The sequence below is a fragment of the Marinobacter sp. B-12 genome (assembly GCF_056857915.1).
This window is the reverse complement of sequence record NZ_JBSXOB010000032.1, coordinates 1-55,873: the sequence shown is the minus strand read 5'-3', so window position 1 is coordinate 55,873 and position 55,873 is coordinate 1. Positions and strand designations below refer to the sequence as shown.

65 protein-coding genes (1 of these 65 cut by a window edge) are annotated in these 55,873 nt (G+C 56.0%); 7 read left to right on the top strand and 58 right to left on the bottom strand.

The features are described from left to right. Both AC13D2_RS03585 and AC13D2_RS03580 read right to left on the bottom strand, forming a co-directional pair. On the bottom strand, window positions 1-183 hold the 5' portion of the coding sequence (locus AC13D2_RS03585; RefSeq protein ID WP_292046903.1) for a glycosyltransferase family 4 protein. The gene continues 936 nt to the left of window position 1, outside the view; only the first 183 of its 1,119 coding nucleotides appear in the window; its start codon is at window positions 181-183; its stop codon lies beyond the left edge, outside the window. Further along, the gene (locus AC13D2_RS03580) at window positions 180-896 is read right to left on the bottom strand and encodes a 3-deoxy-D-manno-octulosonic acid kinase (RefSeq protein WP_292046902.1); all 717 of its coding nucleotides are present in this window, start codon (window positions 894-896) and stop codon (window positions 180-182) included. Before AC13D2_RS03580 ends, AC13D2_RS03585 begins: the two co-directional genes overlap by 4 nt. Before the next feature lie 155 nt (window positions 897-1,051). On the opposite strand from AC13D2_RS03580, the gene AC13D2_RS03575 reads away from it, so the two are divergent. Next, window positions 1,052-2,080 carry a glycosyltransferase family 9 protein gene (locus AC13D2_RS03575; RefSeq protein ID WP_292046940.1) on the top strand — a complete coding sequence of 343 codons (1,029 nt, stop codon included), beginning with the start codon at window positions 1,052-1,054 and terminating at the stop codon, window positions 2,078-2,080. A 63-nt stretch (window positions 2,081-2,143) separates the two neighbouring features. Here the strand turns inward: AC13D2_RS03575 and AC13D2_RS03570 are convergent, their stop codons facing one another. From AC13D2_RS03570 to glnE, 3 genes are all read right to left on the bottom strand, one after another. Then, complete coding sequence (locus AC13D2_RS03570; protein ID WP_292046901.1) at window positions 2,144-2,548, bottom strand: DUF6165 family protein; 405 nt, start codon at window positions 2,546-2,548, stop codon at window positions 2,144-2,146. Between the two features lie 37 nt (window positions 2,549-2,585). Then, entirely contained in the window at window positions 2,586-3,512 is a 927-nt protein-coding gene (locus AC13D2_RS03565; RefSeq protein ID WP_199448534.1) for a branched-chain amino acid transaminase, read from the bottom strand. A gap of 87 nt (window positions 3,513-3,599) precedes the next feature. Continuing rightward, entirely contained in the window at window positions 3,600-6,506 is a 2,907-nt protein-coding gene (glnE, locus tag AC13D2_RS03560) for a bifunctional [glutamate--ammonia ligase]-adenylyl-L-tyrosine phosphorylase/[glutamate--ammonia-ligase] adenylyltransferase (RefSeq protein WP_300499729.1), read from the bottom strand. An 81-nt stretch (window positions 6,507-6,587) separates the two neighbouring features. Between glnE and AC13D2_RS03555 the strand changes: the two genes are divergently transcribed. Further along, a complete protein-coding gene (locus AC13D2_RS03555; RefSeq protein WP_292046898.1) occupies window positions 6,588-7,766 on the top strand; it encodes an ion channel in 1,179 nt (392 codons plus the stop codon). Between the two features lies 1 nt (window position 7,767). Here AC13D2_RS03555 and AC13D2_RS03550 read toward each other — a convergent pair whose 3' ends face one another. From AC13D2_RS03550 to typA, 5 genes are all read right to left on the bottom strand, one after another. Then, complete coding sequence (locus AC13D2_RS03550; RefSeq protein ID WP_292046896.1) at window positions 7,768-8,625, bottom strand: CYTH domain-containing protein; 858 nt, start codon at window positions 8,623-8,625, stop codon at window positions 7,768-7,770. Window positions 8,626-8,729: 104 nt separating this feature from the next. Then, complete coding sequence (locus AC13D2_RS03545) at window positions 8,730-9,509, bottom strand: porin (RefSeq protein ID WP_482938231.1); 780 nt, start codon at window positions 9,507-9,509, stop codon at window positions 8,730-8,732. A gap of 358 nt (window positions 9,510-9,867) precedes the next feature. Beyond that, window positions 9,868-10,332 (bottom strand): D-aminoacyl-tRNA deacylase, encoded by a 465-nt coding sequence (gene dtd, locus AC13D2_RS03540; protein WP_292046893.1) that lies wholly within the window; start codon window positions 10,330-10,332, stop codon window positions 9,868-9,870. A gap of 81 nt (window positions 10,333-10,413) precedes the next feature. After that, entirely contained in the window at window positions 10,414-11,376 is a 963-nt protein-coding gene (pip, locus tag AC13D2_RS03535) for a prolyl aminopeptidase (RefSeq protein ID WP_292046891.1), read from the bottom strand. 100 nt (window positions 11,377-11,476) lie between these two features. Next, a complete protein-coding gene (gene typA, locus AC13D2_RS03530) occupies window positions 11,477-13,288 on the bottom strand; it encodes a translational GTPase TypA (RefSeq protein WP_482938230.1) in 1,812 nt (603 codons plus the stop codon). 558 nt (window positions 13,289-13,846) lie between these two features. On the opposite strand from typA, the gene glnA reads away from it, so the two are divergent. The 4 genes from glnA to ntrC all read left to right on the top strand — a co-directional run bounded on the left by glnA (window position 13,847) and on the right by ntrC (window position 18,803). Further along, window positions 13,847-15,250, top strand: coding sequence for a glutamate--ammonia ligase (gene glnA, locus AC13D2_RS03525; RefSeq protein WP_300499871.1), 1,404 nt, complete (start codon window positions 13,847-13,849; stop codon window positions 15,248-15,250). A 187-nt stretch (window positions 15,251-15,437) separates the two neighbouring features. Next, window positions 15,438-15,968, top strand: coding sequence for a DUF4124 domain-containing protein (locus tag AC13D2_RS03520; protein ID WP_292046407.1), 531 nt, complete (start codon window positions 15,438-15,440; stop codon window positions 15,966-15,968). Window positions 15,969-16,296: 328 nt separating this feature from the next. Continuing rightward, entirely contained in the window at window positions 16,297-17,379 is a 1,083-nt protein-coding gene (gene glnL, locus AC13D2_RS03515) for a nitrogen regulation protein NR(II) (RefSeq protein WP_292046405.1), read from the top strand. Beyond that, window positions 17,376-18,803, top strand: coding sequence for a nitrogen regulation protein NR(I) (ntrC, locus tag AC13D2_RS03510; protein ID WP_292046403.1), 1,428 nt, complete (start codon window positions 17,376-17,378; stop codon window positions 18,801-18,803). Before glnL ends, ntrC begins: the two co-directional genes overlap by 4 nt. A gap of 23 nt (window positions 18,804-18,826) precedes the next feature. On the opposite strand, the gene AC13D2_RS03505 is transcribed toward ntrC, so the two are convergent. From AC13D2_RS03505 to AC13D2_RS03415, 19 genes are all read right to left on the bottom strand, one after another. Further along, complete coding sequence (locus AC13D2_RS03505) at window positions 18,827-23,512, bottom strand: DUF6701 domain-containing protein (RefSeq protein WP_482938229.1); 4,686 nt, start codon at window positions 23,510-23,512, stop codon at window positions 18,827-18,829. Further along, window positions 23,509-23,925, bottom strand: coding sequence for a hypothetical protein (locus tag AC13D2_RS03500; RefSeq protein ID WP_300498783.1), 417 nt, complete (start codon window positions 23,923-23,925; stop codon window positions 23,509-23,511). The genes AC13D2_RS03505 and AC13D2_RS03500 overlap by 4 nt, the downstream gene beginning before the upstream one ends. Then, entirely contained in the window at window positions 23,915-24,688 is a 774-nt protein-coding gene (locus AC13D2_RS03495) for a PulJ/GspJ family protein (protein WP_300498781.1), read from the bottom strand. Before AC13D2_RS03495 ends, AC13D2_RS03500 begins: the two co-directional genes overlap by 11 nt. After that, window positions 24,688-25,197 (bottom strand): type II secretion system protein, encoded by a 510-nt coding sequence (locus AC13D2_RS03490; RefSeq protein ID WP_300498779.1) that lies wholly within the window; start codon window positions 25,195-25,197, stop codon window positions 24,688-24,690. The genes AC13D2_RS03495 and AC13D2_RS03490 overlap by 1 nt, the downstream gene beginning before the upstream one ends. Then, window positions 25,194-25,667: a pilus assembly FimT family protein gene (locus AC13D2_RS03485; protein ID WP_300498777.1), complete on the bottom strand. Its 474-nt coding sequence runs from the start codon at window positions 25,665-25,667 to the stop codon at window positions 25,194-25,196. Before AC13D2_RS03485 ends, AC13D2_RS03490 begins: the two co-directional genes overlap by 4 nt. A gap of 142 nt (window positions 25,668-25,809) precedes the next feature. Continuing rightward, entirely contained in the window at window positions 25,810-26,313 is a 504-nt protein-coding gene (locus AC13D2_RS03480) for a type II secretion system protein (RefSeq protein WP_300498775.1), read from the bottom strand. A 33-nt stretch (window positions 26,314-26,346) separates the two neighbouring features. After that, window positions 26,347-26,865 carry a prepilin-type N-terminal cleavage/methylation domain-containing protein gene (locus AC13D2_RS03475; protein ID WP_292046390.1) on the bottom strand — a complete coding sequence of 173 codons (519 nt, stop codon included), beginning with the start codon at window positions 26,863-26,865 and terminating at the stop codon, window positions 26,347-26,349. Window positions 26,866-26,890: 25 nt separating this feature from the next. Continuing rightward, the gene (locus tag AC13D2_RS03470; protein WP_292046389.1) at window positions 26,891-27,469 is read right to left on the bottom strand and encodes a hypothetical protein; all 579 of its coding nucleotides are present in this window, start codon (window positions 27,467-27,469) and stop codon (window positions 26,891-26,893) included. After that, the gene (locus tag AC13D2_RS03465; protein ID WP_300498772.1) at window positions 27,470-28,699 is read right to left on the bottom strand and encodes a type II secretion system F family protein; all 1,230 of its coding nucleotides are present in this window, start codon (window positions 28,697-28,699) and stop codon (window positions 27,470-27,472) included. Then, complete coding sequence (locus tag AC13D2_RS03460; RefSeq protein ID WP_292046387.1) at window positions 28,699-30,495, bottom strand: GspE/PulE family protein; 1,797 nt, start codon at window positions 30,493-30,495, stop codon at window positions 28,699-28,701. Before AC13D2_RS03460 ends, AC13D2_RS03465 begins: the two co-directional genes overlap by 1 nt. 3 nt (window positions 30,496-30,498) lie before the next feature. Further along, window positions 30,499-31,569: a tetratricopeptide repeat protein gene (locus tag AC13D2_RS03455; protein ID WP_482938228.1), complete on the bottom strand. Its 1,071-nt coding sequence runs from the start codon at window positions 31,567-31,569 to the stop codon at window positions 30,499-30,501. Then, on the bottom strand, window positions 31,566-32,405 hold the full coding sequence (locus tag AC13D2_RS03450) for an ExeA family protein (RefSeq protein WP_300498766.1): 840 nt from the start codon (window positions 32,403-32,405) through the stop codon (window positions 31,566-31,568). Before AC13D2_RS03450 ends, AC13D2_RS03455 begins: the two co-directional genes overlap by 4 nt. A 1-nt stretch (window position 32,406) precedes the next feature. Then, window positions 32,407-34,143, bottom strand: a complete 1,737-nt coding sequence (mshL, locus tag AC13D2_RS03445; RefSeq protein WP_300498764.1) for a pilus (MSHA type) biogenesis protein MshL — start codon at window positions 34,141-34,143, stop codon at window positions 32,407-32,409. Continuing rightward, a complete protein-coding gene (locus tag AC13D2_RS03440; RefSeq protein WP_300498762.1) occupies window positions 34,140-34,451 on the bottom strand; it encodes a hypothetical protein in 312 nt (103 codons plus the stop codon). The genes mshL and AC13D2_RS03440 overlap by 4 nt, the downstream gene beginning before the upstream one ends. Before the next feature lies 1 nt (window position 34,452). Beyond that, the gene (gene gspM / locus AC13D2_RS03435) at window positions 34,453-35,151 is read right to left on the bottom strand and encodes a type II secretion system protein GspM (protein ID WP_300498760.1); all 699 of its coding nucleotides are present in this window, start codon (window positions 35,149-35,151) and stop codon (window positions 34,453-34,455) included. Beyond that, entirely contained in the window at window positions 35,148-35,756 is a 609-nt protein-coding gene (locus AC13D2_RS03430; protein ID WP_292046382.1) for a PilN domain-containing protein, read from the bottom strand. Before AC13D2_RS03430 ends, gspM begins: the two co-directional genes overlap by 4 nt. Next, window positions 35,753-36,661: a biogenesis protein MshI gene (locus tag AC13D2_RS03425; protein WP_300498758.1), complete on the bottom strand. Its 909-nt coding sequence runs from the start codon at window positions 36,659-36,661 to the stop codon at window positions 35,753-35,755. Before AC13D2_RS03425 ends, AC13D2_RS03430 begins: the two co-directional genes overlap by 4 nt. A 160-nt stretch (window positions 36,662-36,821) precedes the next feature. After that, a complete protein-coding gene (gene ssb / locus AC13D2_RS03420; protein ID WP_300498756.1) occupies window positions 36,822-37,349 on the bottom strand; it encodes a single-stranded DNA-binding protein in 528 nt (175 codons plus the stop codon). 58 nt (window positions 37,350-37,407) lie between these two features. Next, complete coding sequence (locus AC13D2_RS03415) at window positions 37,408-38,778, bottom strand: MFS transporter (RefSeq protein ID WP_292049419.1); 1,371 nt, start codon at window positions 38,776-38,778, stop codon at window positions 37,408-37,410. Window positions 38,779-38,974: 196 nt separating this feature from the next. Here AC13D2_RS03415 and uvrA point away from each other — a divergent pair, with 196 nt between their 5' ends. After that, entirely contained in the window at window positions 38,975-41,806 is a 2,832-nt protein-coding gene (uvrA, locus tag AC13D2_RS03410) for an excinuclease ABC subunit UvrA (protein WP_292049416.1), read from the top strand. Between the two features lie 74 nt (window positions 41,807-41,880). Here uvrA and rplQ read toward each other — a convergent pair whose 3' ends face one another. The 29 genes from rplQ to AC13D2_RS03265 all read right to left on the bottom strand — a co-directional run. Then, the gene (gene rplQ / locus AC13D2_RS03405; protein ID WP_007153989.1) at window positions 41,881-42,279 is read right to left on the bottom strand and encodes a 50S ribosomal protein L17; all 399 of its coding nucleotides are present in this window, start codon (window positions 42,277-42,279) and stop codon (window positions 41,881-41,883) included. Window positions 42,280-42,312: 33 nt separating this feature from the next. Next, window positions 42,313-43,317 (bottom strand): DNA-directed RNA polymerase subunit alpha, encoded by a 1,005-nt coding sequence (locus tag AC13D2_RS03400; RefSeq protein WP_036203352.1) that lies wholly within the window; start codon window positions 43,315-43,317, stop codon window positions 42,313-42,315. Window positions 43,318-43,352: 35 nt separating this feature from the next. Next, window positions 43,353-43,973, bottom strand: coding sequence for a 30S ribosomal protein S4 (gene rpsD, locus AC13D2_RS03395; RefSeq protein WP_007153991.1), 621 nt, complete (start codon window positions 43,971-43,973; stop codon window positions 43,353-43,355). 18 nt (window positions 43,974-43,991) lie between these two features. Continuing rightward, window positions 43,992-44,381: a 30S ribosomal protein S11 gene (gene rpsK, locus AC13D2_RS03390; protein ID WP_007153992.1), complete on the bottom strand. Its 390-nt coding sequence runs from the start codon at window positions 44,379-44,381 to the stop codon at window positions 43,992-43,994. 13 nt (window positions 44,382-44,394) lie between these two features. Then, window positions 44,395-44,751, bottom strand: a complete 357-nt coding sequence (gene rpsM / locus AC13D2_RS03385) for a 30S ribosomal protein S13 (RefSeq protein ID WP_007153993.1) — start codon at window positions 44,749-44,751, stop codon at window positions 44,395-44,397. A 141-nt stretch (window positions 44,752-44,892) separates the two neighbouring features. Beyond that, on the bottom strand, window positions 44,893-45,006 hold the full coding sequence (rpmJ, locus tag AC13D2_RS03380; protein WP_008174902.1) for a 50S ribosomal protein L36: 114 nt from the start codon (window positions 45,004-45,006) through the stop codon (window positions 44,893-44,895). 30 nt (window positions 45,007-45,036) lie between these two features. Then, window positions 45,037-46,359: a preprotein translocase subunit SecY gene (secY, locus tag AC13D2_RS03375; RefSeq protein WP_007153995.1), complete on the bottom strand. Its 1,323-nt coding sequence runs from the start codon at window positions 46,357-46,359 to the stop codon at window positions 45,037-45,039. Window positions 46,360-46,376: 17 nt separating this feature from the next. Then, window positions 46,377-46,811, bottom strand: a complete 435-nt coding sequence (gene rplO / locus AC13D2_RS03370) for a 50S ribosomal protein L15 (RefSeq protein ID WP_273065612.1) — start codon at window positions 46,809-46,811, stop codon at window positions 46,377-46,379. 1 nt (window position 46,812) lies between these two features. Continuing rightward, entirely contained in the window at window positions 46,813-47,001 is a 189-nt protein-coding gene (gene rpmD, locus AC13D2_RS03365; RefSeq protein WP_007153997.1) for a 50S ribosomal protein L30, read from the bottom strand. Between the two features lie 4 nt (window positions 47,002-47,005). Beyond that, on the bottom strand, window positions 47,006-47,506 hold the full coding sequence (gene rpsE / locus AC13D2_RS03360; protein WP_007153998.1) for a 30S ribosomal protein S5: 501 nt from the start codon (window positions 47,504-47,506) through the stop codon (window positions 47,006-47,008). Between the two features lie 12 nt (window positions 47,507-47,518). Further along, window positions 47,519-47,866 carry a 50S ribosomal protein L18 gene (gene rplR / locus AC13D2_RS03355; protein ID WP_007153999.1) on the bottom strand — a complete coding sequence of 116 codons (348 nt, stop codon included), beginning with the start codon at window positions 47,864-47,866 and terminating at the stop codon, window positions 47,519-47,521. A 9-nt stretch (window positions 47,867-47,875) separates the two neighbouring features. Next, on the bottom strand, window positions 47,876-48,409 hold the full coding sequence (rplF, locus tag AC13D2_RS03350) for a 50S ribosomal protein L6 (RefSeq protein ID WP_292049411.1): 534 nt from the start codon (window positions 48,407-48,409) through the stop codon (window positions 47,876-47,878). Between the two features lie 9 nt (window positions 48,410-48,418). Next, entirely contained in the window at window positions 48,419-48,811 is a 393-nt protein-coding gene (rpsH, locus tag AC13D2_RS03345) for a 30S ribosomal protein S8 (protein WP_007154001.1), read from the bottom strand. 89 nt (window positions 48,812-48,900) lie between these two features. Continuing rightward, on the bottom strand, window positions 48,901-49,206 hold the full coding sequence (gene rpsN, locus AC13D2_RS03340) for a 30S ribosomal protein S14 (RefSeq protein WP_007154002.1): 306 nt from the start codon (window positions 49,204-49,206) through the stop codon (window positions 48,901-48,903). Between the two features lie 12 nt (window positions 49,207-49,218). Further along, window positions 49,219-49,758: a 50S ribosomal protein L5 gene (gene rplE / locus AC13D2_RS03335; RefSeq protein ID WP_007154003.1), complete on the bottom strand. Its 540-nt coding sequence runs from the start codon at window positions 49,756-49,758 to the stop codon at window positions 49,219-49,221. A 15-nt stretch (window positions 49,759-49,773) separates the two neighbouring features. Then, window positions 49,774-50,094, bottom strand: coding sequence for a 50S ribosomal protein L24 (gene rplX, locus AC13D2_RS03330; protein WP_007154004.1), 321 nt, complete (start codon window positions 50,092-50,094; stop codon window positions 49,774-49,776). Between the two features lie 16 nt (window positions 50,095-50,110). Then, window positions 50,111-50,479 carry a 50S ribosomal protein L14 gene (rplN, locus tag AC13D2_RS03325; protein WP_114335795.1) on the bottom strand — a complete coding sequence of 123 codons (369 nt, stop codon included), beginning with the start codon at window positions 50,477-50,479 and terminating at the stop codon, window positions 50,111-50,113. A gap of 58 nt (window positions 50,480-50,537) precedes the next feature. Continuing rightward, window positions 50,538-50,804: a 30S ribosomal protein S17 gene (gene rpsQ, locus AC13D2_RS03320; protein ID WP_007154006.1), complete on the bottom strand. Its 267-nt coding sequence runs from the start codon at window positions 50,802-50,804 to the stop codon at window positions 50,538-50,540. 1 nt (window position 50,805) lies between these two features. Next, window positions 50,806-50,997: a 50S ribosomal protein L29 gene (rpmC, locus tag AC13D2_RS03315; RefSeq protein WP_007154007.1), complete on the bottom strand. Its 192-nt coding sequence runs from the start codon at window positions 50,995-50,997 to the stop codon at window positions 50,806-50,808. After that, complete coding sequence (gene rplP / locus AC13D2_RS03310; protein ID WP_007154008.1) at window positions 50,997-51,410, bottom strand: 50S ribosomal protein L16; 414 nt, start codon at window positions 51,408-51,410, stop codon at window positions 50,997-50,999. The genes rpmC and rplP overlap by 1 nt, the downstream gene beginning before the upstream one ends. A 12-nt stretch (window positions 51,411-51,422) precedes the next feature. Continuing rightward, on the bottom strand, window positions 51,423-52,106 hold the full coding sequence (rpsC, locus tag AC13D2_RS03305) for a 30S ribosomal protein S3 (protein WP_007154009.1): 684 nt from the start codon (window positions 52,104-52,106) through the stop codon (window positions 51,423-51,425). Between the two features lie 11 nt (window positions 52,107-52,117). After that, window positions 52,118-52,450 carry a 50S ribosomal protein L22 gene (rplV, locus tag AC13D2_RS03300; protein ID WP_007154010.1) on the bottom strand — a complete coding sequence of 111 codons (333 nt, stop codon included), beginning with the start codon at window positions 52,448-52,450 and terminating at the stop codon, window positions 52,118-52,120. Between the two features lie 16 nt (window positions 52,451-52,466). Continuing rightward, on the bottom strand, window positions 52,467-52,742 hold the full coding sequence (gene rpsS, locus AC13D2_RS03295) for a 30S ribosomal protein S19 (RefSeq protein ID WP_007154011.1): 276 nt from the start codon (window positions 52,740-52,742) through the stop codon (window positions 52,467-52,469). Between the two features lie 23 nt (window positions 52,743-52,765). Continuing rightward, window positions 52,766-53,593 carry a 50S ribosomal protein L2 gene (gene rplB, locus AC13D2_RS03290; protein WP_007154012.1) on the bottom strand — a complete coding sequence of 276 codons (828 nt, stop codon included), beginning with the start codon at window positions 53,591-53,593 and terminating at the stop codon, window positions 52,766-52,768. Between the two features lie 17 nt (window positions 53,594-53,610). Then, on the bottom strand, window positions 53,611-53,904 hold the full coding sequence (gene rplW / locus AC13D2_RS03285; protein ID WP_007154014.1) for a 50S ribosomal protein L23: 294 nt from the start codon (window positions 53,902-53,904) through the stop codon (window positions 53,611-53,613). Continuing rightward, entirely contained in the window at window positions 53,901-54,506 is a 606-nt protein-coding gene (gene rplD / locus AC13D2_RS03280; protein WP_007154015.1) for a 50S ribosomal protein L4, read from the bottom strand. The genes rplW and rplD overlap by 4 nt, the downstream gene beginning before the upstream one ends. A gap of 11 nt (window positions 54,507-54,517) precedes the next feature. Beyond that, complete coding sequence (rplC, locus tag AC13D2_RS03275; RefSeq protein WP_007154017.1) at window positions 54,518-55,156, bottom strand: 50S ribosomal protein L3; 639 nt, start codon at window positions 55,154-55,156, stop codon at window positions 54,518-54,520. 73 nt (window positions 55,157-55,229) lie between these two features. Further along, on the bottom strand, window positions 55,230-55,541 hold the full coding sequence (rpsJ, locus tag AC13D2_RS03270; RefSeq protein WP_004580743.1) for a 30S ribosomal protein S10: 312 nt from the start codon (window positions 55,539-55,541) through the stop codon (window positions 55,230-55,232). A 187-nt stretch (window positions 55,542-55,728) separates the two neighbouring features. Next, on the bottom strand, window positions 55,729-55,873 hold a 145-nt coding region (locus tag AC13D2_RS03265), incomplete at its 5' end, for an EF-Tu C-terminal domain-related protein (protein ID WP_482938027.1).

Here is a 55,873-nt window from a genome sequence, read left to right as displayed (position 1 = left end):
TGGCTGCACAACCAATCCCTCATCCACCAGTCGCTGATAATTCCGCCCCTTCGGGTTACACATTACATCCACATCATATCCGGCTTTCTTCAGGCCAATGAATAGCTCGGTTTCAGGGCGATCACATGCGTCGGTCAGACAAAGGACAGCCGGCAGCGGCCCGGTTTTTTGCGTTTCACTCAAGCCTCTTGACTCCCATTATAACCGTTCATTAAAAAATACCAGGCGCGCTCCTGGGCATTCACGCCTGCCAGTTTCCGAAGAGACCGAGCCAACCGCTCGAGGTTGGCAGATTTCCAACGTGCCGACGCCAGTGACGGAACAATCCGTCCCTTATCGAAATCAATCAAGAAAAATTCCCCCTTGCGGACCAGAACGTTAAAACAGTTCAGGTCCGCGTGCTGTACGCCAGCATCGTGGAACCGGCGCAGATTCACGCCAAGATTCCTCCATCCGTTATCATCCAGTGATCCGATCAGGTCGGCTAGTGGCGTAGTGTCGTCAATCCGTTCGATAATAATCGATGCCTGGTAATGCAACGGCGAAACTTTCCGATACCACGCCGCCACTGGTTTGGGCACCGGCAGTTGCATCTCTGTTAGCCAGTTGAGCAGGCGAAATTCAGCAAATGAGCGAACATGTTGCTCTCCCAAAAACACATAAGATGACCGGGAAAACCTTGTCATTAATCCGCCGCGCAGGTATTTCCGCAGTACAATCTGGTGGCCGCCTGCGTCAACAAACCATGCGCCTCCACGCCCTCCGCTACTGACTGGACGGGCACGCTTTCCCCAGTATTCAGGACTGAACCAGGCCTCCGACACCTGATCACGATAATCCGGATGGAGAAGGAAGGCTGAGTGGTTATTCCGGACGCAAACTTCAGACTCGGCCATGCTCACCTTAATACAATTCAATAGCCAAAGAGACGGACTGCGGCTCGCCCTGAGACGGTAACCAGCGAGTAAGTTAGAATACACAGCAGTTTATCAATGAATGACACCAAAGCTCTACATACATGCCTTCTGCCCTGGAAACGGACCATAACTTGATTAACTCCATCTGTATATTGCGTCTATCCGCCATTGGCGACGTCACCCATGTCATTCCCGTGGTATTGAGCCTTCAGGAACAGGTACCAGGCGTTAAGATCACCTGGGTGATCGGCAAGATTGAAGCCAAGCTGATTGGTGATCTGCCCGGCGTCGAGTTCGTTATCTTCGACAAAAAAGCCGGTCGCAAAGGGTACGCTGATTTGCGCAACACCCTCAAAGACAGGAAATTTGACGCGTTACTCCACATGCAGGTGGCCTTCAGAGCCAATCTTGCGGCAGCGATGATTCCGGCCAGGGTGAAGGTTGGCTATGACAAGGCGCGCAGCAAAGACCTTCACAGTCTGTTTATTAACCGGAGAATTGCCCCCGCAGCACAACAGCACGTACGGGATTGCCTGGCGAGCTTCCTGGAGCCACTTGGCCTGGAACCCGCCGCACCAAAATGGGTCATCCCACTGACCTCTGAAGACCATGAGTTCGCTGGGCAACACCTCGCCGCGGACCGCAAAAACCTCGTAATCAGCCCCTGTGCCAGCCACACACTTCGCAATTGGCCTGCCGAGCGCTATGCACGTCTGGCGGATCACGCCATCCGCACCCACGGCATGAAAGTAATCCTGGTGGGCAGCCCCGCGCCTTTTGAGGCGGAATTTTGCACAGCGATAGAAAGCACTATGGAGGAGCAAGCGCACAATATCTGTGGTAAGGATACGCTGAAGCAGCTCACTGCCTTATTGCAAAGCGCCGACCTGGTCGTCGCACCGGACACCGGGCCGGCCCACATTGCCAGTTCAATAGGCACGGATGTATTGGGTATTTTCGCGGCCAGCAATCCCTATCGTTCCGGCCCCTACAATTCGCTGCTATGGTGCGTAAATCGATATCCGGAAGCGTTGAAGCAGTTTACCGGCAAGACCGTTGAGCAGGCTCGCTGGGGCGCCAAGGCGGAATTCGAGGGGGCTATGGAGATGGTGACAGTGGAGGACGTGACGGGGATGCTGGATCAGTGGGTTGCTCAGCACTGACGCCGTGCGCCCTCTCCCGCGAGGGGAGAGGGCATAACAACTCAAGTCGCCGAAAGCACCGTTTTACTTGGGGGCAGTGTAATCCTGGTAGGACTTTTCTTCTACAAATCGTGACCCCAGGGCCAGGTTCACGTCCTTCTTGATCGCAGCGCGTTTGTCATTGGTGACGTATACGGCACGAGCCAGTTCAATAAACTTTGCGCCGAAATCCTGAGCAGCTTCCTGATCACGAATGTCGTCTTCGATTTCCCAAAGCGCCTCGTTCACTTCTTTAAGTTGCTTGCGCAGATCTGCGATGGCTTCCTGATCCTGAACGGCTTCGTTCCAGGTGGCGCTCAGTTCGTCCAGCTCGAGCCGAACATTTTTGACCTTTTCCGCGTCTGCAATGCGTTCAGACTTGATCTCCAGAATGGTGATCTTATCCAGCACTTCGCCGAAGGAGACCGGCACTTTGATAACGTCTGCCATTTGCTCTTCCTGCAGGTGTTGTTAGTGGAACACGGCGTTAGCCGTTGACCGCTGTCAGCCAGTGTGAATGCGCAGCGCTCTTGCCCTTCACAGCATCGAAATACATACCCTGCAACTTTTCGGTCAGCGGGCCGCGCTTGCCAGCGCCAATCAAACGTCCATCCAGTTCGCGGATCGGCAGTACTTCGGCAGCGGTGCCGGTGAAGAAGGCTTCATCCGCAATATAGACCTCGTCCCGGGTGATACGGCGCTCTTTTACCGGAATGTTCAGCTCTTTCGCAAAATCCAGAATGGTCTGGCGGGTGATGCCTTCCAGGCAGGACGTCAGTTCCGGCGTATGCAGGACTCCGTCACGCATGATGAAGATGTTTTCGCCCGAGCCCTCAGCCACGTAGCCTTCGTTGTCCAGCAACAGGGCTTCTTCGCAGCCACTGGCAATGGCTTCGTTCAGGGCCAGCATGGAGTTGATGTAGTTACCATTGGCCTTGGCCTTACACATGGTGATGTTGACGTGATGCCGTGTGTAGGAGGAGGTGCGAACCTTGATGCCCAGCTCCTTTGCTTCCGGTGACATGTAGGATGGCCAGCTCCAGGCGGCGACCATGACATGAACCTTGAGGTTGTCGGCGCGCAGCCCCATACCTTCAGAGCCGAGAAATACCATCGGGCGCAGGTAGGCTTCGTCCAGGTTGTTTTCCCGCACTGCGGCAGTCTGTGCCGCATTCAACTCGTCCTTGCTGAACGGCATGGTCATGTTCAGGATATGGGCGGAGCGGAAAAGACGATTGGTGTGATCTTCCAGCCGAAAAATTGCAGCACCCTTTTCAGTGCTGTAGGCGCGGACACCCTCGAAACAACCCAGGCCGTAGTGCAGAGTGTGGGTCAGCACGTGAGTTTTGGCTTCCCGCCAGGGAACCATTTCACCATCCAGCCAGATCAGGCCATCGCGATCAGCCATCGACATTGTTTCTGCTCCTAAAGCGCTCTATTCGGAAAACCGGCATTCTAGCAGGAAAACTCGGGCTTACGAAGAGGCACAATGACTCTTCCATCAACCCAACATAACCCGATTCCACATACGTTGGATGTAATCACGTTCTTCGGGAAACGCGTCACCCGCCACCTGGCTGTTCAGGTTCTGCAGTGCCCGCCGGTGTATGGTGGAGCGCAGGGTGATGAACGTTTCCCGGAGTTTCTCGGTGTCTTCCACCGGCAAAACCCCTGCCCGGCCCAGTTCCTCCATCTGGCGAATATTATCGGACCACTGCGTCAATTCAGGATGCTCGGAACAACAGGCCAGCATCAGGTACTGCACCATGAACTCGATATCGATAATGCCACCATGGTCGTGTTTGATATGGAAAACCTCTGGTATCTTGCCTTCGATTTGCGGGGTGCCCAGGGCTGTGCGCATTTTCTCGCGCATGCCGACCACCTCTTCTTTTAACTTGCCCTGGTCCCTCTGCTGACACAGGATGTCGGCGCGCAGCTTTTCAAACGCTTCCAACGTTTCCCGGCAACCGGCCACACCACGAGCACGGGCCAGCGCTTGATGCTCCCAGGTCCAGGCGTCCTTACGCTGGTACTTCTCGAAGGCAGACAGGGTACTGACCAGCAGCCCCGAACTCCCCGATGGTCGCAGGCGCATATCCACTTCATAGAGTTGGCCAGACGGCGTCTGGGTGTTGAGAATGTGCACGATACGTTGCCCGAGCCGAGTGTAGAAAACGGCGTTGTCGATGGGCTTGTCGCCATCCGTTGACTGTTCCGGATCGGCATCATGGATAAAGACCAGGTCGAGGTCCGAGGTATAGCCAAGTTCGATACCCCCCAGCTTGCCATAACCAACGACGGCGAAATCGGTGTCACAGGCAGAGCCATCCTTGCGCCGGGGGTAGCCATGGCGGCTGACCAGGTTGGCGAACGCCACGTCGACCACATGGTCCAGCACCACTTCGGCAATCCACGTCAGGTAGTCACTGACTTTCATTAGCGGCAGGGTTTCCCGTATCTCCGAGGCGGCCACTCGCAAAATGTGGGCTTTCTTGAAGTGCCGCAGAGTTTCCATCTGCTCTTCGAGATCTTCATAGGGAATACGCAGCATCTGCTGGCGCAGGTCATCCTGAAGTTCGGTTTTTGCCGGCGGGCTGTACAGACTCTCTGCGTTCAGCAACTCGTCGAGCAGCAAGGGCGTTTCCGCCAGTTGGCTTGCGATCCAGGGGCTTTCACTGCACAGGCGAACCAGTTGGGTCCTGGCTCCCGGATTCTCCAGCAGCAACACCATATAGGCGGTTCTGCGCAAAATCGCTTCAACCAGTTGAAGAACCCGCACCAGCGTCTGGGACGGCCTCTCCACGTGAGTAAGCGCTTCCAACAGCACCGGCATGAACTTGTTCAACCGCTGCCGCCCTTGGGTTTGCAGCGTTTGCAGGGTGCGGGTCCCGCGCAGGTCGCTGAGGGCGGAATAGCTGCCTTCGGCATCCTCGAAACCATGGTCACCGAGCCAGGCGATTGCCGCTTCCTCATCCATTTCCCCCAACCAAAGTTCTTGCCAGCCTTCATCAAGCGCCGCCATCTCGTGCTCTTCATCTTCGATGGCGATGATATCCGCGAAATGCGTGGCCACCCGTCCGCGGTGCCTCTCCAGTTCCGTAATGCAGGCTGCCCAATCATCAAATCCCATGATCAGCGCCACACGAGCTCGGGACAGATCGTCTTCCGGCAGCAGTTGGGTCTGCTTGTCTTCCATACCCTGGAGGGCATGTTCAAGATTGCGAAGGAACACATAGGCCTCCTTCAGCTCCTTCACCACCGGTGACGGCAGCAGCTCCAGCTCTTCCAGCTCCTTCAGGATCACCAGCAGTTCCCGCTGCTGTAATTCCCGCTCGCGGCCGCCCCGGATTAATTGGAAGGCCTGCACCACGAATTCAATCTCGCGGATGCCTCCGTTACCGAGCTTGATATTATTTTCCAGCCCTTTACGGCGCACCTCCCGGCTGATCATGGACTTCATGGCACGCAGGGACTCAAACGCACTGAAGTCGATGTATTTGCGATAGACAAAGGGTTTCAAGCTATCCATCAGCACTTGTCCTGCCTTCTGGTCACCGGCCACAACCCGCGCCTTTACCATCGCATAACGCTCCCAGTCCCGCCCCTGGTCCTGGTAATAGGTTTCCAGCGCGGCGAAACTCAACGCTAACGCCCCACTCTGGCCATAGGGGCGCAGGCGCATATCCACGCGGAACACGAAGCCGTCGGCGGTGATCTGGTCCAGCGCCTGGATCAGCCTCTGGCCCAGGCGGATGAAAAACTGCTGGTTGTCAATGGAGCGGCGCCCGCCACGGGTTTCACCCTTCCCGGGGAACGCGAAGATGAGATCAATATCAGACGACACGTTGAGCTCGTGCCCACCCAGTTTTCCCATTCCCAGAACAATCAGGGGTTGCGGGCCTTCCTTACCCGTCGCCGGATTTACTCCCCACGGCGTTCCTGATTGCTCGCAGGTGTCTTCGTACAACCAGTCCAGGGCTCCCTGGATACAGGTATCGGCGAAGTCACTTGTGGCCGCCATGGTTTCGGCAAGGTCTGCCCAACGCATCAGGTCCCGCCAGATAATCCGGAACTGTATTTCCGTCCGGAACCGCCGCAACGCCGCCTGGAGACTGCCCTCATCAACCACTTCTGACAGGAATTCCTGCCAGCGTTGGCGCAGGTAATCCGACGTTGTGGCCTCAGCCAGGGGGCGGGACTGACATAACGCTGCGACCTGCTCCGGATGACGCTCAAGAGTGCGCCTGACGAACAGGCTGCGAGCGATGGCCTGCGCCACATCCTCATCGGAAACACCACCCGGAGTGCCCAGAAAACTGGGCACTCCTTCGGGAAATACCGAAGACCAGACACCTCCAACCTCATCTTCCAGACTCTTCGGTAAAGAGCGCCAAGGCTCGGACATAATGCAAACCCCTGTGTCTCTGTTATATTTCCCGTACTGTATAACGAACTCTCCCCCGACTGAACCGTTGTAAGGACACCGATGCAGAGGAATCGCCGGCCGCTGAACCCGGAACATCAGCTTTCCCACCTGCCTATGTCCGGCATTATCCGGTCACGCATCAAGCGGCTTTTCACCATTCTTGGCGGGCTGCTGGTCACTCAGGTAGTGATCATCTGGGCGGCAGAGGACCTCACGCTGTTCGAGTCTGCGTGGATGACCATGACAACGCTGGTTACCGTGGGCTACGGTGATTATGCGCCAGAAACCATCATCGGACGGCTCAGCACCGTTTTCCTGATGTTCATTGCCGCCATCACGCTGCTGACGCTTATCGTCAGTGATTATATTGAATACCGGTTCTACCGCCGGGAACGTATCTTAACCGGACGCTGGATATACGCCATGAAAGACCATATCGTTATCGTCAACACACCGCAGACGGGTGGAGAGCAGTATTTTTCTCGCTTTGCCTCCCAGATGCGGGCCGTACCCGGCTATGAAACCGTTCCCATCATCATACTGACCAGCCAGTTTCCAAACGGGCTGCCGCCCGAACTGGCGGACAACGGACTGGTTCATTTTCATGGTTCCGGTAGCGATCCGGAAGCTCTCAAGGCGGTGCACGCTGGTTCTGCCCGACATATTATCGTGTTGGCCGCCGACGAATCCGACCCGACCTCCGACAGTCTGACGTTTGATATCGCCCACAGGCTGAGTGAGTCGAACCTCGGCCAAAAAGTCACGGTGGAGTGCGTGCGGGATGAGAATCGGGATCGCTTTACTTCTGTGGGTGTCCGTACCGTTATCCGGCCGGTTCGAACCTATCCGGAGATCATGGTGCGCTCGGTAATCGCCCCAGGGTCAGAGAAAGTCCTTGAGGATCTGTTTAACTATCAACACGACCACCCTCACCGCTACGAAATTGAACTGGACGACCTGAACTGGGCGGATATTGTTAGTGCGCTGATCCGGCATGGCATCGGCACCGCACTGGCCTATATTGACAACAATAACGAAGTCGTTTGCCATCCGCCGACCGATAAGGAAATTGAAGGTAAGGGCCTGATCGTTCTGGTGAAGTCCAGCGAGACACCGGACGTGGAAGTGGTGAAAGAGGCCCTGTCACACTATCGCGACTTTATTAACAAATGGCACAATTTGCAGAAACAGGCCTCCCAAGGGGATAGCAACGCCGCCAATGCGGCCGACCAGTCGTAAACTATGACGCCGCGATGGCCAGTTGTAGCTGGCCGAGCTCCTTACTGGTTATCATATCTCCAATGGTATCCCCTTCTGCCAGTGCACGGAACACGCGCTGATAGAGGTCCTGGACGCCGCGCTCGCCAGCCATCCGACCTATTGCGGCAAAATCATCTCCATCCGCGGGAATGGGCTGGCCTGTAAGCCATGACACGCTCAGGAGAAACAGGAATTCATTCACCGACAGCTCTGCATCCGACACCGCTTGCGGAACCGGTTGATAGAGCCCCGCAAGGTGATACCCTTGCTCCGCCTTGCTCACAAGGTTCAGAAACACCGGTACCTCATCCGCCAGACGTCGCGCCCACGCGAGCAACAGCGAGGCGTCTCCAGCCTTAAGCTCAAATTCAATTTCGCTGAGCGGTCGGGACTGCTCACCTGCCACGATTTCCCCGGAATCAATGGCTACTTCAATCAGGCTTTCCCCTTGCTCGATCATGACCACACGACGCTGGAAGTTAGTCTCAAACACCGGTTTCAGTTCGGCAAGGTTCACGTTCTGACCCACTGGCGTATCAGCGAGCAGCCCCATATTGAGCGTGGTACCGATCAACGGCCACTCCCACTCCTGACGACGATGGGCACCATCAACGAACTCACCACGGGTTTTCAGAGTCTGGATGTGCTTGCCACCCGCTTTACGAATTCGCAGGGCAATCTTCTGGCTGTTGAGATCCCCATCGGGCGTGTCGTAGTACGTGTTTCCCAACTGCAGAGTCTCTGACTCCCTGGTGTTGGGCTCACTCAACAGCCACTCAACGGCCCGATCCAGGTCAGGTTTCGCCACGCTGAGCTTGATTTCCAGTTCCAGGGTCATCGCCCCTCCTGCCTTGGGAAATATAATATCAGCATACATAAAAAAACCGGCGGCCCGAAGGCCGCCGGTTTTTGACTACTTACATTGATTAGCTGGCTAGCTGATCAGAAGTAGTAAACACCACCAACGGCCAGCGCAGAACGCTCGCTTTCGTCGGCAACGCCGTAAACGCCGTCGTCACCGTTGCCCAGGTAACCTTCAACGTAAACGTACATGTGGTGAGACACGTTGTGCAGAGCCTGCAGAGTAATAGTGCTACGCTCGGTGTCGCCTGAATCATCAGCTACGTCCAGCTCATAAGTCGCGGCGAACTGGTTCGGACCAACGGCGTATACAGCGTGAACGCCGTAGCGATCGCCAACGTCTTTACGAGTCTGGTACTGACCAGTCAGGCTCAGGGCGTCCAGGCCTACAGTGGCACGCAGGCCGTAGGTGTTTTCATTGTTCGGGCCACCAGCGCCGTCGTTAGAATCCATGGCTACTGCCACTTCAACATTGTCAACCGCATAGGTAGCAGCCAGCTGGTAAGGGTAGGACTTCTTGTCACCCTTATCGCCAAGATCGTTGACACCATCATCGTCTGCGTCTAGGTTATCCAGGTCGCCATTGATCTGAACGGCAGCGCCCAGAGTCAGGCCACCGAAAGATGGAGTCTTGTACTGAACCAGATCGCCTTCGCCCGTTTCGTATCCGCCACCGAAGTTATAAGCAGCAAACTCGTAGAAGTTGGCAATTCTGTCAATAGCGCTTTCGTAGGTGGAGTCGTCAGAACCAACCCAAACCTGGCCGAAGCTGTCGCCTTTCACACCAATGCAGGCCTCATCAACGTCTTCCAGACCGCTCTCGCGATCCTTATCGTCAGCGGCCAGGCCATAATAATTCATCTTTCTTCTTGTCAGCGAAGAACCCGCCATGCCCTTTACGGCTCAATCATTTACGCTGCTTTTTTAAAGCAATTAGCGACAAACCTGTTTCAATGCAATGATGTCGCACTTCCAAATTTTTAACCGGGCCTTTTAAGCTCAATTGAGCTTAAAAGGGAAACTATTTATGCTATTAACTGCCATCTGTTTTCGCGAAACTTACCCATCAAATCCAAGGCCAGAAACCATTAACTTGTTTTTCATCAATAAATTAACGGAGAAAAATGCTTCATGCACCAGTCAAAGATCTGGCTTCCTGGCCAGCGCCGCACCAGAAAAGACCACCGACAGTTGCAATGCGTCGCTATAGGGCGACACCTCAACGCCTCCCGGGTACACCTCTGACCTCCAGAAGAAACGTAACCGGCCCATCGTTTAACAAGGCCACTTTCATGTCCGCGCCGAACCGACCCTGACCAACCCGATCCGCGCCCAACTGCGACTCACACACCGCCACGAATTCATGAAACAATGCTTCCGCGGATTCCGGGCGCGCAGCCGTCGAAAATCCCGGACGGGACCCGGACCGGGTATCAGCAGCAAGCGTAAACTGGGGAACAACAAGGAGGGAGCCGCCCATATCGAACAGGCTGCGATTCATCCGTCCCTGGTCGTCGGGAAATACCCGGTAGGAGAGTAATTTTCGACACAGTTCCCGCACCGTGCAGGAGTCGTCTGACTTCTCCACTCCAAGCAACAACAACAGCCCCGAACCAATCTCGGAGATGATCTCATTGTCGACGGTAACGCTGGCGTGGGTAACCCGCTGTATCAGCCCTTTCATCAAGCTCCCTGCGCAAGGACTCAGAATTCGGAACGAAGTTTATCCACGCACCAGGCTCGCCGCAACCTTCTTAATGTGACTTTACGTATCCCTACCTTCAAGCTGCGCAGCGACCTCATCGACACCACGCATCAGGGCATCAATGATGGCGGGCTCGGACGCCGAGTGCCCAGCGTCCCGTATGATCCTCAAGCCTGCTTCCGGCCAGGCCTGGCTCAAAGCCAGAGCGTTATCCAGCGGGCAAACCATATCGTAACGGCCATGGACAATGATGCCAGGAATATCCTTGAGTAACGCCGCGTCACGTACGATCTGATCATCTTCCAGAAACGCATTATTCATGAAGTAATGGCATTCGATTCGGGCCAGGGCAATGGCCACATGGGGATGCCCGAAGTGCTCAACCACACGCGGATTCGGGTGCAGGGTCGCACACCGCCCCTCCCAGATGGACCACGCCTTGGCAGCCTGTATCTGCTCCAGTTCGTTGCTGCTCGTCAGGCGACGGTAATAGGCCGCGACGAGATCACCACGCTCACCCTCCGGAATGGGCGCCAGGAAATCCCGCCAGTAATCGGGAAACACGCGGCTTGCGCCCTCCTGGTAGAACCAGTGGATATCTCTGGGCCGACACAAAAATATTCCTCTCAGAACCAGACCAAGCACTCTGTCCGGGTGCGACTGGGCATACACCAGGCTCAACGTAGCCCCCCAACTGCCGCCAAACAGTATCCATCGGTCCACCCCGAGAAAGGTCCGCACTGTTTCCATGTCGTCCACAAGATTTTGCGTGGTGTTTCCAACAAACTCCGCCAGAGGCCTTGAACGGCCTGCTCCACGCTGATCCATCAGAATAATCCGGTAGCGCTCGGCATCGAAAAAACGGCGGTGATAGTCCTCGCACCCACCACCCGGCCCACCGTGGACGACCAGAACAGGAATGCCATCCGGATTGCCGCTTTCTTCAACAAAAAGCTCATGAGGGGGATCAACTGCAATGCGATGTTGGGCGTTAGGCTTGATATCTGGGAACAGGGTGAGCATGAGGCGCTCCGGAAAGAGGATTTAACCGGAGTTTAGCTGAAGAGAACAAAAAAGGGGCGGGCCATATTGGCACCGCCCCCTCTATATCGAGCACTGAAGATTACTTCTTATGGGCGCGCTTACGCTCGTTCTCGGTCAGAAGCTTCTTGCGCAGCCGGATCGACTTGGGCGTCACTTCCACCAACTCGTCTTCATCGATAAACTCCAGAGCCTGCTCGAGGGTATGCTTGATCGGCGGCACCAGGCCGATAACCTCATCCTTGCCAGACGCGCGCATGTTGTCCAGCTTCTTCCCCTTGGTGGGGTTAATCACCAGATCGTTGTCACGGCTGTGAATACCACATAACTGGCCTTCATAGATTTCCTGGCCAGGATCCAGGAACAGCTTGCCCCGGCTCTGCAGTGTTTCCAGCGAGTAAGTCAACGCAGCACCCGTCGCCATTGACACCAGCACACCGTTTTGACGACTGGTGACATCACCGCTCTTGATAGGACCGTAATGGCTGAAGGTTGAGGTCAGGATACCCGAGCCGGATGTCATGGTCAGGAAGGCGTTACGGAAACCGATCAGCCCTCGCGCCGGAATCGTATACTCAAGGCGCATACGGCCCTTTCCATCCGGCACCATGTTGGTCATCTCACCCTTGCGGAGCCCCATCTGATCCATCAGCGCGCCCTGGTGCTGCTCTTCGATATCGATGATGACGTTCTCATACGGCTCCTGCTTGACACCGCCGATCTCACGGATAACCACTTCCGGGCGCCCTACTGCAAGCTCAAAATTCTCCCGGCGCATATTCTCGATCAGCACCGACAGGTGCAGCTCGCCACGACCCGATACCTTGAACTTATCTGCAGACTCACCTTCCTCAACTCGCAGAGCAACATTGTGCAGCAGCTCTTTTTCCAACCGCTCTTTGATGTTGCGGCTGGTGACAAACTTGCCTTCCTTGCCACAGAACGGTGAATCGTTGACCTGAAAAGTCATGGAAACCGTTGGCTCGTCGACCGTTAGCGGCGGCAGAGCTTCAACAGCGGACTGATCGCATAAGGTGTCAGAGATGTACAGCTCATCCATGCCGCTGACACAGATAATGTCGCCGGCCTGCGCTTCGTCGACTTCAACCCGCTGCAGCCCCGAGTGGCCCATGATCTTGAGAATGCGGCCCTGGCGCTTTTTGCCGTTGGCACCAATCGCCGTCACCGGAGAATTGGTTTTAACCTTGCCGCGCATAATGCGGCCAATGCCAATGACGCCCAGGAAGCTATTGTAGTCCAACTGGGAAATTTGCATCTGGAACGGACCGTCCCGGTCAACGTTGGGCGCAGGCACGTGATCAACGATGGCCTGAAAAACCGCGTCCATGTTGTCGTCCAGCTTCTCATGATCCATTCCGGCAATGCCGTTCAGGGCACTGGCATAGACAATCGGAAAGTCCAGTTGCTCATCGCTGGCACCAAGGTTGTCGAACAAGTCAAACACCTGATCCACCACCCAATCCGGGCGAGCCCCGGGGCGGTCAATCTTGTTCACCACAACGATCGGATGCAAACCCGCGTCGAATGCTTTCTGGGTGACGAAACGGGTTTGCGGCATAGGGCCGTCAATGGAGTCAACCACCAGCAACACACAATCGACCATGCTCATGACACGCTCGACTTCACCCCCGAAATCGGCGTGACCCGGGGTGTCCACGATATTGATGTCGTAGTCATGCCATTTCAGCGCCGTATTCTTGGCCAGAATGGTAATACCACGTTCTTTTTCCTGGTCATTGGAGTCCATGACACGCTCGTTTTCGAGCTCTTTACGGTCCAGCGTGCCGGACTGACGAAGAAGCTGGTCAACCAGCGTGGTCTTGCCATGGTCAACGTGGGCGATGATGGCGATATTACGAAGTTTATCAATCACAACTATAATCCTGCAGCATGCACTGAATGACCTGAGAGGTCTTCAGTAAGCGCAAAGCCCCTTACATGCCGTCTCAAATCCGTAAAATGAATTTCATTTGCCAGGCTGGGCAGCCCGGGTGCACCCTGATGAAACTCAGCGGTTACACTGAGCATCCGGGGCGAAAATGAAGTGGCGCGCAGTATATAGCAAACTCACTTGCGTTTATATGAAGAAAAGTGACTATCGGGCCACCTTCGCACACGCACCATTTTGACGCATTATGCCGATGAACGCACCATTTTAATGCACCACAAGAGGGCGATTTGACTCCCGCTATTAAGGCGATCGCTCCAAAACAGCCCGAAAACTCTCCAATTGCGCTCTTGTGGAGCATGCTCAAAAAACTGGCAAGGCTATTGCTTTATCCTCAGTAGCCGAATTTGCAGGTAAGTCGGAACAGCTTTTGATAAGCTTCCCAACCTGAAAGAAAGATCGGGGGTCAGCACCGCTGAACGATCCGGCAACAACGCACACAGAAATCGCCCGCACTGCGGGATAACTGACGGAGCTTGCACAATGTCCAAGACGATTGATCTGATCAAGGAACACGAAGTCAAATGGGTCGACATGCGATTCACTGACAGCCGCGGTAAAGAGCAGCACGTGACCCTGCCCGCAACCGAGGTAGACGAAGAGTTCTTCGCCGACGGCAAAATGTTTGACGGGTCCTCCATCTCTGGCTGGAAGGGGATCAACGAATCCGACATGATTCTGATGCCGGTCGACGAAACGTCTGTCCTTGATCCTTTCACGGAAGAAACGACCGTTAACATCACCTGTGACATTGTGGAGCCATCCACCATGCAAGGGTACGAGCGTGACCCACGCTCGGTTGCCAAGCGTGCCGAAGAATACCTGAAGTCAACCGGCATTGCTGATGGCGCTCTGTTCGGCCCAGAGCCAGAGTTCTTCGTGTTCGACTCCGCCAAGTGGAAAGTCGACATGCAGGGCTCAATGTACGAACTGTACTCCGAAGAAGCAGCCTGGGTTTCCGGCGAAGATTTCGATCGCAATAATATTGGTCACCGTCCTGGCGTTAAAGGCGGCTATTTCCCGGTCCCGCCGGTAGACAGCCTGCATGACCTGCGTGGCGCGATGTGTGCTGCCATGGAATCCATGGGCCTGGAAATTGAAGTCCACCACCACGAAGTGGGTACTGCTGGCCAGTGTGAAATCGGCGTTGGCGCCAACACCCTGACTCGCAAGGCTGACGAAGTACAGATCCTGAAGTACTGCGTACACAACGTCGCTCACGCGTACGGTAAGACGGCCACCTTCATGCCCAAGCCAGTGGTTGGTGACAACGGTTCCGGCATGCACGTACACATGTCCCTGAACAAGGATGGCAAAAACCTGTTTGCAGGTGACGGCTATGCCGGCCTCAGCGAAATGGCGCTGTATTATATAGGCGGTGTTATCAAGCATTCCAAGGCCATCAATGCCTTCACCAATGCCTCCACCAACAGCTACAAGCGCCTGGTTCCGGGTTTTGAAGCTCCGGTCATGCTGGCCTACTCGGCCCGTAACCGCTCTGCATCAATACGCATTCCTTACGTCAACAGCCCGAAAGGCCGTCGTATCGAAGTACGCTTCCCGGACGCTTCTGCCAACCCGTACCTGGCCTTCGCAGCCCTTATGATGGCTGGCCTGGACGGCATTCAGAACAAGATCCATCCTGGCGATGCCATGGACAAGGATCTGTACGACCTGCCAAAGGAAGAAGCCCTGAATATCCCGACCGTTGCCGAAACTTTCCAGGAAGCTCTGGACAGCCTGGAAGCGGATCATGAGTTCCTGACTCGTGGCGGCGTCTTTACTGAGGACATGATTGGCGGTTACATCGACCTTAAGCGTGGCGAAGTTGAAAAACTCAACATGACCACACATCCGGTCGAGTTTGAGTTGTACTACTCCTGCTAAGCTGCTCGTAAATACAAGCAGCCCAAGTAGTAGTCAGAGAAGCCCCGCCTTGCGCGGGGCTTTTTTTGTGTACGGTCGCACATTTCGACCAGCCTTAACGGAATGTAACCAAGCTGCTGGGTAATGGCGTTGAAATACTCAGGACGGGCACTGATAATCGGGTAAAACAATCAAACAGGTTGTCTCTATGAACGTACGGCTCGCACTACTCACGGGCATTGTTGCCCTTGCGGCATTTCCGGTTTCCGCGGAGGTCTATCGTCAGGTGGATGCTCAAGGGAACGTTACCTATACCGACGAACCCTCGGAAGGCTCGCCTGCTGAGGAGATCAAGGTCAAGCCTGTCACCACGGTCACCCTGCCCAAACTCGAAGCGGTTAGAGAACCCGAGCGGTTGCGTGAAAAAGTGCAGCAGGAAGGGGCCGTCTACGATAGCGTCCGTTTTCTTGCGCCGGGCGACGATCAGGCCTTTCACAGTGGCAGCGGCGATGTGGAATTTCGCGTGACCAGTTCACCCGGTCTTCGGGGCAGCCACAAGTACGAAGTCACTCTCGACGGTCAACCAGTGGGCCAGAGCGCTTCCGGAAGCGTTATGGTGCGTAATGTGTTTCGCGGCACCCACGATGCCGGCGTCAATATCGTCGACAGCAACGGAGTTACCGTCAAGAGCGGCGAAACCATTACGTTCACCATTCACCGGCCCAGCGTCAACAACTGATGCACCATTCCGGCGCTCCGACCGTCTCAGGCCGGGGCGCTACACAAACGCAAACCTGTAGCGGTTAGCGAACGATCACGCCACTCTTGCTTGCCCTGTTTTAGTGCGACCGCACCATAAAAAAGCCATACTCTGATCATTCCCAGGGCGGATATCCGGGGGCAGGCTGTGCGCAATTATACTTCTGCACTACACCACAGCGTGTTCACAGGCCTGCGACCCCGCATGCCCGTATAATGCCCACGTTCATCCTCCTAACAGCCAATGTGGTTCGCTTTTTGCAAAACCACCTTAGCAACCCGCAAGGCCTATCAAAAGGGACAAACGAATGGCAATACCGGCCGGATACAAAAGCATACTGGACAGCCTGACCACAGCCGTACTGGTGCTGCGTGACGGATTGCGAATCCAGTACCTGAATCCGGCAGCCGAAAGCCTGTTTGAAACCAGCGTAACCAGAAGTAAGGACGCCCCGATCAACGACATCCTGATCGACTCTGAGGACGCCCTGAAAACACTGCATGCGGCGGCCGAGAACGGCCAGTCGTACACCAGACGCGAAGCGGAATTCATACTGGCAAGCGGGCTGCGTCTGACGGTTGATTATTCGGTATCCCCCATAAGCCTTGAGCCAACGGAACTGTTGATCGAAATCCAGCCCAGAGACCGCTTGCTACGGATCAGCCGGGAAGAGGACATTATCTCCCAGCAGGAAACCACCCGGATACTGGTCCGGGGCATGGCCCATGAAATCAAAAACCCTCTTGGTGGTATTCGCGGGGCCGCCCAGTTGCTGGACCGCGAACTGCACAACGAAGACCAGAAAGAATACACCCAGGTAATCATTGCAGAAGCGGACCGGCTGCGAACCCTGGTGGATCGCATGCTCGGCCCGAACAAGGCGCCAAAACTGGCGCCCACCAATATTCATGAGGTTCTGGAGCGCGTTAAAACCCTTCTGGAAGCCGAGAGCCGCGGCCGGCTGAACTTCCGGAGGGATTACGATCCCAGCCTGCCGGAATTCCAGGGCGACAAGGAACAGCTGATCCAGGCTTTTCTCAACATTGCGCGTAACGCCATGGAAGCCGCGTTCGAGAACCTGGCAGAGATAACCGGCGACGAACAGCCGACCATCACCTTTCGCACACGCGCGTTGCGACAGTTCACCATCGGCCACAAACGCCATCGCCTGGTGTGCCGCGTGGATGTGATCGACAACGGCCCGGGCATACCACCGGACCTGCTGCAGAACGTTTTCTACCCGATGATCAGTGGGCGAGCCAGCGGCACGGGCCTCGGCCTGTCCATCACCCAAAGCATCATCGGACAACATCACGGGCTTGTTGAATGTGAGAGCGAGCCCGGAAAAACCGACTTCATCATCTTCCTGCCCCTGGAGGAAAACCAATGAGCCAACCGGCAAACGTCTGGATAATTGACGATGATCGCAGTATACGCTGGGTGCTGGAGCGCGCCCTGAACCAGGCCGGTATGCAGCCCCGGGTATTTGAAAGTGGCGAAAGCATCATGATGAGGCTGGAACACGAACAGCCTGACGCCATCATCAGCGACATCCGCATGCCCGGCGTCGACGGCATTACCCTGCTCTCCCAGATCGTCGACGCGCACCCGGACCTGCCGGTGATCATCATGACCGCGCATTCCGACCTGGAAAGCGCTGTAACCAGTTACCAGACCGGCGCCTTCGAATATCTTCCAAAACCGTTTGATGTGGACGACGCCGTTGCGCTGGCGAAGCGGGCCGTGGCTCACAGCCACGAGCGCAGGGCCACCTCGGAACCGCAAGCGGAAAGTGCCCAGCGGAATGCCGAAATCATCGGTGAAGCACCCGCGATGCAGGAGGTGTTCAGGGCCATCGGCCGGCTGTCCCACTCCAACATTACCGTCCTGATCAATGGTGAAAGTGGTACCGGTAAGGAACTGGTCGCCCAGGCCCTTCACAACCATAGCCCCCGGGCCAGCCACCCTTTTATCGCGCTAAACATGGCCGCGATTCCAAAGGACCTGATTGAGTCTGAGCTGTTTGGCCATGAGAAAGGCGCCTTCACCGGCGCGGCCGCCGCAAGACAGGGCCGCTTCGAGCAATCCAACGGCGGCACCCTGTTCCTGGACGAGATCGGTGATATGCCCGCCGACACCCAGACACGGCTATTGCGGGTACTGGCCGATGGTGAGTTCTATCGGGTGGGCGGCACCACGCCCATCAAGGTGGACGTCCGCATCATCGCCGCCACGCACCAGGATCTGGAAAAGCTCGTACAGGCGGGCACCTTCAGGGAAGATCTGTTCCATCGCCTGAATGTCATCCGGGTGCACCTGCCAAAACTGGCGGAACGCCGGGAGGACATCCCGCGGCTGATGGAACATTTCCTCAAGAGTGCAGCCCGGGAACTGGCAGTGGAAACCAAAATACTGCGCCCGGAAGCCGAGGAATACCTCACCACCCTGCCCTGGCCCGGCAATGTCCGCCAGCTAGAGAATACGTGCCGCTGGCTGACAGTGATGGCCAGTGGACGCGAAGTTCACATCGACGACCTTCCCCCGGAGCTTGTTCAGCAGGCAGAGGCTCCCGCAACTGGACAGACCTGGCAGGAAGGCCTGCGCAACTGGTCGGAACAGGAACTCAAACGCGGCCACAAAGGCATTCTGGATACCGCCGTGCCGGAGTTTGAACGAATCATGATTGAGACGGCATTGAAACACACCGGTGGGCGACGGCGTGATGCCTCCATCCTACTTGGCTGGGGGCGGAATACCCTGACGCGGAAGATCAATGAGCTCGGGATGGATCATCCGGAGGGAGAGGAGGACTAACGACCTCGCTGAAGCTAACGAGGCTAACGCTCTCCCCAGTAAATAACCCGATCGTTGCCACGGTAGACACCGAATGTCGCGATGGCGGTAGGGTCTTCCTTGCTGCCATTACCGTCGAAATCGTCCTGCCAATAACCCGGCACCGGGTACCTCACCCGAATGCTCCCTGTATTGCCTTCACCGGGTGCTGAGAGCACAATTTCTGAGCCTGATTGGGGAGCGCCTCCTGCCAGCATTCCCGTTGCGCCATCCACAACGGTGTTAGGCGGCGTATCGGTAATCACCGCATCTGCGGTGCTGTATACCCAACAGTTTTCATCAGCGTGGCGCTCAAACCGGGTCCCGTTCCAGATCTGCACTTCGAACGGCACTCTCAAATCCATGGTTTCCGGTCCATAGGCGTTTTCCAGAACGAGTCTGCCGTAGCGTATCGACGTACCGGTCGATTGAAGCGCTGGCAACTCGGAGGCCGGCATCGCAACGCCATCACTGTCGACAATTCCAGTCAGCTCCATTTCCAACTCTGCGTTGAAAGGCGCAATCCGGGCGTTGGCATCACGGGTGTAAACGAACTCATCAGCCCCTGCCTCGTAGATCATAGTACCGTTGCCATTGGATACCAGACTTGGCATATCAGCTGTAGTCATTACCTCCAAGAGTGTGCCCTGTGTACCAACTTGGCTCAGGTCTGACACTGGATCATTGCGACTGAAGTCCGTTACCGAAAGCTTTTGCCACCCCTCCCGATAATTCTGCGTGATTGGGCCAGTACCGTTGGCATCGTAGGCCCGCGCAGCGAGCGAAAAATTGGGGGGGATATCGTAGCCAAAGCCCTGGCCCGTATAATTAAAACCGCCGCATAAATTTTCCAGAACGCCATCCATCTGGTTTTCCAGTGAAAACTGTTCGGGATAGAAACGTCCTACCGGGCCCGAATCACCCACCAGTGTGATCGTACGGCCCAGGTAGGCACCGCTGAAATCCACTGCAACCTCGATGACGCCCACCTCATTGTAACTGGCCGATCCTGTCACCGAACCATTCGAAAAACCACTGAGAGAGCTCAGCCCTGCCAACCCTGGATCCGAGGCACCTGCGGGCCCCGCCGCCAGGTACCCATCAACTGTCACAGCAGTATCGAACCCATCCACAGTGGCGTTATCTACAAGGTTGGCATTGTTAGTTGCCACACCGTCACTATGGTCATCAGGCTGACCATCGTTATTGACGTCATCGGCGTTCTCGTAACGAACCGCTCGCACCTGCACATCAAACGGCCGGCCTGCTGCCTGGAATGCTGCCCCCCCAGAGGTATTCCCCGCTGGATTTCCGGGCACTGTCACGGCCAGACCGAAGGGTCTTACTGTCAGCGCACTACTGGTTCCCGCCAACGTCAGTGGGGCGTTATTTTCGTCCAGAATCAGGCCTGTTTCGCTATCCTCCAGTTCAAGCGCGTAATAGCCAACATCTGTGGCGTCCAACCGCAACTCCGCCAGCCCCTGGTTGAAATCAAACGTCAGGTTCGTTGCGGCGGGGCGAGCTGAGAGCAGCGTTGTGCTTCCAGCGCCGGCGCTTAGTTCCGGAGCAGCTGAGCCCGGGTCGGACGATTGGCGGGTGAGCCATGCTCTCAGATCAATTGGGCCATCGAAGGCCTCGACCCTGCCACACTCGTTACTGATTGGATCACGTCGCAGAACCTCTGCCTGCAACTCATGAGGACGCCCCGCAATCAGATCTGACCCGAAACTGTCAGTCAGCGAAATGACCAAGGCGTTTTCGCTGAACTCCACTACCTCTGAGGCTCCAAACTGACCTCCAGAAGTATCTCTGACATGGATGGTTAAACGATCTGCCCTGCTGTTTGCAAGTCCCAGAGTGATCGCTCCGTTATCGGCTGTATCAAACTGATACGTCGCCTGGCCATCGTCATCAGTATCGGGCAAAGGTAAGAGCGCCCCTGAAGCAGACACCCTTTGCCAGTCTCCATGGTCCGAGCTGGTACTGAGCCCGATCATTCCCTGATAACCGGTTAGCAAGTTATCGCCAGCGTCTTCTGCCTGAATCTGTACATCCACCGGAGCACAGACACTGGCCGTCGCAGCGACAGTGACCCGGAAATGGTCCAATACCTGTGCACATGGACGTGTGCGATTTGCTTCACGCAGGATCGCGGCGTCAGACAAAGCTCTGCCATAGAGCCGCACCTCGTCAATCTGTCCTTCAAATTCTCGTCCCGCGAACCCCTGATCCGCACCAATCTGAAAGGGATCAGTCGTCAACTGCAAAGACTCGCCGGTAAACGTCGCACGCGCCTGTTCGACTCCATCAATCACCATGCGCTGCACACCGTCGCGCCGCGAGTAGATAATGGCAGTGTGAACCCAGGTATTTAACGGCAGGCTAGAACCGGAGGTAAACGACCGCGAGCCACCGCCATCAACCGTCCACCACCAATACAGTTCGCCACTACTGTTGAGATGAAACTCGTAATTCTCATCCTTCGACACGATCGTCTTATAACCCCCCCCCGTTGGCAAAGCTGCGGTGTTGATCCACGCCATTAAGGTGAACTCATCACTCACAGAGAGCTCCGGGTCGTGAGGAACGTCCACAAATGCCCCCCCCGACAACGTTGCGCCGTAGCATACTTGCGCTGGTTCAGATCTGGCACCACTAACGCTGCGGCCGTCGAGGCCAGTGCCCCGCAGTTCCTTGACCTCACCGGGCGTACCATCCCAAGTCGGCCCTTCCAGTGCGTATACGGCGCGAAGTGAAAAGTCCGCAGCGAAGTCCTGAGAGAAGGCCAGAAAACTCGCCCGTTCGGTGGTGTGACTGAGATCCTGATCAATGGCCCAATCCTCTTCTATTTTAAGATCAACACTCGCGGTACTTACTGAACAGCGACGAAGCCAGCCACCGTCGCCACCATCGCGTGTCGCCTGAGAGCCAATCACCCTCGGAGGTCCAGGATACAACTGCAGGAAGCTCACTGAGTCACAGCTGACGGTACCGCGTATCTGGTCAGCTGTGACTTGGGCTTCAGCACTAATTGTCTGACCATCGTTATCCACGAAATCGCTAATCACGCCCTGTTCTACCGCCAGATAGGCGGCGATTTCCGGGCTGGAAATTGAGATGCCTACGGCTTCTGCACGCTCCAGAGCAATATCCACACCGGTGGGTCCCAACTGGTCCTGCGCAACTGTAAACCAAGGATCCGAACGACCGGCTGGAGCATAGAGTTCGTTCGCTGCAGTCTGGAGATGACTGATAACAGCGGGCGTACTACTGAAGGAGGTTAGAAAATTGAGTCGTGTCCAATTAGGATCCAGCACATTAAGGAGAGGGTCTGTTTGCAATGGCAACTGCCCTACTTCCATTCGCGTGCCGTCCGGGAAACGGTGTTGGCCATAAGTAACAGCGAGGTAGTGAATCGTTGTGGGCTGGTCGGCTCTGGGAGGATACACAGGTGCCAAGGGCGGCTCCGCAGGAAAAACCTCAAAGCCTTGCTCGGTGATGTTTCTTACTCGTACTGAGGAAGGTTCAGGGTTGTTGTCGTCGCTCAAAACAAACACGGCCGGTGGCGAGGGGTAGACCTGGTCAAAGGTGACCGTCGTTGACTGCCCTCCCGGAATTGTCACCGAACGTGATTCCAGCATTAGTGGCTCCGGCTCCGGCGGCTTGATCTCGGAGTCGAAAATAAAAGCGTCGGAAAACGCGATCAAGCTGACGTCGTCTCCCTGGTGGCTGCGTTCGCTGTCCTGAGCTTGATCCTGATCGATAACGAGACCCAGCGAATCGCCCGATAGCGAACACTGGCGTAACCAACCTCCATCGTCATCACGGCGGCCAACCTTGCTGGCCAATGCAACAGGAGTATTCCCGAAGCTGCTGGTAAAATCGAGGTTGCGGCAACCATCATCCCAGCCACGAACCGCTTGGGTATCGATTCTGGCTTCAAATAGAATATTGACGTTGCCTATGGTGGTAAACGAAGCGTTGTTCTTGCTGTCGAAGGCGATGTAACCAACCGTTTCCGCCTCGTCCAACGGATCGAAAAAATAATTTGAGCTATTCCCGGCGCGGCGATCATAGACCTCACTTCGCTCAAGGGCATAGTCAAATCCCCCGGCACTCACGCTCTGGAACACGGTCGTCAGCCAGGGATTGGAAACATCATCCGGCACCGCGTTGGTCTCGTTGTTCAGGGTTTGGATGGCCCCAATGACTGCGGGCTGCCCGACAAACCCGCTGGTGAAATTATGACTGCCCCAACTGGTAGCACCGCGGCCATTGAACTGCACATAGTCGTCACCAACAAGTGGCCTGCTGGATAGCAACCCTGCCTCAATCGCTGTCCCATCTGGCAAAGTGTGGCTGCCCGGCTCAACCGCTATGTAACTTACGGTCATGGAAGCGTGAGGGCCGTCCCAAGAGAACTCCTCCACCTGAGCCATCTGAAAGCCAGTCGTCGTCACGTTGTCAATACGTAACGCTGAAGAGTGGAAACCATCGCTGGTTGGTAAAGCGACGACCACCGGCGGTGCTGAGTACACCTGTTTGAACGAAAAGCTGAATAGTCCGTTCTGACCGCTCGTCGCAGGAAGATCAATCGTTCCGCTCTCCATCTTCCATGCATGAACGGGCAGGGGCAGGGACACCAATATCAGCAGAAACAAGATGCGAGTGTAAAATCCAGACACAGTCATCGAACTCTGACCTCCACCGTCCGAGAGGCGACTTCTGTGCCCGCCCCACATTGGCCGACGCTGACCAGCGTATAAACCGTTTCCAGTGCTGGACCTCCCTCGATGTCCGCCTGCACCGAGGAACAGCTCAGACTGGCGGAGCAACTATTAAGCCCGGACTGGGCAAAACTCAGTGAGCCGGGCACCGATCCACAACCGCCGCCACCGTAGAGCGCTTCAGTTACCGCCGCCTGGGCGCCACTTTCAGCGGCATAAAACGCTCGCTGAGACAGGATCTGCTGGCTAATAGCCACGCCGGTAATTTCCTGCTGCTGCGCCATGCTGACCACAATCAAAGCCAGTACCGTGATAACGAACAGGGCAACAGGCAAACCCGCGCCACTTTGTCTGCTCCAGGATCGTTTAGGGCACATTACGGATCTGTACCTCCTGGCTGACCGTGGTGACCTCGGTACCGTCTGCACTCTCAAGATCGAAGGTAAACTGAACGACGGCTGCCCGCTGAAATGTGGCCGGTATAACCCGGAAATCCACCGTCCCGGTCACGCTGACAGCCAGCACCTCTGGTGTACCTGAGGGAGGGCCTGACTGTGCAAATGTTGGAGAGTAACCACTGTACCGATGCAAAAATTTTCCACTTTGACAGATACTTACGGGATCGCCCACCACAAAAATACGTCGCGCAGGTGAGTTGGTGTTGAATCGATGAGTGGAGGAGAGGGTAATGGTTGCAGGGAACACCGTATTATCAATATTAGAGATGGTTGACGACACCGGCCCAGGATCTGACCCAGTGTAAAGATCGCCAGTGCTAGTGCCGTAACCATAAATAACCGCCCTGTTATTGGCACCCGACGGAGGTTGCGCAAAGGCGGCAATGTCAATCTGATCAAACCCCGGACCCTGTGTCCTACCGAGGTAGCTAGTGCCTGCCACAAACGGTAACCATTCGATACAGGAGCCAGTCGTTCGTACCGAAAGCGGAAAAGCCTCACGGAGCTCCCTAGTTAATTGCTCGCTGATTACTACAGCCTGCAATGCCCGCAACTGTCTTCCACTGACATCCAGTGCGCCCTGAGTCGACAGGCTTACGAACCTTACGGAAACGATAGCCACAATGCTCAACAGCACGATCACCATAATCAGCTCTATCAACGTGTATCCGCGGTCCGCCATCAATAATTCGCCCTGTAAACGGAAAACACGTAGCTATTGTTGCCGGGATCGGTCACCGTCAGATCAATTCGCTTTGCCTCATCCCCCGCCAGGCCGATCTCATCACCGGCACAGGTGACGACAACAGAAACCCGGAAATTCGCATAATCGGCTGCAAGCGTCGTGCCTTCGGCATTTTCCGGGGCTGCACCGGAAATCGCATTGTAGTCGTCAACATCGTCATAGTCCTCGCGGTTGTCCTCTTCCGTGTCGATGATGCAGCCCGCCTTCCTGGGAACACCGCCAACGGGCGTGTCTTCGTCAAACCGCCGACTGATAATCTCATCCATGTATATCTGGGCAAGAGCCACCGCTCTGGTCTGGCTCAGCGGATCGGCACTACGCCCTGAAACAAGGGCGAATGCACCCACTACGCCGGCAATGGCGATGCTGATAACCACAATAGTGATCACCAGTTCCACCAGTGTGGCACCCTGCTGCAATCGCTCGTACCTGTCTCGAAGAGTCATCGGCAAGCCCCACCATAAACGGCACCCAGCGAGCTGAGGCAAAGATTGAACGTGCTATCCCCAATGATGCGGAAATTGATATTCGCTCTCACCATCGGCGATACCACTCGCCCAAAGTCATCAAATTCCACCGTTAGGCCGCCAGCAGGAACATTCGTATATGGCGCGTTCTCTACGCTATAAGCTAGTGTTGAGCCATTGCGCGATAGAGAGAACTGAGATGAAGCTGTAGTAAAGGTGAACTCATCGTCAGTCTGACGGATGATCAGTGTGTCAGAGCTGTTTCCTGCCAACGCTGCCTGCTGTGCAAGCAGCGTGGCGGAAGAAAGTTGCTGTGTAACCAGCAGGGGAGAAAAGGCAGAACGACCTGAAAACAGACCAGCCCCGAGCGCCGATAATACGCTAATCAGGATGATGACCATAACCAGCTCAACCAAGGTGAACCCCGAGGCTCTAAGGGCTTTTCTCATTTTGTGCCCCCTGTAGGTATTTAGCTAAGCTGGCCGGGCTCACAGACCGACGATTAGGCGCAGAGAATATTGCATCTGTATCAATACAGTCTTCTCAGACTCGACCTTAACCGTTGCCAAACTCGCACTATCCCGGGATTTCTTAGCAGCCGGTCACATCAGCCGCCACCGCCGGCGCAGCGGTAATTGGACCAGTATTGTCCGTGTCTGCGGTCGCGGCTTGATAGGTCACTTGGCAGGTACCACCAGTGTACCCGACAATAGTAAAGGTCGCGGTTGTGCCACCAGTAGCGCCAGCGCCTGCAATCGCATAATCGTTTGTCGTGTCCACATCTGCGGCTGCAACGATGCCACCCGCATTCGCTGTGGGATACCCGTTTACCATTGCGACTGTTTGGCCATCAAGATTGACGCTAGTGCCCAGAGCCGCACCGTCTGCAGCCTGACGGGCATGCGCGATTGCAGAGGCCGACTTCAGTGCACCAGCAAGCCCCTGCATGGAAGCGGCACGAGCATCACCACCAAAATCCGCAAACCTCGGCAACGCAAACGCCGCCAAAATCCCGAGAATCACAATCACCATCACCAGTTCGATAAGGGTGAAACCTTTCTCTTTTCTTGCGGCCATCTGGTTCATCATATTCATGGTCTTCTCCTGCTTTTGCTGCCTATAAAAGGATTAATTGATAACCCGAATCACTTCGCCAGAGTCGGCGTCGTATTGAATGTTGTCGGTGCCACCATCGAGGTTGTACTCGTAGGTGCACACAGACCCACTTGAACTTGCTGTGTAATCGGTTGTATCGCCCGACGTTGCGACGGTCGGCGCGTTTGACTGCATCAGGGCCAGCCAGAGGTTTTGGCACTCTGTGGCACTCATGGCCGTCGGGTCGGTGTTGCCACTCACGCCCGTTGGCCAGCCATCGGCGCTCACGTCGACGTTTTCCTCGCCAAAGCCGGGAAGGTCGGTCTGTGCACCAGCGGCGCCACTGGCGGTCCATTGGGCACGAACCAGTGCAACAGCGGCGGCGTAGGCGCCCGAGGTGCCCTGGATGCTTGCCCGGTGGGCCTCGTCCGACAGTTCGGCGAACCTTGGCAACGCAAAGGCTGCAAGAATGGCGAGTATGGAGATCACCACCACCAGCTCAATCAGGGTAAACCCCTTTGTCTGGCGGGCATTTATTGTCATTATCCTCATCGCGTGGCCTCCCTGAGGCTTGTTATCAATGTTCGGCACGATCGTTTGTCTCCACCGGCTGTAACCTCAGTCCGGACTGGAGATCCTGTCCATCAAGGCGCCCGTTGCCATTCCTGTCCGTGAACTCTACCGCCACAACCCAGGCCATGGGTGTGTCGACGCTTCCCTGTCTGTCCCCAAGGGATATCGGCTGGCGTGGTTGAAATATAACCCGTCCCTCCGCGCCTGCTGTGTCTTTTTTGTAGCCTTTATCGCCGGTTTGTAACCGCTTGAAACACCATCGGCCCGGCTCTGGCCGACCGTCATGACAGATTCCGTCATACCAGGCCGGTTCCGATCCGAACCACTCGAAAGGGTTTCTGCCCACCCAGGCTCTGAAGTCGGCCCCTTCCTGCAGGCGAATCTCGGCTCCTTTTACGACCAATACACTCCTGATCTGGTTAAGCATCAGCCGTGTACCTTGCTGTTCTGCCCTGCCGGCTTCGCGTTCCACGACTCCCAGCAATACCCACCAAAGGGTCAAAAGGATGCACAGGGCAACCAGAAATCTCAGCCGATGTGCGTTGGTCAGCACCGACATCGCCGAATACTTCTGACTGGTCATTCATCCACGCCCCATGGCGGCCGCCCCCAGGTCCCATATGGGCAGGAACACGCCCAGTGCAAGAATGAGAACCAGAATGCCCATGGCCACAATCAGTATCGGTTCGATGGATTCCGCAAGTCGTTTGAGGCCGTAGTCCACATCTTCATCGTAAAAATCCGCCACGTTCACCAGCATGTCGTCCACCGAACCGGTTTCCTCTCCCACCGCAATCATCTGCAGGATCAGCGGCGTGAACATATCGCTCTGCCGGGCTGTCCGCAGGAGGCTTTCACCGCGTTCAATACCTACCCGCATTTCCTTGATGTGTCTGGAGATCCAGGCGTTATCCGTGGCGTCTGCAACCACGGTCAAGGCATGGGTCACGGGCATGCCCGCAGACAGCATACTGGCGAAGTTACGGGCAAACCGGCTTAGGGTGATCAGCTCCAGCAGCGGCCCTATAATGGGCATTCTCAGTTTGTAGCGGTCCCAGGTCAGGCGTCCCTGCTCGGTGTTTTTCCACTGCCTCACCAAGAGCGCCGTTGCGGCCATACCGAACAGTACGATGTACCAGTAGCCCAACAGGAAGTTGGAGGTGCCGACAAGTACCTGGGTCAGGAATGGCAGGTCGGCGCCCAGTTTGTTGAATACCGCCGAGAACTTAGGAATCACCAGGAAGTTCACCACCATCAGAGCCGCAAACAGGGCAATCACCACGAAGGTGGGATACCGCATGGCCTGCTTGAGCCGCCTTTTGGTGTCGCGTTCCAGTTCGAGGATCTCAGACAGCCGCTTGAAGGCATCGTCCAGTTGCCCGGTGTTCTCGCCCACGTGGATCATGGCTATAAACAGATCCGAAAACACCTTGGGGTGCGACTGCATGGCGGTGGCCATCGTGGAGCCGGCCTCAAGACGATCCGTTACGTCGTCCAGCACTTCGCTGAGCGCGGGCGAGCGCGTCGTATCCGCCAGGCCGCGCATGGTTCGTATCAACGGGATGCCGGCCTTGGTCAACGCATGCATCTGACGGCAGAACACAATCAACTCGTCCAGGGTGATTTTCTTGCGGAACAGCGGCAGATTATTCAGCCGATCGCCGATGGAATCGCTTTGTGCCTGCTCGCGGATCGCCAGGGGTGTGATGCCCCGCCGCATAAGTTCGGACGCTGCCGCCTCGGGGCTCGGCGCAGCCAGAGCACCCTGTTGCACGGTTCCCCTGCTGTCCTTACCCCGATACGTAAACTGCATCAGGCACCTCCCTCATTGGAGGCAAGATTGTCGGGGCCGCTGCTATCAGAGGATTGAGAGAGCACCGGCACGTCTTCGAGGGACACTTCGCCCTCAGACGTAGCCGCCACCCGGGCAACCTCTTCCAGGGTGGTAATGCCCTGCAAGGCAAAGTCCATCGCACACAGACCAAGCGGTCGGAAAAGGTGGCTTCTGCGGGCTTCCCGGGTGAAACCGGCGATGTCCTGGCGGCGCAGCGCGTCCAGCATCCCCTCGTTCATTTCCAGCATTTCGTACACACCCAGACGCCCCCGGTAACCACTATTGCTGCACTGGTAACAGCCACGGCCATGAACAAATCCGGCCTCCAGGTCCAGCGGATCAAGATCGAACTGGTTCAGCCAGACTTTTTCCTGACTGGTGGGCTCGTAGGCCTCGCGACAGTTCTCACAGACCTTGCGCACCAGCCGCTGGGCAACGACACCAAGCAGGGAACTGGCCACCAGGAATGGCTCCACGCCCATATCGATCAGTCGCATGGCGCTGCTGATGGAGTCGTTGGTGTGCAGCGTCGAAAGCACCAGGTGGCCAGTCATAGCCGCCCGCAGGCCAATCTCGGCGGTTTCGTGGTCTCGCATCTCGCCCACCAGAATCACGTCCGGGTCCTGGCGCAGCGCGGCGCGCAGTACACTGGCGAATTCCAGTCCGATTTTCGGGTTTACCTGTACCTGGGTAATGCGCGGCAGCCGGTACTCTACCGGGTCTTCTGCGGTGATGATTTTGACTTCCGGGCGGTTAAGCTCGGTTAGCGCCCCATAAAGGGTTGTGGTCTTACCGCTACCGGTCGGTCCGGTGACCAGGATCATGCCGTGGGGCTTCTTGATCATGCGGCGGAAGTTTTCGAGCAGCGTTTCCGGCATGCCGGTGACGTCCAGGCTCAACATGCCCTGGCTCTGGTCCAGCAAACGCATGACCACCGACTCGCCGTACTGAACCGGCATCGTGGAAACCCGCACATCGATGCTGCGGCCCTTTACGCGGATATTGAAGCGGCCATCCTGGGGAATCCGCTTCTCGGAAATGTTCAGGCCAGCCATCAATTTAAGGCGTAGCACCAGAGCGGAGTTGACCCGCTTTTCCTTCATCACCTGTTCCTGCAGCACGCCATCCACCCGTTGGCGAATACGTACCACGGTCTCGTCAGGTTCAATGTGAATATCGGAGCTGCGGGCTTGAACGGCATCTTCAAACAGCGTCTGCAGAAGCTTTACCACAGGTGCTTCCGCGCTTTCAGACTCGGCGCTGAGGTCCGCCAGGTCAAAAGCGTCGTCACCCAGCTCGTCTTCCAGTTCTTCCGCCAGCGAGGCAATTTCGTCAGTACGGCGATACACCAGATCGAGGGTATTCAGTAGTTCGCTTTCTCGCACAACGGCCTGCTTGATCGGCTGTTTCAGCACCCGCACCAGTTCGTCGTAGGCGAAGATGTCGAGCGGGTCAGCCATGCCTACCAGCAGCTCACCGCTCTGTTCCGCCAATACGATACTGCGGAAACGGCGAGCCATGGCTTCCGGCAGTTTCTTGACCAGCTCGTTGTTGAACTGGAAGTGGCGCAACTGAACGAATGGCACATCCAGTTGGCGCGACAGGATGTTGAGAAGGTTGTCCTCTTCCACATAGCCCAGGTCAATCAGGGTACGGCCCAGCTTGCGCCCGGTATTTTTCTGTTCACGCAAGGCAGTCATCAACTGTTGCTCAGTGATAACGTCGTTCTGGACCAGCAGGTCGCCTATGCGGATTTTTTTCTTTGCTTCAGTCATGGATCATCCTGCCCGCAATGCCTGCAGGCGTTGCTCTACGTAGTCGGCCAACGACCGGGGCAACCCCGGAAGTTCGGCTGCCTGCCGGTAGGCCCTGGCCGCTCCGGCCCGCTCGCCCTGCGTTTCCAGGGCAATCGCCAGCCCCACCCACCAGGGAGCCTGACTGTCATCCCAGGCAATCAGTGCCGCCCAGTGCCGGGCGGCTTCTGCACTATCACCCTGTTGTTGTAGCAACGTTGCCAGCGTAACGCGGTATTCGGCATGCCCCCCCACGGGCGGAATGCTCGACGTCAGTGTGTTTAGGGCCGCACCCAGATCATTATTGGCGTGCAAGGCCCTCGCTCTGAGCAAACGCAACGCCGGGTTTTGTGCGGTAACCTCGGCGGGCAGCCAACCAAGGGCCTGATCCTGCTTGCCATCAACCAGCAACGCCCTGGCAACAACATAGCGGCTGCGGGGAGCACCCTGCTCCCGGATCAGGGCGGCAAGACGACGCTCTGCGTCGGTAATACGGCCCTGCGCCACCAACTTTTCCAGTTCCCTCGCAGCGCTCCGATCGGTCGCAGCAGGCGTTTCCCGCACCTGTTTCACGTCAGCAATGGCAGTCTGTTCGGGTTCCGCTTCCTGAGTTTCTGTCTCTGTTGAGGACGGTTCTACCTCTTCCCTTTTCGCCACCGAGACGGGAGAGGTCTGGGCCGGCACTTGTTCCGCTGTGTCGGGTTCCGTGATGCCGGGTTCCGTGGTTTCCGGCGGCAACGGCTCTGGCGCCTGGTTTTGTGATGCGAGTGTTTGCGGGGTGGATGACTGTATTTGTACCGGTTCCGGCTCAACCATCGCTGGCGACGACACGGGCTTTGCGGCTTCTGCCGGTTCTGCGGGGGCAGAAGAGGAGTCAACCGAAAACAGCCAGTAGCCACCAAGACCTGCGACAACGATCGCCACAACTACCAACACAATCAAAAACACGGGCCTGCGATTGCTGACCGGCGACTGACCGCCAGCATAGACCCCGGATGCCACAGGCCGGTCCTGGCTCTGTTCGGCGGCTCTCAATGCATCATTGAGCAAACTCATAGCCACCTCACCAGAAGGCTGGGCACGCGGGCGCTGTCAGTGTCCCTGACAGCCTGCATCACGTGCCAGCGGCTCACCTGCCGGTCGCCTCGACCCCACGCCGACAGCAGGGACTTATGGGCGATAATATTGACCAACCGCGGGATGCCGCCGGATGAGCGGGAAATCAAACGCAATGCAGAGGGCGCAAACAGATCACCGCCGTTGTACCCGGCCTGGGATAGACGGTGCCTGAGGTATTGTGCCACCGACACCTTATCCAATGGCGCCAGACGGTACTGAAAGGTAATCCGTTGCCGTAGCTGCCTCATGCTGTCCTGCTGGAGTATCTGGTCCAGTTCCGGTTGTCCGAACAGCACTACTTGCAGCAGCCGGGTACTTTCGGTTTCCAGGTTAGTCAACAGACGCAGGGCCTCGATGGTTTCCTCGGGCATCGCCTGGGCTTCATCAATCACCAGCACCACCTGCCGCTGATCCATGGCCAGCGCAATCAGGCGCTCGCTCAGGGCTTTCAGTATCTGGTGGGTGTTGGCGCAACGCGCAACGTCCACACCCAGTTCCTCGGCCACAGCCTCGTAGAGGGTCTCCGGTGTCAGGTGAGGGTTGGGGATGTAGGCCGTATGGGCATCGTGCTCCAGTTCATTGAGCAACAACCGGCACAAAAGGGTTTTGCCGGTACCGACCTCGCCGGTGATCTTTATAAAGCCTTCCCGTTCACGCAAGGCCACCAACAGCAACTCCAGCGCATCGCTGTGGCTACGTGCCCGGAGGAAATACCGGGTGTTGGGCGTCAATGCAAACGGTGCTTCCTGCAGTCCGAAATGAGCTTCGTACATGCTAGCGCCTGGCTTTCTCCGGTTGGGGTTTCACAGACTCGGAAGACTCCAGCAGCTCCCGCAGAACCCGCATCCGGTCGCGACTGGCTGATACATCCGCATTCATCTGCTGGCTGCCGGCAACCACGGGGCGCAACAGGATGACCAACTCGCTCTTACGAGACTGGAACCGGCGCTGTTTAAACAGTTCTCCCAACAGGGGAATTTCACTAAAGAAGGGCACTGCCGAGTTGTTGTCCTCGCTGGCGTTCTGAATCAACCCGCCGATCACCACAATCTGGCCACTCTCGGCACGGATCACACTGTCGGTCTCGCGAACCGTGCTGAGCGCCAGGGGAAGGGTGACGTCCCGATCTCCCACCGTGATCACCTTTTCCTGATCATTCACCTCGCTCACGGAGGGGTGCACATGCAGGGTAATGGCGCCGTCTTCTGAAATCTGTGGGGTAACATCCAGCGAAATCCCGGAGAAAAACGGGGTCAGTTCCACTGAGGTGGAGGTCCGGTCAGTGGCTGTCACCGCCGAGTTGTTGTTGTTGAAGTCGATGTCCGTTACGAAAAACTCGTCAGTGCCAACCTTGATCACCGCCTTTTGATTGTTGACGGTCGAAATTCGGGGGCTGGAGAGAATCTGCACGTTGCCCTGCTCGCCAAGCAATTCGATCAACCCGGTAAAGTCGCCCGCCCGAACACTGGCCGAGAACAACCCACCAATATCTGAGGTAGTAATCACCTGCCCTGCCAGAGCCTGTGCGGTAAAGTCTTCTGGCAAGCCATCTGATGCGGTCACGCTAGACGCACTCTGGATATCCGCCCAGTTAATGCCTTGCTGATAGCCTTCGTTCAAACCAATCTCCAGGATCTTGGCTTCCAGTACCACCTGGCGCTGCATGATCAACTGAGTTCGGCGAAGGTACTCCTCCACCTGCGCCAAGGACTTTCCATCGGAGCGCACCATCACCAGTCCGGCGCCGGGGTTGATGATCACCTGATTGCCATTCTCCGACCCTACGATCATTTGCAGCGCGCGCTGAATATCGGTCCAGAAATCGGACTCGGTCTCGGTGGAGATTCGGGTACCCACAAGGTTCGCAGTGTCGGCGTTGTCAAAATCACCCTGCGACGCGCCCACACCGGTTGAACTGTCACGTGAGCTGCTGACCTGCCCTGAACTGACACGGGTCTCAGAGCCGCCACTGCGCTTGAAGTGCAGGTAGTCGATTGGAAACATCCGAGTTTGAACGCTTTCAGTCTTTACCTGAAACAGTCGCCCGTTGCGCTGAATATCCAGGCCATAGAGGTCTCCGGCGATATCCATAACTTCGGGGACAGTCACGTCCCGGAGCCTCAGGTCAACAACCGCGTCAACACCGGGATGAACCACTACGTTATACCGGCTACCTTCCACCAACGCTTCGAAAAACGGGCCGGCGGCAAGACCACGGGCATCGACATCGAACCGCTCCTCGTCATCCGTGTCAGCAGACAGCGACGGCATCAGGGCCGCACTGACTTCTTCCGGAACACCTGCCCGTGCAGCCTGCTCCCGCTCGGCACGCTGCAACGCGGATTTGGCTTCGGCCTCCGCCAGCGCGTCATCAATCGACTGTGCAGCGTCCGTCGAGGTGGCCTGACTGGTGCGCATCAGCGGGTTGTTGCTGCAGGCGGCCAGTGAGGTTGCCAGCAGCACGGTCAAAAACGTTCGATTCAGTGTCATAGCAGCTCGTTTGTCTGTCATTGCGAACTCCGCACTTGCGGAAGGGGTTCAAGGCGTAGAACGCGCACTCTTCCCTGATCAACCAGCTCAACCCGGTCGGGGTAAATCCGCCGAATGCGAACCCCCTCAAACGCCTGCCCTTCCCTGCGGGCCTCTCCATCGATAACCGCCAACCTGCGATTATTGCCAATAAATATCGATGCCAGCGAAAACTCCCTAGCCGGTTCCGACTGTGGCGCACTGGCGGAAAAGCCGCTCGGCCGGGTTGGGTCCTCAAGTGCAAACGCATACCCGGAAGCCAACATCAATATGATCAGCAGCATCCTCATTTCAGACTCCCAACCAGGCACGATCCAGGCTCAATGTCCGAATCCGAACCCGGATCTCGTTGTCCGGATATTCACTGACATCATAGTCAAGCAGCACCCAACCGAGGCGGGCGTCCATGGCTTCAAGGGTCTCAAGGTAAGCCAGCACGTCCATATAGCCTCCACGAATGGCGATTTCCGCATCGTGCGCGAACAGCAACGGCTCACGGGTTTCATTGTCGTCGTTGCTGTCAGCGTTTTCTGGCATGCCTGGTCCGTCTTCAAATACGGGCACAGGTGGCATCAATTCAACACCCAGCAGCTGAAGTTCGTCCTGGGCCGCCAGGATGTCCCGCAACAATCCCACCATGGCCCTCGGCGCGATCAGCCGCCCGGTGGTTTCGGCCAGCTCCTCATCAAGCTGTTCAAGACGTTGCTGGCGCGCAGCGAGCCTGTCCCGCATTTGCTGAGACGGGTCGGAAGACAAACGCGCGGTCAACACCTGTTGCTGCTCGCGCAACGACGCCTGGGTGTTGGCCAAAGAATCCAGGCGAGATCGGAGTTGGTCGTTGCGGCCCATCACCGGCGCCACGCACACTTCCCAGCCAACAAAAAGTACCAGGACCACGGCGGTTACAGTCATTATTGCCCGCTCGCGAACAGGGCGGTCGTTGAACCAGGCAGCGCCGCTATCAAATTGCTGGCGAAAATCCTGTTTCATTCTGCACCCTCCCAGTTCCTGTCCGTGGCAACCTGAAACTCAATCCAGCGCCCGTCTTCCTCTCGGTCAAGCCGGAAGCTACCGAAGGTCTTGCCCACAAAGGCGGGCTCCCCGCTGAGCTTTTCGAGGTATACCGGCACGAGCCGCCCCGTCTGCGACCTGCCCGCCAAAGCAACATTCCCCTGATGACCGTCCAGACGGATGTGCGTCAGCCAGAGCCCTTGGGGTACCTGTCGGGCCAATGCCGACAGCTGCGTTGAGAACCCCGCTGCCTCGCTGGTCACAAGGTCTTCCACACGACTCAGCAATCGCTGCCTTCGTGCCAGCGTCGCAGTTACACGCTCAAGGGCGGCTTCAACCTCAGGGTCGGGTTGGCGGGCTTCCGCTTCGGCGGTCAGTTGCTCCACCGAGCGCTGTAGCTGATCGTTCTGCGACTGCCGCGAATCGACCTTCGCCTGCAAGTCCGACGCCTGATATCGGACAACCCCTGCGGACACCACAATCACAACCAACGTCAGGGCCAGAACGGAAAGCGCCATCCGGGCCTGCAGCTTTTGCTTTAGGGGGCGGAGTTCGTCGGTATAGAGGTTGACCTGCTGAATCATTTTGCCCCCTTTCCGGTCGGGAACAGGCTTGCGCCCCAGGCAACCAGACAGCGGCTATCAAGGGGCTCATCAAGGCCGTAAGGTTCCCAATCCAGCGTTTCAACTGTGGCGGCCACATAGGAGGCAAGCATGGAGGGCAATGGCATCAGGTTATCACGCGCCACCAGGCGAATGACGGCAGGAGGCACCTGTCCCAACTGGCTTTCGTAATAATCGAGGGAGCGTTGCATCTCAAGGGCCAAAGACTGCACGGCGTTCTCCTGCCGCGTTGCATCCCGAAGGTCATCCGACGTCACATCCAGCCGTCTCGACAGGTACAGGGTTTCCCCTTTACAGACGATCATCTGCCCGAACCGCTCGCGCATGTGCACCACGGCCGTCCCCCGATGATCGGGATCAATGCGGGGCACCAGGTTACGCAGAGCCAACTCGGCGATATCAATGGAAATCAATGCCAGATCGCATTCCTCGACCAGCGCAACCAGCTCACTAACGAGAGATTTCCTGGCTGCAACCACGTTAACCAGATCCCCGCGGCCACGAGAAGCATCTTCCGGAAACGAAAATACATCGCAAACCGCATCGGACGGGTTAAAATCGAGAATGTCTTTGAGCTTCCACTTCAGGGCATCACCGAGCTCCGAGTCTTCAACGCCCTCCGGGCGCTCCAACTGGAAAACCTGGTATTGTTCCATCGGTAAAACCAGAGTGGTATCGACACCAGCCCAGGCGCGCGCCCCGACCAACCCACGGAGAACGGAGCCCCGCTTTGCTGGTAAGCAATCAGCAAAACCGACACTACCTCCGGCTTCTGCCCAGGCGATGCCATCAGGACGAATTTCCAGATAGACGTGCTGCCGCGTGTCAGAACGTTTCAGAAAGCTTTTTATAAAGCTCAGGGCCACTCGAAAGCCTCAATACCTAAATAATGGATAGTTGTTATTGTGGCCTCAATGGTAGTTGAATAAATAGACGTAATTCTATGTTTTATTGTTCTATTTCACTGCTTTTTGCAACTCGTTAACAGAAAAACCCCCGCTTGGCGGGGGCTTTTTGTAACTAACTCTAGAAGGGTATGTCGTCGTCGAAGTCATCAACCGGTTCTGGCATGCTGCCCTGTGACGGCTGATTGTACCCCCCGCCTCCGGATTGCTGCCCAGACGGGCCTGCAGCGGCGGGCGCTGCATTACCCGCTTGCTGCGGACGACCAGCGGGAGCACCTTGGTTCATACCGCCGCCTTCACCGCCACGGCTGTCGAGCATCTGCATCTGGCCGTTGATGTCCACCACCACTTCGGTGGTGTAGCGATCCTGACCATCCTGCCCCTGCCACTTGCGCGTTTGCAGCTTACCCTCGATGTAGACTTTTGAGCCCTTGCGGAGGTACCGGCCGGCCACCTCGGCAATCTTGCCGAACATCACAATTCGATGCCATTCGGTTTTCGGCACCAGCTGGCCTGTTTGCCTGTCCTTGTAGCTTTCATCGGTTGCAAGGTTGAGGTTCACCACCGCATTGCCGTTCGGGGTATAGCGGGTTTCCGGATCCTGCCCAAGATTCCCAATCAGAATAACCTTGTTTACGCCTCGTGCCATGATCTGCTCCTGACTCTGTTTTCAGGGATGGCCTGCCTTCCTTGCAGACCTCCGAATTTCAAGAATGGCCGCCCTGCCGGACAAAAGGGAAGTCCGCAAGCGACAGCTCATCAAATGTTTGACGATCCACCTTCAGATAGGCGGTTTCCGCCTCTTCCAGAATGACAACATCCTGCACCCCGGGGATGCCTCTCAGCGTGTCGTCAATCTCATCAAACTGACTGTAAACCACTGGCTGCAACTGTACCACGAAACTGGTGGTATGGCCCGGGGTCGACATCGTCAGCGCTACCGCGAGCCATATCAGCAGCGCGCCCACCATGAACCACAGTACGCCCTGGAGGCCCAACTGCTCGAGCAGAATACCACCAACCGCGCCACCCAGAAACGCCCCGAAAAACTGGGATGTGGAATAGACCCCCATAGCGGTGCCTTTTGCCGCCGCCGGCGATTCTTTGCTGACCAGAGATGGCAAACTTGCCTCCAGCAGATTAAACGCCATAAAGAAGAAGAACAGCACACCCCAGGCCATCGCAAGTCCGCTCTCAAGAGCACCGACACAGGCCGTTGATAGGGCAAGCAGCGCGATGGCGCCACAAAAAACAGGTTTCATCCGGCGCTTCTTCTCCCCAACAATAATAAACGGCACCATGGCAAAGAAAGAGGCCACCATAACCGTCAGATAAAACCACCAGTGGGACGAAGCGGGAAGCCCCAGCCGGTTCTGAAGTAGGGTTGGGAATACCAGGAACATCGCAGTTAACACCAGGTGCAATGCAAAAATCCCGAAATCCAGCCTCAGCAGCCGGCCGTCGGACAGGACGGTCTGCAACATCGCCTTGGCCGGATGGGTGTCCGCGCTGGATTTGTGCTCATGGGGTGTTGGCACCACCCGATTGACAACCATTATCGCTACCAGGGCCAGCACGGCCGTCGCATAGAAAATGCCAGATAAACCAGAGACAGCCCCCAGCAAGGGCCCCAGAACCAGCGATACGGAAAACGACAGACCGATGGAGATGCCAACCGTTGCCATGGCCTTGGTTCGCTCTTCCTCTCGCGTCAGATCACTCAACAACGCCATCAAAACACTGGCAATGGCGCCTGCGCCCTGAAGAATCCGGCCAGCGATTACAACGTATATGGAGTCTGTGGAGGCGGCCAGCAAACTGCCTGCAGCGAAAAGCACCAGCCCGATGTAGATCATCCGCTTGCGGCCAACGCGATCAGACAGCATGCCAAACGGAATCTGCAGTAGCGCCTGGCTCAGACCGTAGGCACCGATGGCGAGGCCAATCAGCGCAGGTGTCGCGCCGTCGAGATCGCTGCCAAGCAGAACGAACACTGGCATCACCATAAAGAGCCCAAGCATCCGCATGGCATACACGGATGCCAGTGCTGCAACGGAGCGTCTTTCCAGTGAATTCATGAGATGCCTGACCTGATACGGTGTCTGGAAACTAGAGTTCAGAAGGGACGCCTGCCCTTCGGTAAATCGCTGCGCATTGTAACAGAAGCCATGCGGGCAGGGCATCGCGCATTTAAGTGCTTAAAAGTCCCGGGCACTTGGCCTGCCGGGGGCCAAACGCGGTATAATTTTCGTTTTTTTCTGACAGCGAGGTGTTATGGACCATATCCAGATCAAAGGGGCACGAACCCACAATCTGAAGAACATTGACCTGGATATGCCGAGGGACAAGCTGATCGTTATCACCGGGCTGTCCGGCTCCGGTAAATCCTCCCTGGCGTTCGACACGCTTTACGCCGAGGGGCAACGCCGGTATGTGGAATCACTGTCCACCTACGCCCGACAGTTCCTGTCGATGATGGAAAAGCCCGACGTGGATCATATTGAAGGTCTGTCACCGGCCATTTCGATCGAACAGAAGAGCACCTCCCACAACCCCCGCTCTACCGTCGGTACCATCACCGAAATCTACGACTACCTTCGCCTGCTGTTTGCCCGCGCTGGTGAGCCCCGCTGCCCGGATCACGATCTGCCACTAGAGGCCCAGACGGTGAGCCAGATGGTGGATCAGGTGTTGGCCATGCCCGATGACAGCAAACTGATGATCCTCGCGCCAGTCATCCGTGACCGCAAGGGCGAGCACCTACAGGTCATCGACACAATGCGCAGCCAGGGCTTTATCCGCCTGAGGGTGGACGGCCGTGTTTACGATATCGATGACGTTCCAACCCTGGACAAGAAACGGAAACACCAGATTGATGTGGTGGTCGACCGCTTCAAGGTCAAACCAGGGCTTGAGCAACGGCTAGCTGAGAGCTTTGAAACCGCTCTGGGCCTGGCTGATGGCATCGCACTCGTCGCCCCCATGGACAATGAGGGAGAAGAACACACCTTTTCCGCCCGCTACGCCTGCACCCAGTGCGGCTATGCCATCAGCGAACTGGAACCAAGACTGTTTTCCTTCAACAACCCTGCAGGCGCCTGCCCGACTTGCGACGGCCTGGGCGTCAAGCAGTTCTTCGATGCCGAGAAGATCGTCCAGCACCCGGAGGCCACCCTCGCCGAGGGGGCCATCAAGGGCTGGGACCGCAGGGCCGTGTACTACTTCCAGATGTTGACCAGTGTCGCCGAACATTACGGCATCGATATGGACACCCCCTGGGAAGGCCTGCCGGAGGATTTTCGTCAGGCGTTGCTCTACGGCACGGGAGCCGACGATATCCCGTTCCGCTATGTGAACTCGCGTGGCCACATCATGGAGAAGGCCCATCCTTTTGAGGGCATCCTGCCGAACCTGGAGCGCCGCTACCGGGAAACCGAGTCGCAGAGCATGCGAGAGGAACTCGCGCGCAACCTCAGCACACAGCCCTGCAAGGAGTGCGGCGGCTCACGGCTTCGGCGCAGCGCCCGGCATGTTTTTGTTGAGAAAAACAATATCTCGGACGTTACCCATATGCCCGTTGGCGACGCCCACGACTACTTCGGACAGCTCGCCCTACCGGGCCGCAAGGGTGAAATCGCCGAGAAAATCCTCAAGGAAGTTCGGCAGCGGCTGCAATTCCTGGTTAACGTTGGCCTGGAATACCTGACCCTTGAACGCAGCGCCGATACGCTTTCCGGCGGCGAAGCCCAGCGCATAAGACTGGCGAGCCAGATCGGTGCCGGCCTTGTGGGCGTCATGTACATTCTCGATGAACCGTCCATCGGCCTGCACCAAAGGGACAATGATCGCTTGCTGGCCACCCTGTTCCATCTTCGGGATCTGGGCAATACCGTTATCGTTGTCGAGCACGACGAAGACGCCATCCGGGCTGCGGACCACGTGATTGATATCGGGCCAGGTGCAGGCGTCCATGGTGGCCATATCATTGCCCAAGGCACCCCCGAAGACATCATCGCCTCCAAGGACTCCCTCACCGGGCAGTATCTGTGCGGAGAAAAAGAGATCGCGATCCCTGAACAACGCCATACCCGAAAAGGTAAACCGCTGGTACTGGCAGGCGCGACCGGAAACAACCTGCAAGGTGTCACGCTAACCTTACCGTTGGGCGTTATGACGTGTGTCACCGGCGTTTCCGGCTCCGGCAAGTCCACACTGATCAACAGCACCCTGTATCCGGTGTGTGCTGCAAAGCTCAACAAAGCCACGAGCCTGAGCCACGCGCCCTATGACTCACTGAAAGGCCTGGACCAGCTCGACAAAGTGATCGACATCGACCAGAGCCCCATAGGCCGGACACCCCGCTCCAACCCGGCAACCTACACCGGACTGTTCACCCCGATACGTGAACTGTTTGCCGGTACCCAGGAAGCCCGTTCTCGCGGATACAAACCGGGCCGTTTCAGCTTCAACGTTAAGGGCGGTCGCTGTGAAGCTTGTCAGGGCGACGGCGTAATCAAGGTAGAAATGCACTTCCTGCCGGACGTGTATGTTCCCTGCGATGTCTGCAAGGGCAAACGTTATAACCGCGAAACCCTGGAGGTCCGATACAAGGGTAAGAGCATTCACGAAGTGCTGGAGATGACCGTTGAAGAAGCCCGCGAGTTTTTCGACCCGGTTCCATTCCTCGCCCGCAAGCTACAAACGCTGATGGACGTCGGGCTGTCGTATATCCGCCTCGGGCAAAGTGCAGTAACCCTTTCCGGAGGCGAGGCTCAGCGCGTCAAACTAGCCAAGGAACTGTCCAAGCGCGACACCGGCAAGACACTCTATATTCTTGATGAACCCACCACTGGCCTACACTTCTACGATATCCAGCAACTGCTGACCGTACTGCAGCGACTACGGGATCACGGCAACACCATCGTGGTGATCGAGCACAATCTGGATGTGATCAAAACGGCGGACTGGATTATCGATCTTGGACCCGAAGGCGGCTCCGGTGGCGGTCAGATCATTGCTGAAGGGACGCCAGAGCATGTTGCCGAAGCGCCAGGATCACATACCGGACGGTACTTGAAGGGCGTCTTAGCCCGGGATCGCAAATAAAAACTACGGGGAATGAGACATAAAAAAACCGGAGGCATCAACCTCCGGTTTTTTTATTGGGCTTGGCGAAAAACTTAATCTTCGCTTTCGTCCACTTCTTCTGCTTCGATGTCCAGCGGACGACCAACCAGCTCTACAAATGCCATAGGGGCATTGTCACCGGCTCGGAAGCCACACTTCAGGATACGAAGGTAACCACCCGGACGCTCGTTGTAACGGGGACCAAGCTCATTGAACAGCTTGGCAACCGCCGCATCGTCGCGCAGGCGAGAAAACGCCAGACGACGATTCGCGACCGAATCATTCTTTGACAGCGTGATCAAAGGCTCCGCTACCCGGCGAAGTTCTTTCGCTTTCGGGAGCGTAGTTTTGATCAGCTCGTGTTCAACCAGTGACGCAGTCATGTTACGGAACATGGCCTTGCGATGCGCACTGGTCCTGCTGAACTTACGACCACTCTTACGATGACGCATTGCTCTGATTCCTTACCTTAAACTAATCGGCGATTAACCGCCCAGGACCCGGTCGTCGCCACGAAGGCTAGCCGGCGGCCAGTTATCAAGACGCATACCCAATGACAGACCGCGGGACGCGAGCACGTCCTTGATCTCAGTAAGCGACTTTTTACCAAGGTTAGGCGTCTTCAGCAGCTCAACTTCAGTGCGCTGAATCAGATCGCCGATGTAGTAAATATTCTCAGCCTTCAAGCAGTTAGCTGAACGCACTGTCAATTCCAGATCATCAACCGGACGCAGGAGGATCGGATCGATTTCTTCCTCTTCCTCTACACGCTCGGGCTCTTTCTCGTGATCGAAATCAACAAACACGGCCAGTTGTTGCTGGAGAATGGTCGCTGCCCGGCGAATCGCTTCTTCCGGGTCGATCGTACCATTGGTTTCCAGATCAATAACCAGCTTGTCCAGGTCGGTGCGCTGCTCTACCCGTGCACTCTCCACGGCGTAGGCAACACGGCGAACCGGACTGAAGGTTGCGTCCAGCTGCAGGCGTCCAATGGCGCGAGTCTCGTCCTCGTCCAGACCCCGCTGATCAGCAGGCTCATAGCCGCGACCACGGGCAACCTTCAGACGCATGTTCACTTCACCATTGGCACTCAGGTGACAGATCACATGTTCCGGGTTGGTGATCTCGACATCGTGATCCAGCTTGATATCACCGGCAGTGACAACGCCCGGGCCTTTCTTGCTGAGGGTTACCTCGGCATCGTCCCGGCCGCCCATTTTCACGGCCACGCCTTTAAGATTCAGAAGAATCTCAATGACGTCTTCCTGAACACCTTCGATCGCGCTGTACTCGTGCAACACGCCGTCGATCTGCGCCTCGGTAATGGCACAGCCCGGCATTGAGGACAAGAGTATCCGACGCAGTGCGCTACCAAGAGTATGACCGAAGCCTCTTTCCAGAGGCTCCAGGGTCACTTTGGCGCGCATGGCGCTTGATTCTTTCACGTCAATGGTACGAGGTGTCAATAACTCATGTACTGAACGCTGCATAGACGCCCCTAATTGCTCTCGTTGCTAACTGGGCTTTACTTGGAGTAAAGCTCGACGATGAGGTTCTCGTTGATGTCGGCCGGCAATTCAGTGCGCTCGGGCACTGACCTGTAAACGCCGGACATCTTGCTGGCGTCGACCTCTACCCAGCTCACCGGTGCGCGGCTGGAAGACAGATCCAGCGCGCCTTTAACGCGAAGCTGGTTTTTTGCCTTCTCACGCACGCTCACAACATCACCTGGACGGACCTGATAAGACGGGATGTTCACCAACTTATCATTGACCAGGATCGCTTTGTGAGAAACGAGCTGACGGGACTCAGCACGGGTAGAACCAAAACCCATGCGATAGACAACGTTATCAAGACGGCCTTCCAGCAGCTGCAACAGGTTCTCACCAGTTGCACCCTTGATGCGGGCGGCCTCTTTGTAATAGTTGCGGAATTGCTTCTCCAGTACGCCGTAGATACGACGGACTTTCTGCTTTTCACGAAGCTGTACGCCATATTCGGACAGACGACCGCGACGCGCGCCGTGCATACCCGGCGGAGTCTCGATGTTGCACTTTGAATCGAGCGCGCGAACACCGCTCTTCAGAAAAAGATCTGTCCCTTCACGACGAGACAGCTTGCACTTCGGGCCTATGTAACGAGCCATAATTCACTGTCTCCTGTGTTAGACGCGGCGCTTTTTGGGCGGACGACAACCGTTATGGGGAATCGGCGTCACATCAGTGATGTTAGTGATCTTGTAGCCGCACGCGTTCAGCGCACGAACCGCAGATTCACGTCCGGGCCCCGGACCTTTAACCTCTACGTCCAGGTTTTTAAGGCCGTATTCAGCAGCCGCATTACCGGCTCTTTCAGCTGCTACCTGCGCAGCAAAAGGTGTACTCTTGCGTGACCCACGGAAACCGGAACCACCAGAGGTGGCCCAGGACAATACGTTGCCCTGACGGTCAGAAATGGTCACGATAGTGTTGTTGAAGGACGCGTGAATGTGCGCGACGCCATCAACAACCGTCTTTTTCACCTTTTTACGGGTACGTGTACCTGGCTTTGCCATGTTTGCCTACCTGTTACTTACGAATAGGTTTGCGAGGACCTTTACGGGTGCGGGCGTTGGTCTTTGTGCGCTGGCCACGGACAGGAAGCCCATGACGGTGGCGCAGACCACGGTGGCAACCGAGATCCTTCAAACGCTTAATGTTCATCTGAACTTCACGACGCAGATCGCCTTCAACGGCCAGTTTGCCCACTTCTGTACGAAGTGATTCAAGCTGCTCGTCGGACAGGTCCTTGACCTTGACGTCCGGCTTAACACCGGTTGCATCGCAAAGCTTCTGGGCTGCTGTCTTACCGACTCCAAAAATGTAAGTCAGAGAGATAACAGCATGTTTGTGATCGGGTATATTGACACCGGCTATACGTGCCATCCAAATTACTCCGCGTTCAAAGCTTTGCTGTGTGAATTTTCCGCCACTATAAAAGGGCGCGAAATAATAGCGCCTGACCCCACCTGAGGTCAAGCGCCATTAATCGTACCCTTTACAATGTCAGTGTTGAATCCGTAAGGATTAACCCTGACGCTGCTTGTGGCGAGGCTCCGAGCAAATGACTCGTACTGAGCCATTGCGACGAATTACTTTGCAGTTACGGCAAATTTTCTTTACCGAAGCGCGTACTTTCATTGTCGACTCCAGTTTTCAAGGGGAACGGGTTTATCCGTTCCGACCATAGCCCTTGAGATTGGACTTCTTCATCAACGAATCATATTGATGAGACATCAGGTGCGACTGAACCTGAGCCATGAAATCCATCACCACGACTACAACAATCAGCAGAGACGTGCCGCCCAGGTAGAACGGTACATTCCCGGCAACCATCAGAAACTGAGGGAACAGGGACACTGCTGCAATGTACATTGCACCGAACAGCGTCAGGCGGGTCAGCACACCATCAATATACTTGGCAGTCTGATCGCCCGGACGAATGCCCGGAATAAACGCGCCTGAGCGCTTGAGGTTATCCGCAACTTCTTTCGGGTTATACATCAACGCTGTATAGAAGAAGCAGAAGAAAACGACTGCTGCTGCGAACAGAATGATGTATAGAGGCTGACTAGGTGCCAATGCCTGAGAAATATCACTCAGCCATTCCATGCCCTCGCCCTGACCGAACCACTGCCCCAGCGACGCCGGAAACAGCAGAATGGAGGATGCGAAGATCGGCGGAATGACGCCAGCCATATTCACTTTTAACGGCAAATGGCTGGACTGTTGAGCAAATACTCGTCGACCTTGCTGGCGCTTGGCGTAATTGATGGTCAGTCGACGCTGGCCACGCTCCATAAACACCACGAAGCCAATGACAGCAACCGCCAGGATGCCAATGCCAAGAACCACCAACAGACTCATCTCGCCGTTGCGCGCTTGCTCCAGGGTCTGCCCTATGGCGCCTGGAAGGCCAGCAACAATACCGGCAAAAATCAGCAGGGAAATCCCGTTACCGACGCCGCGCTCGGTGATCTGTTCACCCAGCCACATCATGAACACAGCACCACTGACAAAGGATACCACGGCCACAAAGTGGAAGCTGAAGCTGTCGTTGAAGGTCACACCCTGGGATGCCAGCCCGACAGAAATACCAAAGCCCTGGACCAGGGCCAGGATAACCGTACCATACCGCGTGTACTGGCTTATCTTGCGACGGCCAGCTTCACCCTCTTTCTTCAGTTGCTCCAGCGTCGGACTGACCGCTGTCATCAGCTGCATAATAATAGAGGCTGAAATGTACGGCATGATACCAAGTGCGAAGATACTCATTCGCTCAAGCGCACCACCGGAAAACATGTTGAACATGCTCAGGATTGTGCCCTGGTTCTGTTCAAACAGTGCTGCCAGACGGTCGGGGTTGATACCCGGCACCGGGATGTGGGCACCGATCCGGTACACCAGCAATGCCAGGAAGACAAACCAGAGCCGCGATCGCAGCTCTGCCAGTCCTTTACCCGCGCCCGCAGGCAATGATGCGTTCTTGGCCATTTAGTCCTCGACTCGCCTTAGTCTTCGACTTTACCGCCCGCGGCAGTGATCGCCTCGCGTGCGCCTTTGGTCACCTTCAGACCCTTGACAGTCACTGCGCGGCTCAGTTCGCCGGACAGAATAACCTTCGCTTCACGAATTTCTTCGCGAACGATGTCAGCCTTCTTCAGGGCTTCAAGATCGGCTACGTCACCGTCAACTTTCGCCAGTTCGTTCAGACGAATTTCAGCCACATAGCGCTGCTGGCGCGACGTGAAACCGAATTTCGGCAGACGACGGGCCAACGGCTGCTGGCCACCCTCGAAACCAGGCGCGACACTGCCGCCGGAACGGGCTTTCAGACCCTTGTGACCACGACCACCGGTCTTGCCGATACCGCTACCGATACCGCGACCCACGCGCTTGGCGGCAGGACGTGAACCAGGCTCCGGACTAAGTTCGTTCAGACGCATCTTAGTTCTCCTCTACCTGCACCAGGTAGTTAACCCGGTTGATCATGCCGCGGATGGAAGGTGTATCTTCCACTTCCACGGTGTGACCGATTTTACGAAGACCCAGGCCCTTGACGCACAACTTGTGCTTGGGCTGACAGCCGATGGGGCTGCGGGTCAGTGTTACTTTGATCGTTTTTGCGTTCGCCATGACTTCAACCCAGAATCTCTTCCACGGATTTACCGCGCTTGGCTGCAATATCTTCAGGCGCTTGAGTAGCCTGGAGACCCTTGATGGTGGAACGTACCACGTTCACCGGGTTAGTAGACCCGTAACACTTGGACAGTACGTTCTGCACACCCGCCACTTCCAGTACCGCACGCATCGCGCCACCGGCGATGATACCGGTACCTTCTGATGCAGGCTGCATGTATACCTTGGAGCCACCATGCTGCGCTTTAACCGCGTACTGCAGGGTATTTCCGTCAAGCGGGATGTCGACCATGTTCTTGCGCGCAGCTTCCATTGCTTTCTGGATCGCAACCGGCACTTCACGCGCCTTGCCACGACCGAAACCAACGCGTCCTTTACCATCACCCACTACAGTCAGTGCAGTGAAGGCAAAAATACGACCGCCCTTAACAACCTTGGCGACGCGATTGACCTGAACCAGCTTCTCCTGGAGCTCAGGCGCCTTCTGTTCGTTAACGCTCATCTTCTCCACCTCTTAGAATTGCAAGCCAGCTTCACGGGCTGCGTCGGCCAGAGCCTGGACGCGACCATGATAACGGTAACCGGAGCGGTCAAAAGCGACCTGCTCTACACCTGCTGCCTTGGCACGCTCAGCAATCAGCTGACCGACCTTTTTGGCAGCGTCCACGTTACCGGTTGCACCCTGGCGCAGGTCCTTATCCAACGTGGAGGCAGCCGCCAGCACCTTGCTGCCGTCTGCAGTCGTAACCTGGGCGTACATGTGCCGGGGTGTACGATGTACACACAGGCGGTTGGTGCCCAGCTTACGGATCTTCATGCGCACTTTGCGTGCGCGACGCAATCTTTCGTTATTCGCGCTCATAGTCCCGCCTTATTTCTTCTTGGCTTCTTTGCGTCTGACCTGCTCATCCGCATAACGCACACCTTTGCCTTTGTAAGGCTCTGGCGGACGGAATGCGCGGACTTCTGCAGCGACCTGGCCAACCTGTTGCTTGTCGATTCCGCGAATCACAACTTCCGTATTGGACGGAGTTTCAGCGGTAATCCCCTCGGGCAGCTCATATTCAACCGGGTGTGAAAAACCCAGTGTCAGATTGAGCTTCTTACCTTGCGCCTGGGCACGGTAGCCTACGCCCGTCAGCGCGAGCTTGCGCTCGAAGCCTGCAGACACACCGGTCACCATGTTGTTGACCAATGCGCGGGTAGTACCAGCAAGAGCGCGGGACTGTTTGGCTCCATCACGGGGTGCGAAGCGCAGAATGTTTTCTTCCTGCGTAACCTCTACCACATGGTGGATGGTGAATTGAAGCGATCCCTTGGACCCCTTCACATTAATTTCCTGTCCGTTCAGCTTAACCTCAACACCGGAAGGCAGCACGACAGGATTATTGGCAACCCTGGACATGTGTATCTCCTAAAATACGGTGCAGATGACTTCGCCACCCACGCCGGCAGCACGTGCAGCGCGGTCTGTCATTACGCCCTTGGACGTAGAGACAATCGCGACTCCCAGACCACCGGATACCTTCGGCAGCTCCCCAGCGCCCTTATACTGGCGCAGACTCGGACGGCTGACCCGCTTAATTTCCTCAATAACCGGCTTGCCACCGAAATACTTGAGGTTAATGGTCAGCTCGGGTTTCGCGTCAGCTGAGACGGAAAAATCGGCTACGTAACCTTCGTCCTTAAGGACCTGGGCTACGGAGATCTTCATCTTTGAAGACGGCATAGCCACATCGGCCTTCTGTGCCATCTGTGCATTACGGATACGGGTAAACATATCCGCAAGCGTATCTTGCATACTCATTGGTATGAGACTCCTGATCTTTTTAGTTGTGCAGCGGCGCGCCGCACCGCTTACCAACGGGCACCTGACCTGCGGTCAGAGTACCTGCCTTACCAGCTTGCTTTGGTCAGGCCCGGGACATCACCGCGCATGCCAGCTTCACGCAACTTGATACGTGACAGCTTGAACTTGCGCAGAACGCCGTGGGGACGACCTGTAACCTGGCAACGATTACGAAGACGCGAAGGAGACGCATCACGAGGAAGCTGTTGCAGCTTCATCTGTGCATCCCAACGGTCATCATCGCTGGTATTCGGGTTCTTGATAATCGCCTTGAGCTCTGCGCGCTTCGCTGCGTACTTCGCAACGGTTTTTTCGCGCTTGAACTCGCGGTTCTTCATGGAAACCTTAGCCATTACACTCGTTCCTTATTTCTTGAACGGAAAGCCGAAGGCTTTCAACAGTTCGCGACCTTCATCGTCGGTACCGGCAGTGGTGGTAATGGTGATATCAAGTCCACGGATCTTGTCGACTCTGTCGTACTCGATCTCGGGGAAAATGATCTGCTCACGCACACCCATGCTGTAGTTACCGCGACCATCGAAGGACTTGGGATTCAGACCGCGGAAGTCACGAATGCGGGGTACCGCAATGTGAACCAGACGATCAAAGAAATCCCACATACGCTCACCGCGCAGGGTAACTTTACAACCGATCGGCCAACCTTCACGGATTTTAAAGCCCGCTACGGATTTACGTGCCAAAGTGACAACCGCTTTTTGACCTGCCAAGGCTTCAAGATCCGCCACGGCATTTTCAATCAGCTTCTTGTCACCGACCGCTTCGCCGACACCCATATTCAGGGTGATCTTTTCGATACGCGGCACCTGCATGATGTTCTTGTAGCTGAACTCTTTCTGCAGGGCGGGTACCACTTCCTTACTGTACTGCTCTTTCATATTAAGCATCGTAACCACCACCGCTTACTGGTTATCGACGACTTCTTTCGTGGACTTAAAGATCCGCACTTTGGCGCCGTCTTCCTTGATCTGGAAGCCTACGCGATCGGCTTTGCCGGTCTGCGGATTAAAAATAGCCACGTTGGAAGCCTGGATAGGTGCTTCTTTTTCGACGATGCCACCTGGGGTGCCGAGCATCGGGTTTGGCTTGGTGTGTTTCTTGATCATATTGATCCCGGAAACAACAACCCGGCCATCGTCCTGAACCTTCAGGACTTTACCACGTTTGCCTTGGTCTTTCCCCGTAGTGACGATTACTTCGTCATCTCGTTTGATCTTTTTCATAACCGGCCTCTGGTCCTTAAAGTACTTCGGGTGCCAGTGAAATAATTTTCATGAACTTCTCATTTCGCAGTTCACGGGTAACCGGTCCGAAGATACGGGTACCAATGGGTGCGTCCTGAGTGTTCAGAAGTACTGCCGCGTTTCCGTCGAAACGAATAAGCGACCCGTCGGGACGACGCACACCTTTACGGGTACGTACAACGACAGCTTTCAGGACCTGGCCTTTTTTCACTTTACCGCGGGGGATGGCTTCCTTAACGGTTACCTTGATGATATCCCCAACGCTGGCATAACGCCGATGTGAACCGCCCAGGACCTTGATGCACATAACCTGACGTGCACCGCTGTTGTCCGCGACTTCAAGCATTGTTTGAGTCTGAATCATGGTTATTCTCCAGCAGAAACCACTTTGCCGTTACGACAAGACTCACCGTCCGGGCGAGTTACACCTTCGATGCGCGTTCGGTGACTTCCACCAGAGCCCAGCTTTTGGTCTTTGAGACCGGGCGGGTTTCCTGGATTGTAACGGTGTCACCGATGTTGCACTGATTGCTCTCGTCGTGAGCATGAATTTTGGATGAACGCTTCATGTACTTACCGTACAGAGGGTGCTTAACCTGGCGCTCAACCAGAACCACAATGGATTTCTCCATTTTGTTGCTCACGACCTTGCCGCTCAGGGTTCTGGCAGTTTGGGTAGCTTCAGTCATGTTACTGTCCTGCCTTTTCATTCATAACTGTTTTCACGCGAGCAATGTCACGCTTCACCTTCGGAAGAAGATGAGACTGATTCAGCTGACCTGTCGCCTTACGCATGCGCAGGTTGAACTGCTCCTTCAGGAGGTCGATCAGCTCTTTGTTCAGCTCCTCGACTGACTTGTCACGCAGCTCTGTTGCTTTCATCACATCACCGTCCTCGTTACAAAGGTGGTCTGTACGGGCAGCTTGGCCGCAGCAAGAGTGAACGCGTCACGAGCGATTTCCTCGGAAACACCTTCCATCTCATACAGCATCCGGCCTGGCTGAATTTCAGCCACCCAGTACTCGACAGAACCCTTACCTTTACCCATTCGTACTTCGAGCGGCTTGCTGGAGATCGGCTTGTCCGGGAAAATCCGGATCCAGATCTTACCGCCCCGCTTGATGCGGCGAGTCATGGTACGACGCGCTGCCTCAATCTGGCGCGCAGTTATACGTCCACGGCTTGTCGCCTTCAATCCGTATTCACCGAAGCTCACCTTGTTAGCACGGTGCGCAAGACCGGTGTTACGGCCTTTCATTACCTTGCGAAATTTGGTGCGTTTTGGTTGCAGCATTTGAGTGCCCCTTTACTTAGAACCTTTCTTCCCAGAGGCTTTCTTGTCAGCACGGACCTGCTCCATACCACCAAGAATCTCACCTTTGAAGATCCATACCTTGACGCCGATAATGCCGTAAGTGGTTTTCGCTTCGTAGGTCGAGTAATCAATGTCTGCACGCAGTGTGTGCAGCGGTACACGACCTTCGCGATACCACTCGGAACGGGCAATTTCAGCACCCCCGAGACGACCGCCTACCTGAATCTTGATGCCCTTCGCACCCTGGCGCATGGCGTTCTGTACCGCACGCTTCATAGCGCGACGGAACATCACACGACGCTCCAGCTGACCGGCAACGTTCTGCGCGACCAGGCGGGCATCCAGGTCCGGCTTGCGGACTTCTTCGATGTTGATGTGCACGGGCACACCCATCATGTCGCTGACTTCGCGACGCAGACGGTCAACATCTTCACCCTTCTTACCGATAACAATACCGGGACGGGCTGTATGGATCGTGATACGGGCGTTCTGAGCAGGGCGCTCGATCACAATCTTGCTGACAGACGCCTTTACCAGACGCTTGTCCAGGAATTCGCGAACCTGAATATCGTTCAACAGGTTGTTCGCGTATTCCGCCTTTTCGGCATACCACACTGAGTTGTGCTCTTTGATCACACCCAGGCGCATGCCGGTTGGATTTACTTTATGACCCATCTGAGCATCTCCTACTTGTCGGCGACCTTGACGGTGATATGACAGGTGCGCTTGAAAATCCGGTCAGCGCGCCCCTTGGCTCGAGCTTTGATTCGCTTGAGCGTCGGACCCTCATCCACCATAACGGTGGAAACCCGCAAATCATCTACGTCCAGACCTTCGTTGTGCTCAGCGTTAGCGATGGCAGACTCAAGGGCTTTCTTGAGAATGACCGCCGCCTTCTTCGGGCTGAAAGTCAGAATGTTCAGGGCGTCCTCAACAGCCTTGCCGCGTACTTGGTCAGCGACAAGACGCGCTTTCTGAGCTGAGAGGCGAGCGCCCTTGTACTTGGCTGCTACTTCCATTTCTATTACCTCACAATCAGCGTTTAGCTTTCTTGTCGGCCGCATGACCACGATAAGTACGCGTCGCCGCGAACTCACCCAGCTTATGCCCGACCATATCTTCGGTGACATAAACCGGCACGTGCTGCTTGCCGTTGTGGACTGCAATGGTCAGGCCTACCATCTCCGGAAACACTGTCGACCGGCGGGACCAGGTTTTGATCGGCCGCTTGTCGTTAGCTTCCAGAGCTGCCTCGACCTTCTTCAACAGATGCAGGTCTATAAAAGGACCTTTCTTCAAAGAACGTGGCACAGCATTTACCTCTATGTAGTCGTTTACTTGGCTGAACGACGACGTACTATCATCTTATCAGTACGTTTGTTCTTACGAGTCTTATGCCCTTTGGTCGGAACACCCCACGGAGTAACCGGGTGACGCCCGCCAGAGGTACGCCCTTCACCACCACCATGTGGGTGGTCAACTGGGTTCATAGCAACACCACGTACTGTTGGACGTTTACCGCGCCAACGTGATGCACCCGCTTTACCAAGCTGCTTGAGGCTGTGTTCGCTGTTGGACACTTCGCCCAACGTTGCGCGACAGTCAACAAGCACCTTACGCATTTCACCTGAGCGCAGGCGGATGGTGGCATAAGCCCCTTCCCGAGCAACCAGCTGTACGGATGCGCCCGCAGAGCGAGCCAGCTGAGCACCTTTGCCAGGCTTGATTTCGACGCAGTGAATCACGGAACCGACCGGAATATTCCGGAGCGGAAGCGTGCTTCCTACTTTAATCGGCGCGTCGATGCCGGAGCGCACAGGGTCACCAATCTGCATACCTTTGGGAGCGATAATGTAGCGACGCTCGCCATCGGCGTACTTGATCAGTGCAATATGCGCAGAGCGGTTAGGATCGTATTCCAGGCGCTCGATAGTCGCCGGGATACCATCTTTGGTCCGCTTAAAGTCAATGACACGGTAGTGTTTTTTATGTCCACCACCAATGTGACGGGTAGTGATGCGACCAAAATGGTTACGACCACCCGATTTACTCAGAGTTTCTACCAACGGCTCGTAAGGGCGCCCCTTGTGAAGATCAGGGTTAAAGAGCTTAACAACGTGACGGCGGCCGGCAGATGTTGGCTTGGTTTTGACGATCGGCATTTTACGACCCCTTTACCTTATTCCACATCCAGAAAATCAATGTCCTGACCGTCCGCAAGCTTTACGTAAGCCTTACGAATGTCAGCACGCTTGCCGAAGCCGCGAACGGTACGCTTGAGCTTACCCTTACGGTTCAGAACCTGAACACCTTCGACGGTGACGTTGAACAGCTGCTCAACGGCTTTCTTGATCTCGGGCTTGGTTGCATCAGGGGCCACACGGAACACCACCTGACCACTTTCCGCTACCAGAGAGGCTTTCTCCGATACGTGAGGCCCAAGAAGAACCTTGTAAATACGTTCCTGATTCATCCCAGCATCTCCTCGATTTTCTTAAGAGCGGGAACGGTCACAACCACTTTGTCGAAAGCGACAAGGCTAACCGGATCAAGGCCGGCGACATCACGCACATCAACGTGCGGAATGTTGCGCGACGCCAGATGCAGGTTCTGTTCGACGTTGTCGGACAGAATCAGTGCATTACTGACACCGATATCGCTTAGCTTGGCAGTGAAGGCCTTGGTCTTGGGGGTTTCGACATTCATGTCGTCGACCACAACCAGGCGCTCCTGACGGACCAGCTCGGAAAAAATGGAGCGCATTGCTGCGCGGTACATTTTGCGGTTTACCTTCTGCTCAAAACTCTGAGGCTTGGCAGCGAAGGTAACACCACCGGACCGCCACAGCGGACTGCGGATGGTACCGGCACGGGCACGACCCGTACCCTTCTGACGCCAGGGCTTCTTACCACCACCAGCGACTTCCGAACGTGTTTTCTGAGCACGGGTACCCTGGCGTGCACCGGACATATACGCGGTGACAACCTGGTGAACCAGTGACTCATTAAAATCTTTGGCGAATGCAGCATCGGAAACCGAGATTCCCTTGCCGCTACCTGTAATAGTCAATTCCATCGCACCGCTCCTCAGGCTTTAACTGCAGGCTTGATGACAACATTTCCGCCGGTCGCGCCCGGAACGGCACCACGAATCAGCAGAAGGTTGCGCTCGGCGTCGACACGGACGACTTGCAGGTTCTGCACGGTCACCTGCGCATTGCCCATCTGGCCCGCCATCTTTTTGCCCTTGAATACCTTGCCCGGAGTCTGGTTCTGACCGATGGAACCCGGAGCACGATGAGAAAGGGAGTTACCGTGTGTGGCGTCCTGCATGGAGAAGTTCCAGCGCTTTACGCCGCCCTGGAAACCTTTACCCTTGGACTGACCAACAGCATCAACGACCTGACCATCTTCAAAGATGGAAGCGGTAATTTCTCCGCCTGCAGCCAGCTCTTCGCCTTCGCCATCGGCGAGACGGAATTCCCACAGACCACGACCTGCCTCAACTCCGGCTTTGGCGTAATGGCCCGCTTCGCTTTTAGTCACACGTGAGGAACGACGCTTACCAACGGTTACCTGAACCGCGCGATAACCATCGCTTTCAAGAGTTTTCAGTTGGGTAATGCGGTTGGGCTCAACCTCAATTACCGTTACGGACACTGCTTGCCCGTCTTCCGTAAAAATACGGGTCATACCGGCCTTGCGACCGACAATTCCAATTGCCATGTTTCACCTCTTAAGTGTACGGGGCTCTCACCCTCTATGGCCTTATGACAGTTACACAGACTAACGCTTGGCGTTAGCCGAGGCTGATCTGAACGTCTACACCTGCTGCCAGATCCAGCTTCATCAAAGCGTCTACTGTCTTCTCCGTCGGCTCGACGATGTCCAGCAAACGCTTGTGTGTACGAATCTCGTACTGATCGCGCGCGTCTTTGTTGACGTGCGGTGAGATCAGAACGGTGTACTTTTCCTTCCGCGTCGGCAGAGGGATTGGCCCACGCACTTGAGCGCCGGTCCGCTTCGCGGTATCGACAATCTCCTGCGTTGACTGGTCGATCAGGCGATAATCAAACGCCTTCAACCGGATTCGAATTTTTTGGCTTTGCATGATGCACCAAACTCCACTCGTAGCAGCTACTAGTTAGCCGACCTTCAAAAAAAGGAGCCGCATTGTATGCATAATACCCAGCAGTGTCAACTGCGTTCGGCAGCGACTCAACCGGGTCAGATTGTGCGGCTGAAACAGAAAAAGGGGCTGACTTTCAGCCCCTTTTTCCTCAGATCACTCGAATGATTTATTCGATGATCTTAGAGACTACGCCGGCACCAACGGTACGGCCGCCTTCACGAATCGCGAAGCGCAGGCCATCTTCCATGGCGATCGGAGCAATCAGGGTAACACTCATCTTGACGTTGTCACCCGGCATAACCATTTCCACA

Bases quoted from the DNA above. Each gene is read 5' to 3' on its own strand.
- AC13D2_RS03580 (WP_292046902.1), bottom strand. From the start codon at position 896: ATGGCCGAGTCTGAAGTTTGCGTCCGGAATAACCACTCAGCCTTCCTT.
- AC13D2_RS03570 (WP_292046901.1), bottom strand. From the start codon at position 2,548: ATGGCAGACGTTATCAAAGTGCCGGTCTCCTTCGGCGAAGTGCTGGAT.
- AC13D2_RS03565 (WP_199448534.1), bottom strand. From the start codon at position 3,512: ATGTCGATGGCTGATCGCGATGGCCTGATCTGGCTGGATGGTGAAATG.
- glnE (WP_300499729.1), bottom strand. From the start codon at position 6,506: ATGTCCGAGCCTTGGCGCTCTTTACCGAAGAGTCTGGAAGATGAGGTT.
- AC13D2_RS03555 (WP_292046898.1), top strand. From the start codon at position 6,588: ATGCAGAGGAATCGCCGGCCGCTGAACCCGGAACATCAGCTTTCCCAC.
- AC13D2_RS03550 (WP_292046896.1), bottom strand. From the start codon at position 8,625: ATGACCCTGGAACTGGAAATCAAGCTCAGCGTGGCGAAACCTGACCTG.
- AC13D2_RS03545 (WP_482938231.1), bottom strand. From the start codon at position 9,509: ATGAATTATTATGGCCTGGCCGCTGACGATAAGGATCGCGAGAGCGGT.
- dtd (WP_292046893.1), bottom strand. From the start codon at position 10,332: ATGAAAGGGCTGATACAGCGGGTTACCCACGCCAGCGTTACCGTCGAC.
- pip (WP_292046891.1), bottom strand. From the start codon at position 11,376: ATGCTCACCCTGTTCCCAGATATCAAGCCTAACGCCCAACATCGCATT.
- glnA (WP_300499871.1), top strand. From the start codon at position 13,847: ATGTCCAAGACGATTGATCTGATCAAGGAACACGAAGTCAAATGGGTC.
- AC13D2_RS03520 (WP_292046407.1), top strand. From the start codon at position 15,438: ATGAACGTACGGCTCGCACTACTCACGGGCATTGTTGCCCTTGCGGCA.
- glnL (WP_292046405.1), top strand. From the start codon at position 16,297: ATGGCAATACCGGCCGGATACAAAAGCATACTGGACAGCCTGACCACA.
- ntrC (WP_292046403.1), top strand. From the start codon at position 17,376: ATGAGCCAACCGGCAAACGTCTGGATAATTGACGATGATCGCAGTATA.
- AC13D2_RS03505 (WP_482938229.1), bottom strand. From the start codon at position 23,512: ATGACTGTGTCTGGATTTTACACTCGCATCTTGTTTCTGCTGATATTG.
- AC13D2_RS03500 (WP_300498783.1), bottom strand. From the start codon at position 23,925: ATGTGCCCTAAACGATCCTGGAGCAGACAAAGTGGCGCGGGTTTGCCT.
- AC13D2_RS03495 (WP_300498781.1), bottom strand. From the start codon at position 24,688: ATGGCGGACCGCGGATACACGTTGATAGAGCTGATTATGGTGATCGTG.
- AC13D2_RS03490 (WP_300498779.1), bottom strand. From the start codon at position 25,197: ATGACTCTTCGAGACAGGTACGAGCGATTGCAGCAGGGTGCCACACTG.
- AC13D2_RS03485 (WP_300498777.1), bottom strand. From the start codon at position 25,667: ATGAGAAAAGCCCTTAGAGCCTCGGGGTTCACCTTGGTTGAGCTGGTT.
- AC13D2_RS03480 (WP_300498775.1), bottom strand. From the start codon at position 26,313: ATGAATATGATGAACCAGATGGCCGCAAGAAAAGAGAAAGGTTTCACC.
- AC13D2_RS03475 (WP_292046390.1), bottom strand. From the start codon at position 26,865: ATGAGGATAATGACAATAAATGCCCGCCAGACAAAGGGGTTTACCCTG.
- AC13D2_RS03470 (WP_292046389.1), bottom strand. From the start codon at position 27,469: ATGACCAGTCAGAAGTATTCGGCGATGTCGGTGCTGACCAACGCACAT.
- AC13D2_RS03465 (WP_300498772.1), bottom strand. From the start codon at position 28,699: ATGCAGTTTACGTATCGGGGTAAGGACAGCAGGGGAACCGTGCAACAG.
- AC13D2_RS03460 (WP_292046387.1), bottom strand. From the start codon at position 30,495: ATGACTGAAGCAAAGAAAAAAATCCGCATAGGCGACCTGCTGGTCCAG.
- AC13D2_RS03455 (WP_482938228.1), bottom strand. From the start codon at position 31,569: ATGAGTTTGCTCAATGATGCATTGAGAGCCGCCGAACAGAGCCAGGAC.
- AC13D2_RS03450 (WP_300498766.1), bottom strand. From the start codon at position 32,405: ATGTACGAAGCTCATTTCGGACTGCAGGAAGCACCGTTTGCATTGACG.
- mshL (WP_300498764.1), bottom strand. From the start codon at position 34,143: ATGACAGACAAACGAGCTGCTATGACACTGAATCGAACGTTTTTGACC.
- AC13D2_RS03440 (WP_300498762.1), bottom strand. From the start codon at position 34,451: ATGAGGATGCTGCTGATCATATTGATGTTGGCTTCCGGGTATGCGTTT.
- gspM (WP_300498760.1), bottom strand. From the start codon at position 35,151: ATGAAACAGGATTTTCGCCAGCAATTTGATAGCGGCGCTGCCTGGTTC.
- AC13D2_RS03430 (WP_292046382.1), bottom strand. From the start codon at position 35,756: ATGATTCAGCAGGTCAACCTCTATACCGACGAACTCCGCCCCCTAAAG.
- ssb (WP_300498756.1), bottom strand. From the start codon at position 37,349: ATGGCACGAGGCGTAAACAAGGTTATTCTGATTGGGAATCTTGGGCAG.
- AC13D2_RS03415 (WP_292049419.1), bottom strand. From the start codon at position 38,778: ATGAATTCACTGGAAAGACGCTCCGTTGCAGCACTGGCATCCGTGTAT.
- uvrA (WP_292049416.1), top strand. From the start codon at position 38,975: ATGGACCATATCCAGATCAAAGGGGCACGAACCCACAATCTGAAGAAC.
- rplQ (WP_007153989.1), bottom strand. From the start codon at position 42,279: ATGCGTCATCGTAAGAGTGGTCGTAAGTTCAGCAGGACCAGTGCGCAT.
- AC13D2_RS03400 (WP_036203352.1), bottom strand. From the start codon at position 43,317: ATGCAGCGTTCAGTACATGAGTTATTGACACCTCGTACCATTGACGTG.
- rpsD (WP_007153991.1), bottom strand. From the start codon at position 43,973: ATGGCTCGTTACATAGGCCCGAAGTGCAAGCTGTCTCGTCGTGAAGGG.
- rpsK (WP_007153992.1), bottom strand. From the start codon at position 44,381: ATGGCAAAGCCAGGTACACGTACCCGTAAAAAGGTGAAAAAGACGGTT.
- rpsM (WP_007153993.1), bottom strand. From the start codon at position 44,751: ATGGCACGTATAGCCGGTGTCAATATACCCGATCACAAACATGCTGTT.
- rpmJ (WP_008174902.1), bottom strand. From the start codon at position 45,006: ATGAAAGTACGCGCTTCGGTAAAGAAAATTTGCCGTAACTGCAAAGTA.
- secY (WP_007153995.1), bottom strand. From the start codon at position 46,359: ATGGCCAAGAACGCATCATTGCCTGCGGGCGCGGGTAAAGGACTGGCA.
- rplO (WP_273065612.1), bottom strand. From the start codon at position 46,811: ATGCGTCTGAACGAACTTAGTCCGGAGCCTGGTTCACGTCCTGCCGCC.
- rpmD (WP_007153997.1), bottom strand. From the start codon at position 47,001: ATGGCGAACGCAAAAACGATCAAAGTAACACTGACCCGCAGCCCCATC.
- rpsE (WP_007153998.1), bottom strand. From the start codon at position 47,506: ATGAGCGTTAACGAACAGAAGGCGCCTGAGCTCCAGGAGAAGCTGGTT.
- rplR (WP_007153999.1), bottom strand. From the start codon at position 47,866: ATGAGCGCGAATAACGAAAGATTGCGTCGCGCACGCAAAGTGCGCATG.
- rplF (WP_292049411.1), bottom strand. From the start codon at position 48,409: ATGTCCAGGGTTGCCAATAATCCTGTCGTGCTGCCTTCCGGTGTTGAG.
- rpsH (WP_007154001.1), bottom strand. From the start codon at position 48,811: ATGAGTATGCAAGATACGCTTGCGGATATGTTTACCCGTATCCGTAAT.
- rpsN (WP_007154002.1), bottom strand. From the start codon at position 49,206: ATGGCTAAGGTTTCCATGAAGAACCGCGAGTTCAAGCGCGAAAAAACC.
- rplE (WP_007154003.1), bottom strand. From the start codon at position 49,758: ATGCTTAATATGAAAGAGCAGTACAGTAAGGAAGTGGTACCCGCCCTG.
- rplX (WP_007154004.1), bottom strand. From the start codon at position 50,094: ATGAAAAAGATCAAACGAGATGACGAAGTAATCGTCACTACGGGGAAA.
- rplN (WP_114335795.1), bottom strand. From the start codon at position 50,479: ATGATTCAGACTCAAACAATGCTTGAAGTCGCGGACAACAGCGGTGCA.
- rpsQ (WP_007154006.1), bottom strand. From the start codon at position 50,804: ATGACTGAAGCTACCCAAACTGCCAGAACCCTGAGCGGCAAGGTCGTG.
- rpmC (WP_007154007.1), bottom strand. From the start codon at position 50,997: ATGAAAGCAACAGAGCTGCGTGACAAGTCAGTCGAGGAGCTGAACAAA.
- rplP (WP_007154008.1), bottom strand. From the start codon at position 51,410: ATGCTGCAACCAAAACGCACCAAATTTCGCAAGGTAATGAAAGGCCGT.
- rpsC (WP_007154009.1), bottom strand. From the start codon at position 52,106: ATGGGTCATAAAGTAAATCCAACCGGCATGCGCCTGGGTGTGATCAAA.
- rplV (WP_007154010.1), bottom strand. From the start codon at position 52,450: ATGGAAGTAGCAGCCAAGTACAAGGGCGCTCGCCTCTCAGCTCAGAAA.
- rplB (WP_007154012.1), bottom strand. From the start codon at position 53,593: ATGCCGATCGTCAAAACCAAGCCAACATCTGCCGGCCGCCGTCACGTT.
- rplW (WP_007154014.1), bottom strand. From the start codon at position 53,904: ATGAATCAGGAACGTATTTACAAGGTTCTTCTTGGGCCTCACGTATCG.
- rplD (WP_007154015.1), bottom strand. From the start codon at position 54,506: ATGGAATTGACTATTACAGGTAGCGGCAAGGGAATCTCGGTTTCCGAT.
- rplC (WP_007154017.1), bottom strand. From the start codon at position 55,156: ATGGCAATTGGAATTGTCGGTCGCAAGGCCGGTATGACCCGTATTTTT.
- rpsJ (WP_004580743.1), bottom strand. From the start codon at position 55,541: ATGCAAAGCCAAAAAATTCGAATCCGGTTGAAGGCGTTTGATTATCGC.